The organism is Anaerosolibacter carboniphilus, assembly GCF_014205875.1.
Classification (GTDB): Bacteria; Bacillota; Clostridia; order Peptostreptococcales; family Thermotaleaceae; genus Anaerosolibacter; species Anaerosolibacter carboniphilus.
In genome coordinates this window covers 1-57,671 of the sequence record NZ_JACHEN010000028.1, presented here as the reverse complement: position 1 = coordinate 57,671, position 57,671 = coordinate 1, and the positions used below count along the sequence as shown (strand labels likewise).

The 57,671-nt window shown below is 35.9% G+C and carries 63 protein-coding genes, 13 tRNA genes and 1 other annotated feature; of the genes, 67 read left to right on the top strand and 9 right to left on the bottom strand.

The window, feature by feature from the left end; genetic code table 11:
• Positions 1-236 precede the first annotated feature (236 nt).
• Positions 237-605 carry a VOC family protein gene (locus HNQ80_RS19310; protein WP_184312330.1) on the top strand — a complete coding sequence of 123 codons (369 nt, stop codon included), beginning with the start codon at positions 237-239 and terminating at the stop codon, positions 603-605.
• Between the two features lie 78 nt (positions 606-683).
• Here the strand turns inward: HNQ80_RS19310 and HNQ80_RS19305 are convergent, their stop codons facing one another.
• Complete coding sequence (locus HNQ80_RS19305) at positions 684-1,937, bottom strand: nucleotidyltransferase (protein ID WP_184312329.1); 1,254 nt, start codon at positions 1,935-1,937, stop codon at positions 684-686.
• 230 nt (positions 1,938-2,167) lie between these two features.
• On the opposite strand from HNQ80_RS19305, the gene HNQ80_RS19300 reads away from it, so the two are divergent.
• From HNQ80_RS19300 to HNQ80_RS19125, 36 genes are all read left to right on the top strand, one after another.
• On the top strand, positions 2,168-3,361 hold the full coding sequence (locus HNQ80_RS19300; RefSeq protein WP_184312328.1) for an acetate/propionate family kinase: 1,194 nt from the start codon (positions 2,168-2,170) through the stop codon (positions 3,359-3,361).
• A gap of 132 nt (positions 3,362-3,493) precedes the next feature.
• Positions 3,494-4,000 carry a YceD family protein gene (locus HNQ80_RS19295; RefSeq protein ID WP_184312327.1) on the top strand — a complete coding sequence of 169 codons (507 nt, stop codon included), beginning with the start codon at positions 3,494-3,496 and terminating at the stop codon, positions 3,998-4,000.
• 13 nt (positions 4,001-4,013) lie between these two features.
• The gene (gene rpmF, locus HNQ80_RS19290; RefSeq protein ID WP_184312325.1) at positions 4,014-4,193 is read left to right on the top strand and encodes a 50S ribosomal protein L32; all 180 of its coding nucleotides are present in this window, start codon (positions 4,014-4,016) and stop codon (positions 4,191-4,193) included.
• 171 nt (positions 4,194-4,364) lie between these two features.
• Positions 4,365-4,940 carry a transcription factor FapR gene (gene fapR / locus HNQ80_RS19285; protein WP_184312324.1) on the top strand — a complete coding sequence of 192 codons (576 nt, stop codon included), beginning with the start codon at positions 4,365-4,367 and terminating at the stop codon, positions 4,938-4,940.
• Positions 4,941-4,942: 2 nt separating this feature from the next.
• Positions 4,943-5,953, top strand: a complete 1,011-nt coding sequence (plsX, locus tag HNQ80_RS19280; protein ID WP_184312322.1) for a phosphate acyltransferase PlsX — start codon at positions 4,943-4,945, stop codon at positions 5,951-5,953.
• Positions 5,943-6,941 carry a beta-ketoacyl-ACP synthase III gene (locus HNQ80_RS19275; protein WP_184312321.1) on the top strand — a complete coding sequence of 333 codons (999 nt, stop codon included), beginning with the start codon at positions 5,943-5,945 and terminating at the stop codon, positions 6,939-6,941. Before plsX ends, HNQ80_RS19275 begins: the two co-directional genes overlap by 11 nt.
• 18 nt (positions 6,942-6,959) lie before the next feature.
• The gene (gene fabK, locus HNQ80_RS19270) at positions 6,960-7,904 is read left to right on the top strand and encodes an enoyl-[acyl-carrier-protein] reductase FabK (RefSeq protein ID WP_184312320.1); all 945 of its coding nucleotides are present in this window, start codon (positions 6,960-6,962) and stop codon (positions 7,902-7,904) included.
• A 12-nt stretch (positions 7,905-7,916) separates the two neighbouring features.
• Positions 7,917-8,867 (top strand): ACP S-malonyltransferase, encoded by a 951-nt coding sequence (fabD, locus tag HNQ80_RS19265; protein WP_184312319.1) that lies wholly within the window; start codon positions 7,917-7,919, stop codon positions 8,865-8,867.
• 11 nt (positions 8,868-8,878) lie between these two features.
• A complete protein-coding gene (gene fabG, locus HNQ80_RS19260; protein WP_184312318.1) occupies positions 8,879-9,622 on the top strand; it encodes a 3-oxoacyl-[acyl-carrier-protein] reductase in 744 nt (247 codons plus the stop codon).
• 34 nt (positions 9,623-9,656) lie between these two features.
• Complete coding sequence (gene acpP / locus HNQ80_RS19255; protein ID WP_184312317.1) at positions 9,657-9,887, top strand: acyl carrier protein; 231 nt, start codon at positions 9,657-9,659, stop codon at positions 9,885-9,887.
• 117 nt (positions 9,888-10,004) lie between these two features.
• On the top strand, positions 10,005-11,243 hold the full coding sequence (gene fabF / locus HNQ80_RS19250) for a beta-ketoacyl-ACP synthase II (protein ID WP_184312316.1): 1,239 nt from the start codon (positions 10,005-10,007) through the stop codon (positions 11,241-11,243).
• Between the two features lie 116 nt (positions 11,244-11,359).
• Positions 11,360-12,067, top strand: coding sequence for a ribonuclease III (gene rnc, locus HNQ80_RS19245; RefSeq protein ID WP_184312315.1), 708 nt, complete (start codon positions 11,360-11,362; stop codon positions 12,065-12,067).
• Between the two features lie 3 nt (positions 12,068-12,070).
• On the top strand, positions 12,071-13,093 hold the full coding sequence (locus HNQ80_RS19240; protein ID WP_184312314.1) for an elongator complex protein 3: 1,023 nt from the start codon (positions 12,071-12,073) through the stop codon (positions 13,091-13,093).
• 244 nt (positions 13,094-13,337) lie between these two features.
• Positions 13,338-16,910 (top strand): chromosome segregation protein SMC, encoded by a 3,573-nt coding sequence (gene smc, locus HNQ80_RS19235; RefSeq protein WP_184312313.1) that lies wholly within the window; start codon positions 13,338-13,340, stop codon positions 16,908-16,910.
• A gap of 16 nt (positions 16,911-16,926) precedes the next feature.
• A complete protein-coding gene (ftsY, locus tag HNQ80_RS19230) occupies positions 16,927-18,114 on the top strand; it encodes a signal recognition particle-docking protein FtsY (RefSeq protein ID WP_184312312.1) in 1,188 nt (395 codons plus the stop codon).
• Positions 18,115-18,229: 115 nt separating this feature from the next.
• Positions 18,230-18,601, top strand: a complete 372-nt coding sequence (gene ylxM / locus HNQ80_RS19225) for a YlxM family DNA-binding protein (protein WP_184312311.1) — start codon at positions 18,230-18,232, stop codon at positions 18,599-18,601.
• Between the two features lie 20 nt (positions 18,602-18,621).
• Complete coding sequence (gene ffh, locus HNQ80_RS19220; protein ID WP_184312310.1) at positions 18,622-19,968, top strand: signal recognition particle protein; 1,347 nt, start codon at positions 18,622-18,624, stop codon at positions 19,966-19,968.
• Between the two features lie 32 nt (positions 19,969-20,000).
• On the top strand, positions 20,001-20,270 hold the full coding sequence (rpsP, locus tag HNQ80_RS19215; protein ID WP_184312309.1) for a 30S ribosomal protein S16: 270 nt from the start codon (positions 20,001-20,003) through the stop codon (positions 20,268-20,270).
• Positions 20,271-20,293: 23 nt separating this feature from the next.
• Positions 20,294-20,524, top strand: a complete 231-nt coding sequence (locus tag HNQ80_RS19210) for a KH domain-containing protein (protein ID WP_184312308.1) — start codon at positions 20,294-20,296, stop codon at positions 20,522-20,524.
• An 86-nt stretch (positions 20,525-20,610) separates the two neighbouring features.
• The gene (gene rimM / locus HNQ80_RS19205; protein WP_243183414.1) at positions 20,611-21,171 is read left to right on the top strand and encodes a ribosome maturation factor RimM; all 561 of its coding nucleotides are present in this window, start codon (positions 20,611-20,613) and stop codon (positions 21,169-21,171) included.
• Entirely contained in the window at positions 21,168-21,914 is a 747-nt protein-coding gene (trmD, locus tag HNQ80_RS19200) for a tRNA (guanosine(37)-N1)-methyltransferase TrmD (protein WP_184312305.1), read from the top strand. Before rimM ends, trmD begins: the two co-directional genes overlap by 4 nt.
• 104 nt (positions 21,915-22,018) lie before the next feature.
• On the top strand, positions 22,019-22,366 hold the full coding sequence (gene rplS / locus HNQ80_RS19195; RefSeq protein ID WP_184312303.1) for a 50S ribosomal protein L19: 348 nt from the start codon (positions 22,019-22,021) through the stop codon (positions 22,364-22,366).
• A 75-nt stretch (positions 22,367-22,441) separates the two neighbouring features.
• Positions 22,442-22,960 carry a signal peptidase I gene (gene lepB / locus HNQ80_RS19190; protein ID WP_184312302.1) on the top strand — a complete coding sequence of 173 codons (519 nt, stop codon included), beginning with the start codon at positions 22,442-22,444 and terminating at the stop codon, positions 22,958-22,960.
• Between the two features lie 14 nt (positions 22,961-22,974).
• Positions 22,975-23,850 carry a ribosome biogenesis GTPase YlqF gene (gene ylqF, locus HNQ80_RS19185; protein ID WP_184312342.1) on the top strand — a complete coding sequence of 292 codons (876 nt, stop codon included), beginning with the start codon at positions 22,975-22,977 and terminating at the stop codon, positions 23,848-23,850.
• 106 nt (positions 23,851-23,956) lie between these two features.
• Complete coding sequence (locus tag HNQ80_RS19180) at positions 23,957-24,763, top strand: ribonuclease HII (protein ID WP_184312301.1); 807 nt, start codon at positions 23,957-23,959, stop codon at positions 24,761-24,763.
• Positions 24,729-26,270 carry a hypothetical protein gene (locus tag HNQ80_RS19175; protein ID WP_184312300.1) on the top strand — a complete coding sequence of 514 codons (1,542 nt, stop codon included), beginning with the start codon at positions 24,729-24,731 and terminating at the stop codon, positions 26,268-26,270. The genes HNQ80_RS19180 and HNQ80_RS19175 overlap by 35 nt, the downstream gene beginning before the upstream one ends.
• Positions 26,271-26,274: 4 nt before the next feature.
• Positions 26,275-26,544: an EscU/YscU/HrcU family type III secretion system export apparatus switch protein gene (locus tag HNQ80_RS19170; RefSeq protein WP_184312299.1), complete on the top strand. Its 270-nt coding sequence runs from the start codon at positions 26,275-26,277 to the stop codon at positions 26,542-26,544.
• A 1-nt stretch (position 26,545) separates the two neighbouring features.
• Positions 26,546-26,911 (top strand): YraN family protein, encoded by a 366-nt coding sequence (locus HNQ80_RS19165; RefSeq protein WP_184312297.1) that lies wholly within the window; start codon positions 26,546-26,548, stop codon positions 26,909-26,911.
• A gap of 44 nt (positions 26,912-26,955) precedes the next feature.
• Positions 26,956-27,369: a hypothetical protein gene (locus tag HNQ80_RS19160; protein ID WP_184312295.1), complete on the top strand. Its 414-nt coding sequence runs from the start codon at positions 26,956-26,958 to the stop codon at positions 27,367-27,369.
• Complete coding sequence (locus tag HNQ80_RS19155) at positions 27,356-28,402, top strand: phosphodiester glycosidase family protein (protein ID WP_184312294.1); 1,047 nt, start codon at positions 27,356-27,358, stop codon at positions 28,400-28,402. Before HNQ80_RS19160 ends, HNQ80_RS19155 begins: the two co-directional genes overlap by 14 nt.
• A 109-nt stretch (positions 28,403-28,511) precedes the next feature.
• The gene (locus tag HNQ80_RS19150) at positions 28,512-29,108 is read left to right on the top strand and encodes a metallophosphoesterase (RefSeq protein WP_184312293.1); all 597 of its coding nucleotides are present in this window, start codon (positions 28,512-28,514) and stop codon (positions 29,106-29,108) included.
• A gap of 12 nt (positions 29,109-29,120) precedes the next feature.
• Positions 29,121-30,131 carry a hypothetical protein gene (locus tag HNQ80_RS19145; RefSeq protein ID WP_184312291.1) on the top strand — a complete coding sequence of 337 codons (1,011 nt, stop codon included), beginning with the start codon at positions 29,121-29,123 and terminating at the stop codon, positions 30,129-30,131.
• Positions 30,132-30,189: 58 nt separating this feature from the next.
• On the top strand, positions 30,190-31,077 hold the full coding sequence (locus HNQ80_RS19140) for a DMT family transporter (protein ID WP_184312290.1): 888 nt from the start codon (positions 30,190-30,192) through the stop codon (positions 31,075-31,077).
• Between the two features lie 119 nt (positions 31,078-31,196).
• The gene (locus tag HNQ80_RS19135) at positions 31,197-31,589 is read left to right on the top strand and encodes a bacteriohemerythrin (protein WP_184312288.1); all 393 of its coding nucleotides are present in this window, start codon (positions 31,197-31,199) and stop codon (positions 31,587-31,589) included.
• 152 nt (positions 31,590-31,741) lie between these two features.
• A complete protein-coding gene (locus tag HNQ80_RS19130) occupies positions 31,742-32,389 on the top strand; it encodes an RNA polymerase sigma factor (RefSeq protein WP_207727104.1) in 648 nt (215 codons plus the stop codon).
• Positions 32,376-33,110 carry a DUF4367 domain-containing protein gene (locus tag HNQ80_RS19125; RefSeq protein WP_184312284.1) on the top strand — a complete coding sequence of 245 codons (735 nt, stop codon included), beginning with the start codon at positions 32,376-32,378 and terminating at the stop codon, positions 33,108-33,110. Before HNQ80_RS19130 ends, HNQ80_RS19125 begins: the two co-directional genes overlap by 14 nt.
• 21 nt (positions 33,111-33,131) lie before the next feature.
• On the opposite strand, the gene HNQ80_RS19120 is transcribed toward HNQ80_RS19125, so the two are convergent.
• Positions 33,132-33,596, bottom strand: coding sequence for a hypothetical protein (locus HNQ80_RS19120; RefSeq protein WP_184312283.1), 465 nt, complete (start codon positions 33,594-33,596; stop codon positions 33,132-33,134).
• A gap of 404 nt (positions 33,597-34,000) precedes the next feature.
• Here HNQ80_RS19120 and HNQ80_RS19115 point away from each other — a divergent pair, with 404 nt between their 5' ends.
• From HNQ80_RS19115 to HNQ80_RS19105, 3 genes are all read left to right on the top strand, one after another.
• Entirely contained in the window at positions 34,001-35,932 is a 1,932-nt protein-coding gene (locus tag HNQ80_RS19115; protein ID WP_184312281.1) for a tetratricopeptide repeat protein, read from the top strand.
• Positions 35,933-36,152: 220 nt separating this feature from the next.
• Positions 36,153-36,420 (top strand) — a binding site (T-box leader).
• Between the two features lie 65 nt (positions 36,421-36,485).
• Positions 36,486-38,852: a valine--tRNA ligase gene (locus HNQ80_RS19110; RefSeq protein ID WP_184312280.1), complete on the top strand. Its 2,367-nt coding sequence runs from the start codon at positions 36,486-36,488 to the stop codon at positions 38,850-38,852.
• Between the two features lie 384 nt (positions 38,853-39,236).
• Positions 39,237-40,712 carry a protein adenylyltransferase SelO gene (locus tag HNQ80_RS19105; protein WP_184312278.1) on the top strand — a complete coding sequence of 492 codons (1,476 nt, stop codon included), beginning with the start codon at positions 39,237-39,239 and terminating at the stop codon, positions 40,710-40,712.
• Positions 40,713-40,999: 287 nt separating this feature from the next.
• On the opposite strand, the gene HNQ80_RS19100 is transcribed toward HNQ80_RS19105, so the two are convergent.
• The 3 genes from HNQ80_RS19100 to HNQ80_RS19090 form a co-directional block, all read right to left on the bottom strand.
• Positions 41,000-41,524: a DUF3231 family protein gene (locus HNQ80_RS19100; RefSeq protein ID WP_184312277.1), complete on the bottom strand. Its 525-nt coding sequence runs from the start codon at positions 41,522-41,524 to the stop codon at positions 41,000-41,002.
• A gap of 237 nt (positions 41,525-41,761) precedes the next feature.
• Positions 41,762-42,250, bottom strand: coding sequence for a prolyl-tRNA synthetase associated domain-containing protein (locus tag HNQ80_RS19095; protein WP_184312276.1), 489 nt, complete (start codon positions 42,248-42,250; stop codon positions 41,762-41,764).
• Positions 42,251-42,575: 325 nt separating this feature from the next.
• Positions 42,576-43,205, bottom strand: a complete 630-nt coding sequence (locus tag HNQ80_RS19090) for a stalk domain-containing protein (RefSeq protein ID WP_184312275.1) — start codon at positions 43,203-43,205, stop codon at positions 42,576-42,578.
• A 146-nt stretch (positions 43,206-43,351) separates the two neighbouring features.
• On the opposite strand from HNQ80_RS19090, the gene HNQ80_RS19085 reads away from it, so the two are divergent.
• Together HNQ80_RS19085 and HNQ80_RS19080 are read left to right on the top strand one after the other, a co-directional pair.
• Positions 43,352-43,999 (top strand): methyl-accepting chemotaxis protein, encoded by a 648-nt coding sequence (locus HNQ80_RS19085; protein WP_207727103.1) that lies wholly within the window; start codon positions 43,352-43,354, stop codon positions 43,997-43,999.
• Positions 44,000-44,056: 57 nt separating this feature from the next.
• Positions 44,057-44,953, top strand: coding sequence for a hypothetical protein (locus tag HNQ80_RS19080; protein ID WP_184312273.1), 897 nt, complete (start codon positions 44,057-44,059; stop codon positions 44,951-44,953).
• A gap of 174 nt (positions 44,954-45,127) precedes the next feature.
• Here the strand turns inward: HNQ80_RS19080 and HNQ80_RS19075 are convergent, their stop codons facing one another.
• Complete coding sequence (locus tag HNQ80_RS19075) at positions 45,128-45,658, bottom strand: CDP-alcohol phosphatidyltransferase family protein (RefSeq protein WP_184312271.1); 531 nt, start codon at positions 45,656-45,658, stop codon at positions 45,128-45,130.
• A gap of 387 nt (positions 45,659-46,045) precedes the next feature.
• Between HNQ80_RS19075 and HNQ80_RS19070 the strand changes: the two genes are divergently transcribed.
• From HNQ80_RS19070 to HNQ80_RS19035, 7 genes are all read left to right on the top strand, one after another.
• The gene (locus HNQ80_RS19070) at positions 46,046-46,435 is read left to right on the top strand and encodes an iron chaperone (RefSeq protein ID WP_184312269.1); all 390 of its coding nucleotides are present in this window, start codon (positions 46,046-46,048) and stop codon (positions 46,433-46,435) included.
• Positions 46,436-46,808: 373 nt separating this feature from the next.
• A complete protein-coding gene (locus HNQ80_RS19065) occupies positions 46,809-47,150 on the top strand; it encodes a zinc ribbon domain-containing protein YjdM (RefSeq protein ID WP_184312268.1) in 342 nt (113 codons plus the stop codon).
• A gap of 107 nt (positions 47,151-47,257) precedes the next feature.
• Positions 47,258-47,875 (top strand): lactate utilization protein, encoded by a 618-nt coding sequence (locus HNQ80_RS19060; protein WP_207727102.1) that lies wholly within the window; start codon positions 47,258-47,260, stop codon positions 47,873-47,875.
• Between the two features lie 491 nt (positions 47,876-48,366).
• Positions 48,367-48,924 carry a helix-turn-helix domain-containing protein gene (locus HNQ80_RS19055; protein WP_184312265.1) on the top strand — a complete coding sequence of 186 codons (558 nt, stop codon included), beginning with the start codon at positions 48,367-48,369 and terminating at the stop codon, positions 48,922-48,924.
• Positions 48,925-48,943: 19 nt separating this feature from the next.
• Positions 48,944-49,507: an HDIG domain-containing metalloprotein gene (locus HNQ80_RS19050; RefSeq protein WP_184312264.1), complete on the top strand. Its 564-nt coding sequence runs from the start codon at positions 48,944-48,946 to the stop codon at positions 49,505-49,507.
• A 28-nt stretch (positions 49,508-49,535) separates the two neighbouring features.
• Positions 49,536-50,501: a PLP-dependent cysteine synthase family protein gene (locus HNQ80_RS19045; RefSeq protein WP_184312262.1), complete on the top strand. Its 966-nt coding sequence runs from the start codon at positions 49,536-49,538 to the stop codon at positions 50,499-50,501.
• A gap of 359 nt (positions 50,502-50,860) precedes the next feature.
• Positions 50,861-50,968: an SHOCT domain-containing protein gene (locus tag HNQ80_RS19035; RefSeq protein ID WP_184312260.1), complete on the top strand. Its 108-nt coding sequence runs from the start codon at positions 50,861-50,863 to the stop codon at positions 50,966-50,968.
• A gap of 487 nt (positions 50,969-51,455) precedes the next feature.
• Here HNQ80_RS19035 and HNQ80_RS19030 read toward each other — a convergent pair whose 3' ends face one another.
• Complete coding sequence (locus HNQ80_RS19030) at positions 51,456-51,929, bottom strand: MBL fold metallo-hydrolase (RefSeq protein ID WP_184312259.1); 474 nt, start codon at positions 51,927-51,929, stop codon at positions 51,456-51,458.
• 51 nt (positions 51,930-51,980) lie between these two features.
• On the bottom strand, positions 51,981-52,223 hold the full coding sequence (locus HNQ80_RS19025) for an MBL fold metallo-hydrolase (RefSeq protein ID WP_184312258.1): 243 nt from the start codon (positions 52,221-52,223) through the stop codon (positions 51,981-51,983).
• A 164-nt stretch (positions 52,224-52,387) separates the two neighbouring features.
• Here HNQ80_RS19025 and HNQ80_RS19020 point away from each other — a divergent pair, with 164 nt between their 5' ends.
• The 18 genes from HNQ80_RS19020 to HNQ80_RS18940 all read left to right on the top strand — a co-directional run bounded on the left by HNQ80_RS19020 (position 52,388) and on the right by HNQ80_RS18940 (position 57,310).
• Positions 52,388-52,810 (top strand): Lrp/AsnC family transcriptional regulator, encoded by a 423-nt coding sequence (locus HNQ80_RS19020; RefSeq protein ID WP_330602958.1) that lies wholly within the window; start codon positions 52,388-52,390, stop codon positions 52,808-52,810.
• 402 nt (positions 52,811-53,212) lie between these two features.
• Positions 53,213-53,551, top strand: coding sequence for a hypothetical protein (locus tag HNQ80_RS25715; protein WP_207727101.1), 339 nt, complete (start codon positions 53,213-53,215; stop codon positions 53,549-53,551).
• A gap of 119 nt (positions 53,552-53,670) precedes the next feature.
• The gene (locus tag HNQ80_RS19015) at positions 53,671-54,501 is read left to right on the top strand and encodes a GNAT family N-acetyltransferase (protein ID WP_184312256.1); all 831 of its coding nucleotides are present in this window, start codon (positions 53,671-53,673) and stop codon (positions 54,499-54,501) included.
• Positions 54,502-54,601: 100 nt separating this feature from the next.
• A complete protein-coding gene (locus HNQ80_RS19010) occupies positions 54,602-55,042 on the top strand; it encodes a hypothetical protein (RefSeq protein ID WP_207727100.1) in 441 nt (146 codons plus the stop codon).
• Between the two features lie 313 nt (positions 55,043-55,355).
• Complete coding sequence (locus HNQ80_RS19005) at positions 55,356-55,667, top strand: TIGR04076 family protein (RefSeq protein WP_184312255.1); 312 nt, start codon at positions 55,356-55,358, stop codon at positions 55,665-55,667.
• Between the two features lie 395 nt (positions 55,668-56,062).
• Positions 56,063-56,137: transfer RNA gene (locus HNQ80_RS19000), tRNA-Asn, on the top strand.
• Positions 56,138-56,144: 7 nt separating this feature from the next.
• Positions 56,145-56,233: transfer RNA gene (locus HNQ80_RS18995), tRNA-Leu, on the top strand.
• Positions 56,234-56,240: 7 nt separating this feature from the next.
• Positions 56,241-56,320, top strand: a tRNA-Met gene (locus HNQ80_RS18990).
• A gap of 12 nt (positions 56,321-56,332) precedes the next feature.
• Positions 56,333-56,409: transfer RNA gene (locus HNQ80_RS18985), tRNA-Met, on the top strand.
• Positions 56,410-56,421: 12 nt separating this feature from the next.
• Positions 56,422-56,496, top strand: a tRNA-Glu gene (locus tag HNQ80_RS18980).
• A gap of 8 nt (positions 56,497-56,504) precedes the next feature.
• Positions 56,505-56,580, top strand: a tRNA-Val gene (locus HNQ80_RS18975).
• A gap of 5 nt (positions 56,581-56,585) precedes the next feature.
• Positions 56,586-56,662 (top strand) — tRNA-Asp (locus HNQ80_RS18970).
• Positions 56,663-56,801: 139 nt separating this feature from the next.
• Positions 56,802-56,878, top strand: a tRNA-Ile gene (locus HNQ80_RS18965).
• A gap of 5 nt (positions 56,879-56,883) precedes the next feature.
• Positions 56,884-56,959, top strand: a tRNA-Phe gene (locus HNQ80_RS18960).
• 19 nt (positions 56,960-56,978) lie between these two features.
• A tRNA-Gln gene (locus tag HNQ80_RS18955) sits at positions 56,979-57,054 on the top strand.
• Between the two features lie 12 nt (positions 57,055-57,066).
• Positions 57,067-57,142: transfer RNA gene (locus HNQ80_RS18950), tRNA-Lys, on the top strand.
• A 7-nt stretch (positions 57,143-57,149) separates the two neighbouring features.
• Positions 57,150-57,224 (top strand) — tRNA-Cys (locus HNQ80_RS18945).
• A gap of 9 nt (positions 57,225-57,233) precedes the next feature.
• Positions 57,234-57,310 (top strand) — tRNA-Arg (locus HNQ80_RS18940).
• Between the two features lie 166 nt (positions 57,311-57,476).
• Here the strand turns inward: HNQ80_RS18940 and HNQ80_RS25710 are convergent.
• On the bottom strand, positions 57,477-57,671 hold a 195-nt coding region (locus HNQ80_RS25710; RefSeq protein ID WP_207727099.1), incomplete at its 5' end, for a hypothetical protein.

Genomic DNA, 57,671 nt, shown 5'->3' with positions numbered 1-57,671 from the left:
TCATAAGAACTACATATAAATAGAAAATATCAAAAAGAACTGTGTGATTCTAATCTTGAATTTCCTAGGAAATAGTGAAATTTCAACGGCTTTCAACAATTTTTATGAAAGCGGATATGAGTAGGTAATGGATTTGAATTTATGACATTCTTTGGTATGATAGGATTAGAAAAGAATTATATTGACCACCTTTAAAAAGGGACAATATGAAAAAAATTACATAGGAGGTAAGAAAAATGAAATTTGTTTTTGCACATAACAACTTAAATGTACTTGACTTAGAGAAAAGCACATCCTTTTACAAGGATGCTCTTGGTTTAGTGGAAACCAGAAGGAAAGAGGCCTCAGATGGAAGCTTTATTCTTGTTTTTTTAGGGGATGAGGTTACCCCACATAAACTAGAGTTGACCTGGCTCCGTGATCGCCAAGAGCCTTATGATCTTGGAGATAATGAAATCCATCTTGCATTTATGGTGGATGAATTTGATGCAGCATATAAGTTCCACAAAGAGATGGGATGCATATGTTACGAGAATCAGCAGATGGGAATCTATTTTATAGAAGATCCAGATGGTTACTGGATTGAAATTGTGCCCAAAAGATAAGATAGAGATAGAGATAGAAAAACCAAGACCCATGAACTGGTCTTGGTTTTTCATTTGAAAGAACGAACTTGAGAAAACTTAGGAATTGAGATCATTGTGAAGAAAAAAAGGTTTTTTATAATAATCCCATCCACCTTTGCGATTTGCTGGATTAGGGTAGGCGATACTATAAATATTTGTGGCTTTAATGTCAAAGGCTAGCATTTGCTTTGCTACCTCGGCTTCCAATGGCTCCCTATTAATATTTGTAAGGATGGGTATGTTGGAATACTTTTTCAAGTGCCTTATCAGTGAAGAGCCATTTTTGGAAAAAGCCAAAACTCTGGCATATTGGGAACCCTGGGCTTGATTGAATAAGGCTAGATGTTGTTTCTGAAGATCCATCAGAGCGTGAATAAGTATCCTTTGCAGTCGTGTCATAGTATATCTTTTTGATTTTGTAGCATTAAGCACTTCAGCATGAGATGTGGCCTTCATACTAATCTCTTTGAATCGATTTTCTAGGCCCTCAGTGACATCAGGTATATTAGCAATTACGTCAGTAGGCATAGTACGCAAACGATAAAGGACAAGTTGATCGAAGTTCGAATAAAAAACGGGGCCAAATCCTAAATTGAAACAATTTTCGAGGGTGTTCAAGCTACCATTGGGCATTACCTTCGATAAAGTATTAACATCCCTTGGATCTATGGATAGATGCTCTCGAATAGCTGTAGCGCTACAGATTTCACTCCTTATTTCTGTAGAATGATAGTCGGCTTTGATACGCTTGAGTGTAAAGGGTTGAATTGGACTACGTAGTTTTAGTAAGGCTTTTATATATTCGATACCTAGGATATTATTTGGTGATTGAAGCGCTGAAGAAAGGGCATTATCTTCAAAATACTGGCTTAATGCGTTAGATCTTGCCTGTGGATAGGGTAATCCTTCTGCTAGATAGGCTTTAAGTGTGTGTCTATAAGATTCCGGTTCTACATGAAGAATCTCGGAAACCTGCATTAATTTTTCTATGGCACCCTCTTCACTGCCAAAACAGAGAAAATTAACAGCATTTAAATGATGGAGCATTGAAACAGCACCATAGGCAAATAGTTCTGCAGTATTACAAGCATAAACAAAAGGAAGTTCTAGTATCAGATCCACTCCTTCCCTTACCGCCATTTCAGCCCTATGCCATTTATCTGTGATTGCAGGTTCACCTCGCTGCAGAAAATTACCACTCATAACTGCGATCGTATGGGTTGCACCAGTTATTTTTTTTGCCTCATCAAGATGATATTTATGTCCATTATGAAAAGGGTTATATTCCGTAATTAGACCAAGTATTTTCATGGATATTTCCTCCTATAAACTTTCCATCTGGATTATGAAAAGGATACGCTGTGCTATTTATAATATTATAGAATTTTGCCAATAATATCAAAGAAATATTTATTACATAATTTCGATAAAACTTGCAAAAATCCGAAATTATTTTATAATAATAGAGGGGAAATAAAAGGAAATGAGCTTTTTTTATAGAAAGTAACTTTGTTATTAAATTATTTAGGAGGTTAATAGAAATGAATGTATTGGTAATTAATTGCGGTAGTTCATCTTTAAAGTATCAGTTGATCAACATGGCAGATGAAAGTGTTCTAGCAAAAGGTTTAGTAGAAAGAATCGGTATCGAAGGATCTATTCTAAAGCATGAAGCTGAGGGAAAAGACAAGGCCGTTATTCAACAGCCTATGGAAAATCACAAGGTAGCCCTATCTTTGGTACTTGATGCTCTTGTTGATAAGAATCATGGTGCGATCAAGGATATGAGTGAAATCTCGGCAGTTGGACATCGTGTTGTTCATGGCGGAGAAAAGTTCAGCGGGTCTGTCGTGATAAATGATGATGTAATTAAAGCTCTTGAAGAATGTATTGAATTAGCACCATTACATAACCCACCGAATCTAATGGGTATTGCTGCATGTAAGGAATTGATGTCAACTGTCCCTATGGTAGGGGTATTTGATACAGCATTCCATCAGACTATGCCAAAATCCTCTTACATTTATCCATTGCCATATGAATTGTATGAAAAATACGGCATTAGAAGATACGGGTTCCATGGTACAAGCCATAGATATGTATCCGAAAGAGCTGCAGACATGTTAGGCAAAGATATCAAAGACTTAAAAATTGTTACTTGTCACTTAGGAAATGGAGCAAGTTTGGCTGCTATTGATGGTGGAAAGTCAGTTGATACCAGCATGGGCTTTACACCATTAGAAGGATTAGTAATGGGAACACGTTCTGGAGATATTGACCCTGCTATTGTAACGTTTATTATGGAAAAAGAAAAACTAGATATTGAAGCTGTTAACAATCTACTTAACAAAAAATCAGGCGTATTGGGTATTTCAGGTGTAAGCAGCGACTTTAGAGATATCGAAGGGGCTGCCAAAGAAGGCAATGAAAGAGCTCAATTGGCTCTCGATATATTTAACAGCCGTGTAAGAAAATATATTGCAAACTTTGCGGCTGTGATGAGCGGCGTAGATGCAGTCGTATTCACCGCTGGATTAGGCGAAAATTCAGCATCCAATAGAGAAGAGATTTGTAAAGGTCTCGCGTTTATGGGAATCAATATTGACTCAGCGAAGAATAACGTAAGAGGTAAAGAAGTAATTGTAAGTACTGATGAATCTAAAGTCAAGGTTCTAGTAGTACCAACCAATGAGGAGTTGGTAATTGCAAGAGATACACTTGAATTAGTAAAGTAGATAGGGGGAGGTAGGATGGAGGTCCTACCTTTTCTAAATAGAGAATAAATTCATAGGTATCAAGTAATTTAGCTTGACAAATACATGCGCCATTTGTATAATAAAATCTGTCGATATAATGAGGTGAAATAATTGAAAGTTAATATTAAAGAAGTAATCTCAGGACAAAAAGGTAGCATAAACTTTGAAATCAGTGAAAAAATAACGGATATGTTTTGTTTTGGGGATGAGGTTACCTTTATTACACCCATTACATTGAAAGCAGAAGTTATGAAGATTGATCATAAACTTTTCATAAGCGGCAGCGTGGAAGGCACAGCTGAGTTTGTCTGTGCTAGATGCTTAAAGGGATTTCAGAAGGAAATTAAGGAAAAAGTTTATGGACAATTGATTGATAATGAGGATGAAGAAGAGGAAATGGATGAGTGTTATTCGATCGAGGAAGAGCTGATTGATACGTCTGAAATCATACATGATGTTTTGGTTACATCCTTTCCAATGAAGATTCTCTGTGATGAAAATTGTAAAGGTTTATGTTCAGTCTGTGGCAAAGATCTCAATGTTGATGAATGCAACTGTAATATAGAAGAGATTGATCCTAGACTTGCTAAATTAAAGGATTTGTTACAACAAGATTAAGGAGGTGGAAATAATGGCAGTACCTAAGCGCAAGATTTCTAAAGCAAGAAGAGATAGTAGAAGAGCAGCAAATATAAAAATGACAGCCCCTAATATCATAGAGTGTCCACAATGTCATGAACCAAAATTACCACATAGAGTATGTAAAGCGTGTGGATTCTATCATGACAAAGAAGTAGTAAAGGTTCAGTAATTTAAAATAGTAATGATGATTTCATCATTACTATTTTTTCTTTTTGAAAAAAAGGTTGTCTTTTTATGTCTAAGGAATTTCATTCATAAAAATGTTGATTATGGGATATAAATAATATATACTTAATATTAGTAGTAGGTACTAAATACTAGTACTAAAGAGGTGAGTAAATTGGCAGACAAAAAAGGAAAGAAGCAGATACGGCAGGCAGCATTGCTTAAAAAGCTGGAATTAGAGCCATTTGTTACGGATGAAGAGCTTTGTGAAACCTTTGGGGTAAGTATTCAGACGATCCGTTTAGATCGATTAGAACTAGGAATTCCAGAGCTAAGGGAGAGAATAAAGCAAGTAGCTGCCAAGAACTACCGGAAGGTTAAAACCCTTGGAAAAGCAGAAATCGTTGGGGAATTGATTGACATAAACTTAAATGAAAACGGAATATCCATACTGGAAACTACCGATGAGATGGCATTTAGAAAGACGAAGATTGTTCGGGGACATCATATTTTTGCAATGGCAGAGTCCTTGGCAATGGCGGTTATAGATGCAGATGTTGCATTGAGCGGTGTAGCAAACATGAAATATCGAGTGCCAGTTTTTGCAGGGGATAAGCTGGTAGCAAAAGCAGAAGTTACACGTATTAGAGGGAATAAATATTTTGTTCATGTGAAAATATCTGTTAATCAAGAACAGGTTTTTAGAGGAAAATTCATTTTGGTTTCAATTTGGGATGAAGAGGAGGAATAGCTATGCGGATTGCTGTGGATGGCATGGGGGGGGACCATGCGCCAAAAGAGATTGTAAAAGGCTGTGTAGAGGCTCTAAATGATTTAGAAATAGAAATCATTCTAGTTGGAATGCAGGATCAATTAGAAGAAGAGTTGAAAAAATATACCTTTGATTCAACGAGATTACATATTCAGCATGCTTCCGAAGTCATTACAAATGAAGACAAACCTGTCCATGCCATAAGAAGTAAAAAAGATTCCTCTTTGGTTGTGGGACTAAATATGGTAAAGGAAGGAAGTGCAGATGCATTTGTATCTGCTGGGAATACTGGAGCCATCTTGGCGGGAAGCATATTTAAAGTAGGACGAATTAAGGGAATTGATCGACCAGCTATCGCTGCGGTTTACCCGACCCATAAAGGAATTTCTCTCCTGGTAGATGCTGGTGCCAATGCAGAGTGCAAAGCTAGAAATCTCCTGGAGTTTGGAGTGATGGGATCTATTTATGCGGAAAGAGTACTAGGAAAATCAAGGCCTTCGATAGGACTAGTAAACATTGGCACAGAAGAAGGCAAAGGGACAGATCTGATTCGTGATGCCCATGGTTTATATCAAAAGGTAGACCTTAATTATGTGGGCAATGCAGAAGCTAGAGATTTGCCAAAAGGGATTGTGGATGTCATTGTATGTGATGGATTTATTGGAAACGTTATATTAAAACTCACAGAAGGTGTCGCCATGACCATGTTTACCATGTTAAAGGAAAAGTTCACAGAAAATATTATGAATAAGCTGGGGGCTGCAATTCTGATGCCATCATTAAGAGAATTCAAGAAAACTCTAGATTATTCGGAGTATGGTGGTGCACCGCTACTTGGGGTGAATGGAGCAGTGATTAAGGCCCATGGCAGCTCCAATGCAAAAGCGATTAAAAATGCTATTAAGCAAGCAAAAGTTTTTGCTGAGAAGGAAGTTGTAGGAATGATTTCCAACGAAATTCAAAAAATAGGAGATGAAGAAAATGTCGAATAAGCTAAGTGCAGTGGGAATTTTAGGTATTGGTAGTTATTTGCCAGAGAAGATATTAACCAACCAAGATATTGAAAAAATGGTGGATACAACAAATGAGTGGATTATCACTCGTACGGGAATTAGCTCAAGACATATTGCGGATGATAAGACTGCCACATCTGATCTGGCGACAGAAGCTGCAAAGAGGGCTCTGAAAGATGCAGATACACTTCCTGAAGAGATTGATTTAATCATTGTAGCAACAGTAACACCAGATATGAATTTTCCCTCAACGGCTTGTATTGTACAAATGAACATTGGTGCGAAGAATGCAGCTGCCTTTGATTTAGAGGCAGGATGTTCTGGTTTTATTTATGGATTGACAGTAGCAAAGCAATTTATCGCAACAGGCATGTATAAAAAAGCATTGGTTATTGGTGCTGAAACGCTTTCAAAAATTGTTGATTGGACAGATCGAAATACATGTGTCCTTTTTGGAGATGGCGCAGGTGCAGCTGTTGTTGGCCCTACAGAAGAAGGTACAGGCATTTTGTCAACATATATGGGTGCTGACGGAGAGGGTGGAAAATTTCTAACAATGCCAGGGGGCGGGTCAAGAATACCGGCCACATTGGAATCTGTAGAAAATAAGCTTCATACAGTGAAGATGGATGGAAGTGAAGTTTTTAAATTTGCTGTTCGGATCATGAATCGAGCCTCTCAGGAAGCTATTGAAAAAAGTGGATATTCTATAGAAGATATCAATTATCTAGTTCCCCATCAGGCGAATATCAGAATTATTGAAGGTGCAGCTAAAAAGCTGAAATTGCCTATGGATAAAGTCCATGTAAATTTAAACCGATTTGGAAACATGTCAGCGGCATCCATCCCTGTGGCCCTGGATGAAGCAGTCAAGCAAGGAAAAATCCAAAAAGGTGATTTGATTGTGATGGTAGGCTTTGGAGCAGGACTAACATGGGGTTCTAGTGTGATTAAATGGAATAAGTAAAGCTTAAGGGGTGTGAATATGATTCAATCGAGGATTTGTGATTTATTTAATATACAATACCCTATTATTCAAGGGGGAATGGCATGGGTAGCTACGGCTGAATTAGCAGCTGCTGTGTCTAATGCAGGTGGACTAGGGATTATTGCTGCTGGAAATGCACCTGCAGCCATCATAAAAAATGAAATTGATAAAGTAAAGAAGTTAACCAACAAGCCTTATGGTGTGAATGTTATGCTATTGTCTCCCTTTGTGGATGAAATTATGGAGTTGATTGTTCAGGAACGAGTACCGGTTATTACCACTGGTGCTGGAAATCCAGGGAAATATATGTCTACTTTGAAAAGCATAGGCACAAAAGTAATTCCAGTAGTACCTTCCGTAGCTTTAGCTCAGAGAATGGAAAGAATAGGAGCTGATGCAATTATTGTTGAAGGGACAGAAGCAGGTGGACATATTGGAGAACTAACCACCATGGTATTGGTACCTCAGATAGTAGATGCTGTATCGATCCCGGTAATTGCTGCTGGCGGCATAGCTGACGGTAGGGGAATGCTGGCTGCCTTTGCCCTAGGTGCAGAGGGGGTCCAGGTAGGAACCAGGTTCATATGTGCAGAAGAGTGCATTGCTCATGATAATTATAAGGATGTAGTTTTAAAGGCGAAGGACCGAGATACTGTTGTTACAGGCAGAAGCACGGGTCATCCGGTAAGAGTTGTAAAAAACAAGCTATCTAAGGAATTTGAAAAATTAGAAAAGTCAGGATCTAGCCCGGAGGTTCTAGAAAATTTAGGGGCAGGAAAGTTAAGATTGTCCGTGATAGAAGGCGATGTGGATCAAGGCTCAGTAATGGCAGGTCAAATCGCTGGACTTGTTAAGGAAATTAAGAGTTGTAAAGCGATTATAGAAGATATGGTGGATGAGGCGAAAAGGAAATATGCTGCAATGGAACATACACTGAGATAAGGAGTGAAAAGAATGGGAAAAGTTGCTTTTGTTTTTCCAGGTCAGGGAGCACAATATGTTGGTATGGGAAAAGACATTGTAGAAAACTATAATACAGCCAATGAGATTTTTGACTTAGCCAGCAACGCAGTAGGTTATGATATGAAGAAGCTGTGCTTTGAAGGCCCAGAAGAAGAGTTGAAAAAGACAGAAAATACACAGCCGTCCATTTTAACCACTTGTATTGCCATGGCGAAAGTACTAGAAGAAAAAGGATTGAAGGCAGATATAACAGCCGGATTAAGCTTGGGAGAATATGCCTCCTTAGTTATTGCTGGCGTTCTAAAGTTTGAAGATGCTGTGGCTTTGGTTAAAAAAAGAGGGAAATACATGCAGGAGGCGGTTCCCATAGGAAAAGGGACGATGGCTGCAATATTAGGTATGGAAAGGGATGCTTTGGAAAATGCCCTTGAAAAAGCAAAACCCTATGGTATTGTTGAGGCGGCCAACTTTAACAGTCCGGGTCAAATTGTTATATCTGGGGAGGTAGAAGCTGTAGAAAAGGCATGTGAGTATGCGAAGGAATTTGGCGCTTTGAAGGCTGTAATTCTTCCTGTAAGTGCGCCGTTTCACTGTTCTATGCTTGTTCCTGCAGGAGAAAAGCTAGCGATAGAATTGGATCAAATAGACATTGATGCTTTTAATATTCCAGTAATTGCGAATGCAAATGCAGATTACTATGGTGGATCTTCTGCTGTAAAGGGGCTGTTGGTAGAGCAGGTAAGTAAATCAGTGCTTTGGGAAGATACGGTGGATCGGATGCTAGCGGACGGCGTGGATACCTTTATAGAGATTGGCCCAGGGAAATCCTTGAGTCAATTCATTAAAAAAATTACGAAAAAATCTAAAGAGTCCATACGAATATTCAATGTTGAAGATAAAGAATCATTAGAGAATGTAATTGAAAATTTATCTACAAAGTAGGAGGGAAAAAAATGACTTTACTAGGGAAAACTGCTGTTGTTACGGGTGGTTCAAGGGGAATTGGACGAGCCATCGCTTTAAAATTAGCAGAAATGGGTGCCAATATTGTGGTAAACTATACAAGCGCACCACAAAAAGCAGAAGAAGTGGTGGCGTTAGTAAAGGAAATGGGCAGAGAAGCAGTGGCAATTCAAGCTAATGTTTCCGACAGTGAGCAGATACAAAAAATGATGCAAGAGGTTGAAGAAAGATTTTCAACTATTGATATCTTGATCAACAATGCAGGAATCACAAGGGATACCTTGTTGATGAAAATGAAAGACGAGGATTGGGATCAAGTAATGGAAATTAATTTAAAGGGCACATTTAATTGTACCAAGGCTGTAACACGCAAAATGATGAAACAAAGAAGCGGAAAGATTGTTAATATCGCATCTGTTGTAGGGGTCATGGGAAATGTGGGGCAGGCAAATTATGCTGCATCTAAAGCAGGAATCATTGGCTTTACAAAATCGGTTGCTAAGGAATTGGCAACGAGAGGCATCAATGTGAATGCTGTGGCGCCAGGATTTATTCAAACAGAAATGACTGATGTATTAACGGAAGAAGTGAAAGAGGTATTAATGAATAATATTCCTATGAAACAGTTGGGTACGCCGGAGGATGTGGCAAATGTTGTTGCATTCCTATGTTCCGATGCGGCCAAATATATTACGGGGCAAGTACTTCATGTAGATGGTGGAATGGTAATGTAAGATTTTAAGCACTGGTGGGAGGAGGTGAAAACAAATGGTATTTGATAAGGTAGTAGAAATCATTGCTGAACAATTAGGTCTTGATAGTACAGAGGACATTACACTAGAAACTTCTTTGATGAAGGATCTTGAAGCGGACTCTCTGGATGCTGTCGAAATCATTATGGCTCTTGAAGATGAATTCAGCGTGGAGATCCCAGATGAGGATGCTGAGAAGTTTAAAAATATTGGAGATATCGCAAAATATATCGAAGAGCATAAATAATACTTATGGGTCCTGACAATCGATTAGGTCAGGGCCTAAATTCCTAAAATTTTTGAATGCACTCATTCAATTTTATATAGATAAGAATCGCCAAACTTTAAAAGGGAGGTTTTAACATTGAAGAAAAGAGTTGTAGTAACAGGTATTGGGGCCATTACTCCCATAGGAACTGGTAAAGATTCATTCTGGACAGCTTTAAAGGCAGGAAAGAGCGGGATCGATAAGATTACCAAATTCGATGCATCAGAATATGATACGCAGATAGCTGCAGAAGTAAAGGATTTTGATCCCAATGTATATATTGACAAAAAAGAAGCAAAAAGAATGGATAGATTTACGCAATTCGCGGTAGCTGCTTCAAAAATGGCGTTAGAAGATGCTGCATTAAACGTGGATGAAGTAGATGCCTACCGTTTTGGAGTGGTGCTGGGATCAGGAATCGGAGGTATTGAAACCCTAGAAAGAGAACATGAAAAATTAATGACAAAAGGACCAGGAAGGGTAAGCCCATTTTTTATTCCTATGATGATTTCTAATATTGGCGCTGGGCAAGTCTCCATGGCATTTGGCGCAAAAGGTCCAAATACAACTATCGTTACTGCTTGTGCATCTTCGACGAATTCTATAGGGGAAGCCTTTAGGATTATTCAAAGAGGAGATGCCGATATTATGATTACAGGCGGTGCAGAGGCTTCCATTACGCCTTTATCCGTCGCCGGTTTTTGTTCTATGAAAGCTATGTCAACTCGCAATGATGACCCTGCTGCGGCGAGCAGACCTTTTGATAAGGATCGTGATGGATTTGTTATGGGTGAAGGAGCAGGGATACTTATAGTGGAAGAGTTAGAGCATGCTATAAAGCGAGGAGCCAATATTTATGCTGAAGTTGTTGGATATGGCATGAGTGCAGATGCATACCATATAACAGCGCCAGCTCCAGAAGGTGAAGGAGCTGCTAGATCCATGAAAAACGCTTTAAATGATGCCAATATTTCTCCCGAGGATATTGACTACATTAATGCCCATGGGACGTCTACGCCCTACAATGATAAATTTGAAACCATGGCAATCAAATCTTTATTCGGAGACCATGCATACAAATTAGCTGTAAGCTCAACGAAATCGATGACAGGGCATCTTTTAGGGGCTGCTGGTGGGATAGAAGCGATTGCTTGTATCATGGCGATCAATGAAAGCTTCCTTCCTCCTACCATCAATTATACGACGCCAGATCCTGAGTGTGATTTAGATTATGTAGCAAACCATGGAAAGGAAAGAAATGTTAGGTATACGTTATCGAATTCATTAGGATTTGGTGGACATAACGCTTCAATTATCATAAAGAAGTATGAGTAGAGAGACCTTTAGGTCTCTCTTTTTTCTTTAACCTCTTTGTGTCTTCTTTTAAAATTCTAAGAAAAGGTGTACAATAAGTAATAGTGTATAAAAACATTTGTTTTTAGGAGGTAGAAATGCATACCAGAAGTCATAGCGATACGTCATTATTAAAAGAACTGGAATTGAAATTAGGCTATCGGTTTCATAATGTAAATCTGTTAAATGAATCCCTTACCCATAGTTCTTATGCCAATGAAAATAAACGGAAGAATTATAAATATAATGAGAGATTGGAATTTCTAGGAGATGCAGTTTTAAGTATTGTGATTAGCGATTATTTGTACAATAATCTATCTACATTCCAAGAAGGGGAATTAACAAAAATTAGGGCCAGCATCGTTTGTGAGCCCTCCCTGGCAGCATGCTCTAAGAAAATTGATATCGGTAAATTTATTTTATTGGGAAAAGGAGAAGACGTTACTGGAGGTAGGGGAAGAGTCTCAATACTGGCCGATGCATTCGAAGCCATCATTGGTGCCATATATTTAGATGGTGGCATTGAAAAGGCAAAGACATTCATCCTTGATAATTTAAAAGAAACGATTGATGATGCCATTCATGGCAGAATACATCAGGACTATAAGACTCATTTACAAGAATTAATTCAAAGCGAGCATACTGATAAGATCACCTATGAAGTAATTGGCGAAGAAGGGCCAGATCATGATAAGATTTTTCATGTCCATGTGAGAATTGGCGAAAAAATTGTTGGTGTAGGATCAGGAAAGAGTAAAAAAGAGGCTGAACAAAATGCTGCAAGAGAAGCCTTAAAAGAGGTTTAGATCATGGGGAAGCGTCATTACATCATCCCTGTTTTTGTGCCCCACCATGGGTGCCCTTTTGACTGTATATTTTGCAATCAAAAAAAAATCACTGGACAAGCTAACGTACTAACTGAGTTAGAGGTGAATGAAAGGATAGCTCAGTTTATAGCAACGATATCCGATCCGTTGGCGCAGCATATAGAAATAGCTTTCTTTGGTGGAAGCTTTACGGGAATTGAAATAGAACAGCAAAAGAAATTATTGTCTATCGCAGCAAATTGGAAGGAAAAAGGCTATATCAAGACCATAAGAGTATCAACAAGACCAGATTATATTAGCGAAGAAATTATGTCTTTGCTGATCCGCTACGGCGTTTCTACGATTGAATTGGGTGTCCAATCCATGGACGATGAGATTTTAAAAATGAGTTGCAGGGGCCATAATGCAATGGATGTGATAAGAGCAGTAGGATTAATACGTGCCCATAATGTTCAATTAGGATTACAGATGATGATAGGACTGCCTGGAGATACAAGGGATAAAATGTATTATACAGCAGATACCATTATTGATTTAAAGCCTGATTTTGTTAGAATATATCCTACGGTCATCATTCACGATACCGAATTGGAGAAGTTGTATTTATCAGGTCGCTATCGTCCAATTGATTTAGATGAGGCAGTAGATATTTGTAAAAATCTATTGTTAAGATTCAAAGTTGCAAACATACCCATTATTCGCTTAGGATTGCAGACGACTGAAAGTGTTGCTATTGGGAAAGAAATTGTTGCTGGGCCATTTCACCCAGCCTTTAGGCAAATGGTGGAATCGGCAGTCTATAAAGATGTGTTAGATGAAGCTTTTGTAAGTGAAGGAATATGCAATAAGAGCATGGTTGAAGTACAGGTACATTCCCATTATATTTCAAGCCTTGTCGGACAAAAAAAATCCAACATGGAGTATGTTCGAAACAAATATGGCATTGGGCGTATCCGTATTTCGGGAAATGATTTATTAGACTTTGGAGAGATTAAGATCATTTGAGGAGAGTATGAATCTATAATCTAATCTATTTTCTGTCCTATGTAATATGATATATAGCCTGTTCTTAATGGACAGGCTATATATCATATTACAATTTGTCTAGGCTCACTGTGTAGGAGTGAATATGATATAGGCTGAACTAACTGACCTTGGCATATGAAAGCAGGATGTTGTTCTTATTTTAATATGGTAAGATATATGGTAAAATTATTAGCAGTAATTATTTAAAAAAGAGGTGTTATGCTTGTACCTAAAAAAAGTAGAAATTCATGGTTTTAAATCATTTGCCGATAGAATTGAAATAGAGTTTGAAAAAGGTGTAACGGGCATTGTTGGACCTAATGGAAGTGGAAAGAGCAATATCAATGATGCGATTCGATGGGTGCTAGGGGAACAGAGCGCAAAAACTTTAAGAGGAAGCAAGATGGAGGATATCATTTTTGCTGGTACTACGAATAGAAAACCTCTGGGTATGGCAGAAGTTTCTTTGACTCTTGATAATTCGGAAAAAAAGCTTCCTATTGACTATTCTGAAGTAACCGTTACGAGAAGAGTTTATCGATCGGGAGAAAGCGAATACTATTTGAATAAATCTCTTTGCCGATTAAAGGATATTAAAGAAATTTTTATGGACACGGGTGTAGGGATTGATGGATATTCAATTATTGGACAAGGGAAAATAGATGATATTTTAAGCAATAAATCGGAAAATAGAAGGCTGCTCTTCGAAGAGGCAGCAGGGATTGTAAAATATAAAACGAGGAAAGAAGAAGCCGAGAAAAAACTTGAAAATACCAAACAAAACCTTACAAGACTAGATGATATTATCAGCGAATTAGAATCTAGGATAGAACCATTACGAATACAAAGTGAGAAGGCAAAAAAATATAAGACCTATAAGGATGAACTCTCAGTTTTAGAAATTAATATGCTTGTAAAGGAACTTGAGGATCTAAAATCAAAGATAGAAACAATGCAGGAACAAGGACAGATAATAACTAATCAATTGACAGGGTATCTTAATGATAAGAAGGATATTGAGGCAAAATATAAAGAGTTCAAAGGACAGTTGGAAGAATTAGACCAGTCGATTCAACTGCTGCAAAGCAATATTTTTGAAACGATGCATACCATGGATCGTAAAAATGGAGAGTTAGAGCTTTGTAAAGAGAAGATCATCCATGGAGACAGGGATACTTCCAGATTAGATCGAGAGATACATGAAATGGAGCAAAATCGAGAAGCTATTCTTCTTCAGGTGAAGGAAAGTGAAAGCAATCTGAAGGATTTAGAGGGTATATTGTCCCAGGATCAAGAGATACTTTCAACGAAGCTCCATGAATTCCAGAAGATTACTGCTGCTATAGAGCAGCAGGAAGAGGAAATGGAAAGATCCAAAGGTAATGTGATTGAGATATTAAATGAAATCGCATCAAAAAAAAGTGATCTTAATAGTTCCATAACACTCAACAATAATATTGTGAAGCGGGAAAATCAAGTATTGCCAGAAAAAGAAAGTTTGATATTGAAAAAAGAAACTCTTCTCACCGAGCTGAAAGAGAAAGAGAACACGTTGTTAGAGATTGTAGATAAGCATGAGGAATTAATCAAATCAAAGCATGATCTTCACGATCGAAGCCAAGACTTGAAGAGTAAGTTGGATAAGTTAAAAAAAGAACACGATAATACTAAACAAAAGACACAACAGTGTCTAACTAGGAAAAATCTGTTGCAAGAGATGCAGAATGAGTACGAAGGTTTTCATAAAAGCGTAAGAAATACTTTGCATGAGACCAAAAAGAATAGTGCATTGGGTGCTGGCATTTATGGTGTGGTTGCAGAGCTTGTTGATGTTCAAAAAGAGTATGAAATCGCTATAGAAGTTGCATTGGGTAGCGCGATGCAAAATATTATTTGTCAGAAGGCGGAAGACGCAAATCGTGTGATTAACTATTTAAAGAAGCATAATCTCGGACGGGTAACCTTTTTGCCGATTGATACGGTGAAAACCAATGAGTATATCACAAAACAGAAAAATGAAATCTTTAAATTTCCTGGTGTGAAGGGATATGCTGTAGATCTTACGAATTTCTCGGAGAAATATAAGGAGATTTTCCACTATCTGCTAGGAAGGGTAGTCATTGTTGATACGATTGAAAATGGAATCAATTTTTCAAAAAAATGTGAGCAAAAGTATAGAATCGTTTCCTTAGATGGAGATGTAATTAATCCAGGAGGGGCCATTACTGGAGGGAGCTATAGTTCAAAAACCTTAAATCTTTTGAGCAGAAAAAGAGAAATTGATGAATTGAACCAAAGCTTAACACTGTTTCAAAGGCAATGTGACGAGTACGAAAAGGAAATCATGAATCTTGAAAGTGAAACGCAAGGACTTTTGACTCAAATGGATGAAAAGGATCAGCAAATAAAAAAGAATGAGATTGATCAGATAAATTGCAACAATATTTTAAATCAGTATAAACGGGAGATACACGGATTTGAAGAAAATATCCAACGAGTAGAAAATGAATTAGAGCAGTTAACTAAGGATCGTCTTGAAACAGAGAAAAACATTGAAAATCAAAAATTAGAAATCAAGATTCTAGAAAGTAGACAGCTTGAAATTGAAAAATCAGTTTCCAGCAATAAGAATTCTTATGAGGAAGAAAGAGCGTTAAAGGATCTGCTGAATAGTGAGGTTACAAATCTGAAGGTTGGATTGGCTTCCTTAGAGCAACGAAAGCAAAACCTGATGTTAAACCTCCAAGGACTGTATAATACCATTAAGGAATTAGAAAAGAACAGACAGACAAAGGACGCTGAAAAAGAAATTTTAAAGGAGAGTAAAGGCAAGTATATTGAACAACAGGAGCAATTAGAGTTAGAGATTAAAGATATAGAAGTATTAAAGAAACAATATGAGTTTAACCTATCTCAACTCAAGGGCAAAAGAACAGAAGTGGATGACTCCTTTAAGAATATGGAACATCAGTTAGAAAAAATAAACGAGACCATAGCAGATTTACAAGACAGCAATCACAAACTGGAGGTTAGGCTAACGAGGCTGGAGATGCAGCAAGAGTCGTTTTGTAATCGATTATGGGAAGAGTACGAAATAACCTATGGGGAAGCTTTAAAGCAAAAAAGAGATGATATTAACTTTACCGAGGCATCTAAACAAATAAAAATATTAAAAGATAGAATTAAAGATCTTGGCAGCATAAATCTAAATTCTATTGAGGAATATGAGGAAGTACAGGAGCGATATGGATTTTTATCTGCCCAAAAGGAAGATTTAATACAAGCAAAAGACTCTCTTCAAAAAGTGATAAAAGAGATGGAAGGTACGATGAAAGCCCAGTTTATCGAATATTTCTGCAGAATCAAAGATAATTTTGACCATGTTTTCAAAAAGCTTTTTGGAGGAGGCCGTGCAGAACTAAGGCTTGAGGATGAAACCGACATCTTAAATACAGGTATTGAAATTATAGCTCAGCCTCCAGGCAAAAAACTCCAGAATTTGTCGTTATTATCAGGAGGGGAAAGAGCTCTAACCGCTATTGCGTTGTTGTTCTCAATCCTTATGGTAAAGCCTACCCCATTTTGTATACTTGATGAGATTGAAGCTGCATTGGATGAGGCCAATGTATACCGCTATGCCAGCTTCTTAAGAGAGTTTGCAAGTGATACTCAATTTATTGTGGTTACCCATAGGAAGGGAACCATGGAGTCGGTAGATGCCCTTTACGGTGTTACCATGCAGGAACAAGGGATTTCCAAATTAGTTTCAGTAAAACTCACAGAAAAAGCAAGCTAAATATGGAGGGGAAGTCATGTTTAAAAAATTAATTTCTAAATTTAAGAAGGAGCATCATGAAGAACAAGGAAATATCCAAGAGGAAGAATCACTTGACGAAATGATTGAGTTAGAAGGGGAGACCGATGAGGAGGCAGAAGAAGGATTTGATGAAGACACTGCATACTTCGAAGACGATGAAGTTGCGTCTTTTGATGCTGAAACTTGGGATGAGGTAGAAGCAGATCCAGATATGTTTGACGATCAAGACCAACCGGAAATTGAAGCGGCACTAGAAATAGAAAAGGTAGGTTTTTTTGCTAGACTAAAAGAAGGTCTGACAAAAACAAGGCAAGGAATTACTGCTAGAGTAGATCAAGTATTAAAGTCCTATAAAAAAGTAGATGAAGAGCTTTTAGAGGAAATCGAGGAGATTTTAATTACTGCCGATGTGGGGGTAAATACGACCATGGAGATCATCGGTAAGCTCAGAAACCAAGCGAAAGAAAGAAAGATTACAGAGGTTGAGAACTTAAGAGGCTTGTTAAAGGAGATTTTAGCGGATACCTTAGATTTGAATAAGTCTCATGAACTGAATATTCAACCGCTGCCAGCAATTATCCTGGTGGTAGGGGTGAATGGTGTAGGCAAGACAACCTCCATTGGAAAGATTGCCCACCGCATGAGAAGCCAAGGTAAAAAAGTTCTTTTGGCTGCAGGGGATACGTTCCGAGCAGCGGCTATTGATCAGCTGGAGATATGGGGAAATAGAGTAGGTGTTGATGTTATTAAACATCAAGAGGGTTCAGATCCTGCGGCTGTAGTATTTGATGCAATACAAGCTGCCAAGGCGAGAAAAATTGATGTGCTTATTTGCGATACTGCCGGTAGATTACACAATAAAACGAACTTAATGAATGAACTTGGTAAGGTAAGAAAGGTTGTAGAACGAGAGTATGGCGAAGCATCAAAAGAGATTCTTTTGGTACTCGATGCTACTACAGGACAAAATGCTATTCAACAAGCCAAGATCTTTAAAGAAGCTGTTGACGTAAGCGGAATTGTATTAACAAAGCTTGATGGTACAGCTAAGGGAGGGGTTGTACTCGGTATTTCATCGGAACTAGATATTCCTGTAAAGCTCATTGGTGTAGGAGAGGGAATGAATGATTTACAGGAGTTTAAACCTAATGACTTTGTGAATGCCTTATTTGGTGATGAATAAAAGGGGTGCCTCACGCACATACGATAAAAAAAGGTTGACAAGAGGGTTATTCTAGTATAGAATACATCTGTAAAGGATAAAACCTTTACAGATGTGTCTTAAGGGGAGTGTTGAAATGTTTGATAAGATGCTCCAAATTAGTATGTTATATGATTTTTATGGACAATTACTCACAGAAAAACAACAGGAAATTGTGCAGCTTTATTATGGTGACGATTTATCCTTAGGAGAGATATCTGAACAGTTAGGAATAAGCCGACAAGCAGTCTACGATACAATTAAACGAACTGAAAAAATTCTTTTTGAATATGAGGAAAAATTGGGGCTTGTCAATCGATTTACATCGAACAATAGGAATATTGAAGAAATACTAAGGATTGTTGAAGGAATAGAAAACAATTATCATATCATGACGGCAGAAGTTAAGTTTGTATTAGAAGAAATCGCAAGGATTAAGCAGATAGCCAACGAGATCCTAGAGAAATAATTCCTAGGGAGGTGACGAAAATGGTATTTGAAGGTTTGGCCGATAAATTGCAAGGCGCTTTACAAAAGCTAAAAAGTAAAGGAAAGCTTACTGAGAATGATGTGAAAGAGGTCATGAGAGAAGTAAAGCTGGCCCTACTGGAAGCTGATGTAAACTTTAAGGTTGTAAAAGAATTTATTGATAAAGTGAAAGACCGTGCTGTGGGGCAAGAGGTTATGGAAAGCCTTACACCTGGACAACAGGTTGTAAAGATTGTTCATGAAGAATTGACTGCCCTAATGGGTACAACCCATAGCAAGATTACCTTTGCGTCAAAGCCGCCTACAGTCATTATGTTAGTGGGATTACAAGGGGCCGGTAAGACGACAACAGGTGGTAAGTTGGGAGCTTATTTAAAAAAGCTTGGAAAAAGACCTTTACTGGTAGCTGGGGATATATATAGACCAGCGGCAATCAAACAGCTTCAAGTTGTCGGAGGACAATTGGACATTCCTGTTTTCTCTTTAGGAGACAAGGTTAGTCCTGTTCAAATCGCTAAAGAAGGTATTGAACATGCAGGCAAACATGGAAATGATGTTGTCATCATAGATACGGCTGGTAGACTTCATATCGATGAAAATCTGATGGAAGAACTTGAAAATATAAAAAAGGTAGTCATACCCCACGAAATCTTACTTGTAGTTGATGCCATGACAGGACAAGATGCTGTCAATGTTGCAGAGAACTTTAACAATAGACTAGGTATAGATGGGGTCATTTTAACAAAGATGGATGGCGATACTAGAGGTGGTGCGGCTCTATCTGTAAGATCTGTTGCTCAAAAACCTATTAAATTTGTAGGTATGGGCGAGAAACTAAGTGAGCTTGAGCCTTTTCATCCAGATCGAATGGCTTCCAGAATTCTAGGAATGGGTGATGTGCTTAGCCTCATTGAGAAAGCCCAAGCCAACTTTGATGAGAAAAAAGCAAGAGAACTAGAAAAGAAAATAAGATCTCAGGATTTCACTTTTGAAGACTTCCTTGATCAGTTGCAACAGATGAAAAAACTAGGTCCTTTGAGTCAGCTTTTGGAGATGATTCCAGGAGCTAATTCAAAGCAATTAAAAGATATTGAGATTAATGATAAAGAATTAGCTCACATCGAGGCTATGATTAGTTCCATGACGACGGAAGAGAGAAGAAATCCTTCCATTATCAACGGGAGCAGGAGAAAAAGAATTGCTGCTGGAAGTGGTATGACTGTACAAAAGGTAAATAATCTTTTAAAGCAATTCGAACAAACAAAGAAAATGATGAAGCAATTTTCCGATATGGAAAAGGGTATGAAAAAGGGCGGCAAAATGAAAATGCCATTCTTTGGAAGATAATTAGTATATGACATTTAAAGGAGGTGAATATAATGGCAGTAAAGATCAGATTGAAAAGAATGGGAGCTAAGAAGAAGCCTTTCTATAGACTTGTAGTTGCAGATTCTCGTTCACCAAGAGATGGAAGATTCATTGAAGAGGTTGGTTACTATAACCCAGTTGCTGAGCCAGTTGATGTTAGAATCGATGATGAAAAGGCAATCAAATGGTTATTAACTGGTGCACAACCTACTGATACAGTGAAAGACTTATTCAAAAAGTATGGTGTTCTTGAGAAGTTTGAGCAGTCTAAGAAAGCGTAGAAAGCTTTCGGGGGGTGTAATAAATGGGTGAGTTAGTAAAAGTAATTGCTAAAGCATTAGTGGATAACCCAAATGAAGTTTTTGTTACAGAAGTTGAAGGATCACAATCACTAATTATTGAACTGAAGGTTTCTCCTGAAGATATGGGGAAAGTAATCGGTAAACAAGGTAGAATTGCAAAAGCCATAAGAACAGTAGTAAAGGCTGCTGCTACCAAGGAAAATAAGAGAGTAGTGGTTGAAATAATTCAATAATTATTACAAGAGGATTAGGGTTTCCTAATCCTCTTGTAGTATAAAAAACTGTATACTCCCTTGTTATGTGGATATAATGATAGATAATGATTTTGATACGAGAAAAAGATTTTACAATTAGGCAGGTGAATATGGTGGATAAACTGCTAAAGGTTGGACAGATTGTGAATACGCAAGGAATAAAGGGTGAAGTTCGTGTATATCCTCTTACAGACTATAAAGAGCGTTTTGAAGAATTAGAATGGGTCTATATGGATGCAGATACTGAAAAAAAGTACTTTATAGAAAAAGTTAAATACAAAAGTAATCTGGTTATATTAAAATTTAAAGGTATCGATGATATAAATGTGGCGGAGAAGTTTAGAAATTGTTATCTGACAATTAGCAAAAAAAATGCTCGTGAGCTTGAAGCGGATACATATTTTATTACAGATTTAATCGGATTAAAGGTTTACTCTGATGAGGGTGAATTTATAGGGATGGTAAAGGATGTAATTCAAGCTGCTGGGAACGATATTTATGAAGTAGCGTCTGCTAAAACTGCGGGCAAGAATATTTTAATACCTGCAGTGGGCGAGTTTATTAAAGAAGTGAACCTAGATACTTGCACGATAACGGTGAAAGTAATTGAGGGCTTGATAGAATGAGAGTTGATATTTTAACATTGTTTCCTGATATGTTCCGGGTAACATTAGGGGAAAGTATGATTGGAAGAGCCCAAGAAAATCAGATCATCGATATCCAAATTACAAATATTCGTGACTATGCTGAAAATAAGCATAAGCAGGTGGATGATTATCCCTATGGTGGCGGAGCTGGCATGGTCATGCAACCCCAACCAATCTTCCGTGCATTGGAAGCCATAAAAGCATTGGATAGTCGCGTGATTTATATGTCACCTAAAGGAAAAACTTTTGATCAAAGAATGGCCATTGAATTATCGAAAGAGGAAAGATTGGTGTTTCTATGTGGACATTATGAAGGTATTGATCAAAGAGTGATAGATCATTGGGTGACGGATGAAATTTCAATAGGTGATTATGTTTTAACGGGTGGAGAATTGCCCGCTATGGTTGTAATCGATGCGGTAGCAAGGATGATTCCAGGCGTGTTGGGACAGAAAGAATCCTTTATGGATGAGTCTTTTTACGCAGGGCTATTAGAATATCCTCAATATACAAGACCTAATGAATTTCAAGGATTAGCTGTCCCCGATGTGCTTTTATCTGGAAACCACAAGAAAATCGATGAATGGCGTAAGGAAGAGGCTTTAAAAATTACACTGAAGAATCGGCCAGATTTATTTGAGAAATATATAAAAGAGAAAGAATTAGATAAATATGAAAAAAAGGTTATAGATAGGCTATTAAATGATAATACTTCAAAATAGTTGTTGTCTTGAAATATTGTCTGTGTTATAATTGTTTAGTGGTAATACGGGCGGTCCTCTGTTAAAGTGAAACATGAACGTCTAGGAAGGAAGGAGGGACAACCATGGATATCATTAGCGTGCTAGAACAAGAACAATTAAAATCTGATATACCAGCTTTTAATGTGGGTGATACAGTAAAGGTTCACTTAAAAGTAAAAGAGGGTACAAGAGAAAGAATTCAGACTTTTGAGGGTATCGTTCTTAAAAAACAAAATGGTGGTTTAAGAGAGACTTTCACAGTAAGAAGAATTTCTTATGGTGTTGGTGTTGAAAGAACTTTACCATTACATTCACCAAAGATTGAAAAAATCGAAGTGATTAGAAGAGGTAAAGTTAGAAGAGCGAAGCTTAACTATCTTCGTGAAAGAACTGGTAAGGCAGCAACAAAAGTTAAAGAAAAGAAATTTTAATTTCAAGGGGACTGGTTACAGTCCCTTTGTCAATGTTTAAATAAGTTTGGACAGGTAGCGTTTTGAGGTGAGGCCATGGATAACCCTAATAAGGAAATAAGAGAATGGCTTGAGACATTGCTTATAGCAATTCTTTTGGCTGTGTTTATCAAGATGTTGGTTTTTGATTTTATTCAAGTGGATGGTATTTCCATGGTACCAACATTAAATCATCAAGATCGGTTGTTGATTAGTAAATTTGGGTATCTTATTCATAAACCAACAAAGAATGATATTGTAGTATTTCAGTATCCCCATGATAAGACGTACTTTTTTATTAAGAGAGTAATTGCAACAGAAGGAGATACCATTGAAATCAAAAATGAACAGGTTATTGTAAATGGAGAAATTTGTAATGAACCTTATATCCTTGAGCAGACGATGGGAGATTTCAGCAGAAGACTTGTTCCAAAAGATACCATATTTGTTCTAGGGGATAATAGGAATAATAGTAAAGACAGTAGATATGAAGATATTGGTGCAATTCCTTTAAAACTCGTGAAAGGAAAGGCAATAATGAGAGTATGGCCTTTTAGGGATTTTGGTAAAATCTGAAAAAATGTGTGGTGATAAATGTGTACATAAACTGGTATCCTGGACATATGAAGAAAACGAAGGAATTAATTAAGGAGAATCTGAAGCTTGTAGATGTGGTGATAGAGCTATTAGATGCTAGGATTCCTATAAGTAGTAGAAACCCACAAATCGATGAAGTTGTGGAAGGTAAGCCTAGGGTCATTGTAATGAATAAAAGCGATCTATCGGATACCAAATCGACAAATCAGTGGATTCGCTTTTTTAAAGAGCAAGGGATTGAGGCAATTCCAGTCAATTCTCTGAATGGAGAAGGTTTAGATAAGCTGGTTGAAGGCGTGCAAGCTGCTGCAAAGGAAAAGCTCGATAAGTTGGTCCAAAAGGGAATGAGACCGCGGCCTGTCCGAGCCATGATTGTTGGTATACCCAATGTAGGGAAATCTTCTATCATCAATCGGTTAACGGGAAAGAAAAGTGCAAAAACTGGCGATCGTCCAGGCGTGACGAAAGGAAAGCAATGGGTCAGACTGAAAGGGGATATAGAACTCTTGGATACTCCAGGAATTCTGTGGCCTAAGTTTGAGGATCAGGAAGTAGGCTTTAAGCTAGCATTTACCGGTGCCATAAAAGATGAAGTACTAGATATCGATACAGTTGCATTAAGACTTACAGAATACCTCGCCAACGCCTATCCTGAGATGCTAAAGGCACGATACAAACTAGCTGATCTAGATGAGGATCCATTAAAGAATTTGGATAATATAGCAATCAAGAGAGGCTGTATATTTTCTGGAGGTAGAATCGATTATAGTAGAGTTGCTAATATTATTTTAGACGAATTTAGAGGTGGAAAAATTGGATATATAACCCTGGAAAAGCCAGAGGATTTTAAAGACACTAACCTTGAATAGTGTCTTTTGTTTTTCAAAAAAATGGGAAATTTACGATGTTTAAAAAGCAAGGAACCATCAAAAATGATATAATAAAATATATTTCTAATGGAGGTTAGGTTGAGATATGAATTTTGAAGGAAAGAGTGCAAAAGAAATTGAGAAACTAATAAAAATGATGGACATAGAGGCAGGGGCTAAACTAATTCCCTTTTTATTAAAAGATGAACGAACTAGCATTCGAAAGCTTGGAGAAGGTCTAGCAAAAAAGTTAGAAAAGTTTATCCAAGAAAAAGAGCGAGTTAGAAAACTATGGTACTATGAGAATGAGATATTTAAATCGGGTGTAAAACTGATCGCAGGGATTGATGAAGCAGGGAGAGGACCCCTTGCAGGCCCTGTTGTAGCTGCTGCTGTGATTCTACCTAAAGGCATATTTATTGAGGGAATTGATGATTCTAAAAAGTTATCTGAGGCAAAAAGAGATATATTGTTTGATATCATACGGGATAAAGCCTTATCCATTGGTGTCGGCATTGTGGACAACCATATCATCGATGAAATAAATATCTTTAATGCTACAAAATTGGCCATGAGTAATGCCATAGAAAACCTAAGTATATGTCCAGAATATTTGTTAATTGATGCAGTAAAATTAACCGATATACATATTAAGCAGCAAGCATTGATAAAGGGAGATAGCAAAAGTATTTCCATTGCAGCAGCTTCTATTATTGCAAAAGTGACTAGGGATAGAATGATCAAAGAATATGATGTTTTGTATCCCCAATATGGATTTCGTAATCACAAAGGATATGGGACCAAAGAACATTATGAAAGTATTGAGAAGCATGGAATTACAAATATTCATAGAAAAACCTTTCTAAAGGGGATTGTAGGTGAATATCAAGGTGAGAATCACAATTTCAAATGATCAATTTAAGAGCATACAGCAAGTAAACGCTGAAGTGAGGGCACTGGGGATTAGTCAAGGTGAAATCGGGAATTTCAAAGAAGGCCAGATCATTACGGCCAAAATAAAAAGTATCTTGAATGAAATCTTTTTGTTAGAACTGGGAAATGGAAAATCCATTGAGGCGAAGCAAAATAATATTTTGGGACTTAATTTGGAAAAGGGAAACACATATCAGTTTATCGTAAAAACTGGTGAAGATGGGCAAATTTTTATGAAGCCATTACTAAACGAAGATGTAAACATACAGCAGAGTGATCAAGGAATTATAAAGTTTTTAGAGCAGGCAGGAATCGCTCCTGACAAGGATAAAATTCAATTGGTAAAACTATTGTTGGAAGCAGAGATGCCTGTTAATGAGAGAATGATTATGGAAGTAAACAAGGCGAGGCTTCAATTTGATAGAATTGAAAGTCTATTGAAAGGAATGCAAGATGTTCAAACTGAAAAAGGTCAATTTCTTGAAATGGATTTGGGACAAGCACTAAGAGAATTGATGAGGAATCAAGAGCAACAACAAAGCCATGGAGAATCGTCGATTCAAATGGATGGCGAGGAAAGTCATGAAAATAAATTTGTAAATACCAAGGAAATGGTTATAAATTCGAGTGAATTAGAAAATAGTGAAAAAACAGAGTTGCTATCTAAAATGGAAAAAAACATGGATGCTAAGGTAGAGGGAAATATTGAGCGAATAAATATTAGAGAAATGGATTTTGATAAAATTATATTTCTGCTCAAAAATGGATTGAAAATTAATTTGAAGAATGCAACAGCGTTAAATGATGTAATATTAAGACAGTTTCCCATGTCCCAGCAGTTTGAAGAAATTATTCAAAGTTTGATGAAAGATGACAAGACGGTGAATCTTGGTAAGAATCTTAGAGAAACAACATTAAAACTGCAAGATGCGTTGATAAATCGTAATCCAGAATTTCAAGAGGTATTAAAAGAACTATATGCAAAGGCTGAAATGGTAAAATTAAAGCTGACGGCATTAGATTCAGACCAGCATAAAGATATTGTAAAACAATTAGAAAATTTAAAAAACAATATTGATTTTCTGGGAAAGGTTAATCCATTGCAAACCTTTTTGCAGGTGCCTATTGAAATTGGAAATAGTCATCGCAATCTTGATTTGTTTGTTGTTCAGGAGCGAGGGAAAAGTAAAAAAATTAACCCTCAGGATGTCAAGATACTGGTATCATTAGATACAAAGAATATGGCATTTGTCCAGGCGTTGATAGAAATTAAGGAGAAAAGCATTACTTGCAACTTTAGAATTGAGACTGAATATGCTAAACAATTGATCCAATCCCATGAGAAAAAATTAGAGGACGGATTGACAGGATATGGATTTACAAATGTATATTTTCATTATGCAGTAAGTCAAAGCCCAATACATTTAATAAATGCAGCAAGAAGTGAGAAAAGCCTAAGGCATAATTCTATTGATTTAAAGGTGTGATGATATGAAGGAGAAGAAAGAAATTGTCGCTGCAATAAAATACGAGGTAGGTAAGCATCAAGCGCCCCAGCTCATTGCAAAGGGACAAGGGGAAATTGCAGAAAAAATTATGGACATAGCTAAAGAATTTGATATTCCGACATATCAAGATGAAAAGTTAGCAAGACAGCTCAATCATTTGTCTTTGGGAGAAGAGATCCCTCCAGAATTATATCAAGTAGTTGCTGAAGTGCTAGCCTTCATTGTTGATCTAGATATGAAAGAGGAACGATAATATGAAAGGGTATAATAGAGAGATAGGTATACAGGGGGAGAATGCTGCCATAAGATATTTGGTAAATCAAGGGTATGTAGTTATTGAAAGAAATTATCGTTCAAGATATGGAGAGATAGATATTATAGCCAAAGATAACAATATGATCGTATTTGTTGAAGTGAAAACCAGATCAAATCTAGCCTATGGGAGACCTGCCGAAGCCATAGATTATAGGAAAACAAGGCACTTACGATATACTGCTCAGCAATATATTCAATGGAAGGGTTTGTATGATTGTGGGTGTCGTTTTGATGCCATTGAAGTAGTTATTGGTTCTCTTAATACAAGATCTAAAATCAATCATATCCGGAATATTATTGAATAAAGAGGCACGTATGATTTAACTATGCTTGAGGAAAGGATGAAAATATGGAAAAAGAGATTCTTGTCGAGGGGATAGATGAGAGCGCGATTACCACGAGAAGAAGAAAGAAGGACAAGGATATATGGAGAACACTGGTGTTTTTCATTGTGGCTATTACCCTATGGAGTACTATTGTGTACTATGGGTATACATATGCGAAAAGCTATGTAGATACTTCGATTAGAAATGTCCAACAGGAAAATGCTATAAATATTCAAGAACTTGGGGAACGCATTGAACAAGTAAGACAAGAAATCAGTAGTTTAAGGGGAAATATTGAAAATACAGATTCTACAATTTCTAATTCTACTGTAGTGCAGGAAAGGATTGATGAAAAGTTAGAAAACCTTGACCTACAGCTAAAGAATCTAGAAAAAAGCTTAAAAATTCTTAAGGAGGCACCAAATGGGCAAAATTAATATTTTTTTGCTCTTCTTGATAGCACCTTTTTTAGCGCTTTTCCTGGTAAGTATTGATTTTCAGAAAGATAGCAGGAAATTAGAGTTTCCAATGGAATTTCTTGGAGAACAGATGGATATCTTAAATAATGAAGTGGAGTATTTGAAAAATAAAATTGATGATTTAGGTATGATTGTAGATCAGCAGATAGAGGTTTTTAGTGAGCAAGATGAGCAAATAACCCATCTTTCTGAATCCAGTTCATCACAGAAAGAGCTATCTGATGATATGTATGAGAAAAAAATATTAGAGATGCTTGGGCCTGCCGTAGGAAAACATAGATCAGATCGAGTGGAAGTGAAAATTTTCCCTTTGGCTGAGCTTGGTTATAGAGGATATATTGCGAAGGTTAAGTTGTTTGATCCAAAGACTTTTCAAGTAGTCTTAGGAAAGGACCGCTTGGGGGAATTGGAAACTACCTCTAGTGTAGCAAAACGTAAAGATGCGATTCTTGCCATTAATGGGGGCGGGTTTTATACAGAAAAGAGAAATGGATCCACATATGCTCAGTTGATCGGAAATACAGTCATAGATGGTGCACTGGTGGAACCCTTTAACGGGTATCCTGGAGATCTATTCTTTGCTGGGATTAATAAAAAAGGACAGGTCATAGGGACAGTACCTAAAACAGAGACAGAACTTATGGAATTACAGCCCTATCAGGGGACGAGCTTTATCCCGGTCTTGTTAAAACAAGGAAAAAAAGTAGAAATTCCTGAAAAATGGAAAAAGACAAATCAACCTAGAACGATTATTGGAAAATATGCCAATGATGATTTAATTATGATTGTCATTGATGGCAGACAGGGAAATTGGAGTATCGGTGTGACCCTTGAACTGCTACAGGATAAACTTCTTAGCTTAGGGGTAAAGGAAGCCTATAATTTAGATGGTGGGGGGTCTAGTGTCATGTATTATAATGGTAAAATATTAAATCGACCTTCCGATGGGAAAGAAAGACCCGTTGCAAATCATATTGTTATATTGCCTTAAATCATGTTATTAAGTGTGAGAAACAGCACTAGTGTTAATATAAAGGATATTTTAGCAAAATAATGGGATCGTTTATATGAAATACAAGAAAAGTATTTAAGGAGAAAACATGAAAGAAATTTGGAAGGTATTACTACATCTAACAGGTGGGATATATGTACCCAACGAATTGAAGGATAAGTCTGTGAAGGTTATGCATATCAGTGACACGCCCTCAATGATTTATAAGGATCTTATTCAACTGATAAAAACCGTAAAGCCTCATGTCTTGATTCATACAGGCGATATTGCAGATGAAGTAAAGCTAGAAATGCTACCTTACCATGTTCAGAAATACAAGGCAAGGGCCAATCATTTTTTGAGAGCGATCAGTCCTTTCGTTGAGGATCGAATCATTGTTACCTTAGGGAATCATGATTGTATGGAAGCATTGCATCCATTGCCGAAACTAGAGGTTTATGAAGAAAGTACTGTGCTCGGTGTCTATGGAATAAGAATTAGTATCTCCCATTATTACGAAAAGCTTCATGAAAATAGTGAGTTTTATATGTATGGTCATTGTAGAGTGAATACAAAGGATCCTAGTTATCTAGATGGGATTGACAGCATAAATATAATTAAGGTAGAGAATAAAGAAATTATTAAGCTTCTTTATCCAGCAGGAACGGACAATTATAGACTTAGAAGGAGCAAGATGGGTATATAGAGGAGGGGGAAAATGATCTCAATTTTTAGAGACGGACCTAGATTAATTGTACTGAACAGTTTTTATATAGACAAGCTTGTGGAGATGTTTACTATGCATTTTAATGGAAGTCTATTAGCGCTTAATGAAGCCTTTGAAAGTGCTGAAGAAGATCATACCATAGTATTTTTGACAGAACCAGGTAAGAAGAAAATCATGTTGTCTGATGTAAAAGCGATTGTTGTAGTGCCAATCCCAGCTGATGAATGGTTCTCTCGCCTCATTAATGGGAAAATGACCGATTTAATTGAAGACTCCCATATATCTCCCGGTTTGTTAATCATGAGAACCGTGGGGGATCACGATCGGATAATTGATAGTGTCAGTGAAACTTACAATGGAAGCGTACTTTCATTTAACGAGTGCTTAAATATAGGGATGGCTAATCAAACAATTATCAGCTTTACCAGTCATCCAGTCAATAGAAGGCTAAGCCTAAAGGATGTACATACGAAGCATGTGTTAATTGATATGGATATACATAAGCTTCAGAGAAAAATGAGAAGTCAGGTATTACGTTTTTTAAATGAAGGGTTCCATGATAAGAATTGGTATGACTTACAGATTCGTATCTTTGATAGATATAGTCAGTATATGCTTCACCATGAGCGATTATCTTTGATACTAGATGCCCTAGATGTTGGCTTGATTCTAGGTGAATCATGGGGCAAGGATCATCCAAGGTTTCTGATGTCCGTTATGGTATATCAAGTAAGACTCTTTACCCTTTTAGATCCCATTGAGATTAAGAAGATTCTTATAGGGCTAGAACATTTGGATGATGGTACTAGGATTATTGATTTAGATCTGATTTATCGAGGGAATAAGATAGAGTGGCCTCGGGCGATTGGGGAAAACAGACAAGCAAAAAGCAGGAACGTTTTAGGAAAGATTTATCGTAAAGAGCTTTTAGATAAACTGAATGAGGAAGAAAAAAATCTATTAGGTGTATTGGAAGAAAAGGTGATAAAATCTAGGTATTAGAAAATGTTATGATAGAGTGTAGCAGTGATTAAATGGGCGAGGAGATGGCTTAGACGTAATGAAAACAGAAGCAAATCAGTATAATATAAGAGTGCAGGCAATCATTTATTTAATCGTCGCATCCTTGTTATGGAGCTTGGGAGGATTTTTTATTAAATGGGTACAGTGGAATCCTGTGGCCATTGCAGGGACGCGAAGCGCTATTTCAGCAATGCTTATATGGGGTGTTCTACGGAAACCGAAATTTGTCTGGTCAAAGGAACAGATTTTATGTGCAGTGTTTTATGCAGGAACTGTAATTTCATTTGTTATTGCAAATAAGCTGACAACAGCTGCAAATGCGATTTTGCTACAATATACAGCACCAATTTATGTAGCAGTTTTCGGATTTGTTGTTTTGAAAGAGAAAACGACGAAGCTTGATTGGGTTGTTATTGGGGTTATCATAGCTGGAATGATTTTATTTTTTATAGATGATTTCGAAATGAAAAATGTTTTAGGAAACATTATTGCTATTATCAGTGGTATAACGTTTGCGGCTACAGTCTTACTTATGAGAAAGCAAAAAAACGAATCTCCGTTGGAATCGATTTTACTGGGGAATATATTGACAGCGATGATAGGTGTGCCTTTCATGTTCCAATCCGCTCCTTCTTCATCCAGCTGGATAGGCTTGATTCTCTTAGGTACGATACAGCTAGGATTACCCTATATCTTGTATGCCAAGGCAATAAAGTCAGTTACAGCCTTAGAGGCTGTACTAATTCCTGTTATTGAGCCTATTGTGAATCCTATTTGGGTATTTCTCCTTTTAGGAGAAGTTCCAGGAAGATGGTCAATTTTAGGGGGTATCATAGTTGTTATAGCAGTCACCTTAAGATGTGTGATTGGTATATCAAAGACACAAGTTGGCGAACAACTTGCCAACACAGAACAAAGCCTCTAATGATAATGAATATTGGAGAAAAATTGATTTAATATGCTAAATTTGGATATATAGTATAATGTTTGAAAGTAATCAATTATATAATCGGCATTATCTATTGGAAAAATGGAGGTAAAAATATGTTTAAATGGAAAGATGAGTACGATTTAGGCGTACAATTTGTTGATGAGCAACACAAGGTATTATTTGATATTGGGAACCGCGTCTATAAATTGCTTAAATCGGATATGTATTTTGACAAATATGATAGAATTGCAGAAATCATCGAAGAACTTAAGAATTATGCTGCATTTCACTTTAAAGAAGAGGAAGCGTATATGGCAAGCATAGGTTATCGTAAATTTTTATCCCACAAGGTGGAGCATGATGATTTTATTAAAAAATTTGAAGATTTGGACTTAGAAAATGTTGATCATAGACAAGATCAGTACATAATGGAGTTACTAGAGTTTGTATTTAAATGGATAGAAGATCATATCCTCGTTAAGGACAAGTTATATACTGAAAAATAGTAGTCATTATATAGATTTCTTAATTAAAAAATATATTTTACATGGCTACAAGAAAATAGACTACCATTCATGTTGAATAGTGGTTTATTTTTTTGTACTTATCGAAGCTGGAAGGAAGAAGTTAAAAGATGTACTTGAAATACACTTTAAAAGTGACAACAAATGGTAAAAAACGTCTATCCATTATTAACCAACATGATGCTATAATAGAATTGACAACTAACTGTAAGGAGAGTGAGATAATGGAAGAATCGGTCTTAAGCCATAAGAACTATTCTGAGCTTGAATATCAACATTTATTATATAAAACTTATTACAGGGATGTCTTTAGATCAGTCTATTATATTGTACATAGTATAGATACAGCCGAGGAACTTACAAATGAAGCTTTCTTAAAAGCATTTCAAAAAATGAATACACTCAATGACTCGGATAAGTTTAAACAATGGATATGTGTTATAGCAACAAATTTAGCGAAAAATTATTTAAAAAAGAATAATAGGATCGCATTAACTGAAGATATAGAGACTGTCCTGCAAGTTAGTGAACAGCAATTTGATATAGTTAGCATGGAAATAGAAAAAGAGGAAGAACGAAAAATAGTTAGAGATATTTTAGACAAGATGAATCCAGAAGCTAAGCAGATAATCATGCTGCGATATTACAATGATTTGTCTTATCAGAGTATTTCAGACGAACTAAATATGAAAATGGGTACTGTAAAAGCAAAAATTAATAGGGCAAAAAAGCAAATACATGATTTGCTAGTGAAGGAAGGTGTAAACCATGGAAAAGAATAGAAAGGATAGAATTGATGAAATTATTATAGATACATTGCATGAGGATTTAAATCAAATTATCATTGATGAAGTAAAAATTGAACGGGAATGGGCTAAGATTGAGAAGAAAATCAAAGGATCAAATGAAACTAAGAAAAGAAAAATAGTTCAAATTGCGGTTGCTGCTGCTATTCTTATTATTTCATTCATGAGTTACGAATTCTTTATTCCAGGCGAGGTGACAGCAACTAAATCAAGTTCTGCAAAGAGAATAATAGACCTTTTTGATAAGAAAACAACAATCAAGAATAATTCATCTATCAATGAAAATAATGAAATTTCTAATGAGAACCCAATAAGCGAAATGGAAATAAATATAGAAGATGCTCAAGATATTATGGGGTTTACAATTAGAGAGCTACCTTTCAAGAGAGAAGGCAGTGTGATCGTTAGATCATTTAATGATAAGCCTATAACCCTGATAATGAATTATGCTAATGACAATGGACATTTAATATTCTATCAGGGCTCCGAGGGGGATGAATCCCAAGCTAATATAAATGTATCAAAAAATAACAAGGTGGATACGATAGAATTTGATAACATAGAAATAGCACATATTAGTATTGGAGATAAAATCAGTAAAATTATTTGGTCGTATTTCGGGATTAAGTATACTATTGATGCCGACTATATTATGAGTGATAGTGAAGTTAAAGAAATAATAAAAGCAATGAGATAGCTCATTGCTTTTATTATTTACTTAATATACTTGGATTGTGTCAGAAGTTGAGGTATCACTTTCAATTATAGAACCTTTAACAGTTTTATGAATACTATATACCCTATATTTCCCAGGGGATAGTGTATAAGAAAAAGTATAGTCAACATAGCTAGAATTAACATTTGTTTTTGTGCCACTAGTAATATTGATCCATCTACTTTGTGAAGTGTCGTATTTTTGAAGAGTAGCTTTTACATAAATACTATCGAGTTTTGTATATGAGCGCGTATAGCTTGTAACTACTATAGACTTAGAACTACTATAATAATCAACATAATTTCCCCAATCAAGTAGGTACTCATATGCACTTGCAGATTGATTAATTGTTGCATCACCGATTCTAATCGGGATCCCTTTCAGCTCTACAATATCATTGGCATACGAAAAGCTTTGAGAGATTAAGCATAGTAATAAAGCTAACAGTACAATAGATTTCTTTTTCATTTATGATTCCCCCTTTATCTTTTTCCCAATTAAAGACAATTATCTGAGAGAATTGTTGCACAAAAAAGCAAAAAAGCGTTTTAAAATAGATGTATTTAGACAAACCAAATAATAAAATCAAAGTGATATTGTAGATAGGCGTACTTAGGATACTCTAGAATTCAGCAATGCTAAAAATATATTTAGGGCAATAGTACAAGCAACGCGTTTAATTCTGTAAATACAACCTTTTAAAGTTTCATTACAGTTGAAAAATAAACTATTATAGAACTCCTTTCATTGAATAGGTCAAAAGGCTCAAAAAACTGCTATAATTGCAGAAAATGAAGGGGAAAACAGGAAAATCATAGAATACAATATCGTGCAATTATAGTTTAATCATTATACGAGTAGGAGGAAAAAGGATGAAAAAATTAGTTTTAGCACTAGTTATAATATTAGTGTGTGTATTAAATCCACTATTGGCTGTTGCAGGAAATGAGGGTATTCAAGTAAAGGTTAATAATGAGTTAATTCAGCTTGATGTGCAGCCTACCATAGTGAATAATAGGGTAATAGTGCCTGTAAGGGCAGTTTTTGAGGCATTAGGGATACAAGTAGGATGGGATGAGACAACAAAAACGGTAATAGGAACAAAAGATGAACTGACGATAAAATTACCTATAGGAAATAAGTCAGCTATAAAGAATAATAGAAGTGTTTCACTGGATGTTCCAGCGACAATAAATGGAGGCAGGACGCTCATTCCTTTGAGATTTATAGCAGAAAGTATCGGCGCAAATGTTGAATGGGATGGGATAAACAAAATCGTTTCGATTTCAATGGAGAGTGAGGAGTATCAAGTTATCGAAGTCAGCGATGTGAATGAACTGATTAAAGCTATTGGACCAAATAGAAAAATAATTTTGAAAAACAGCGAGTATAACCTGTCAGAACCTAAAAAAGAGTATGAGCAGAATAGATATGTGAGATGGGATAAAGAAACTGACGGAAAAGAGTTAATTATTCAAAATGTAAGCAATCTTACCATTGAAGGAATAGAAAAAACCCTATCAAACATAGTAACCGAATCTAGATATGCTGATGTACTTATATTTGAAAACAGTAATAATATTAATATCATTAATATAAACGCAGGGCATACACCTGATAAGGGGCAATGCTCTGGAGGGGTGCTCCTGTTTAAAGATTCTGATAAAATAAATATTGTAAAATCAAGGCTTTTTGGTTGCGGAACCCAAGGATTAACATTGTTTAATGTGAGTGAATTATTATTTAATGACTCTATTATTACTGATTGTTCAGAAGCAATTATGTCCATATACGATTCACAAAATATTGCATTTACAAATAGTACATTTAATGAGAATGAAGGTAGCTGGAGATTTATTGATTTAACAAGAAGCTCAAATATCGTTTTTGATAAATGCAACATTTCTAATAATAAAACTATATCAAAAGAGGATGAGAAATCATTTTTGTTTTATGTTGACAATAGCAAAAATGTGGTATTAATGAATTCAAGTGTAATCGATAATGATATTCCTAATTACATTCAAAAAATAAGTTCAATGATTTTAGAAGACAGTGCTTTTAAGGATAACAAGTTTGATTCTAACAAAATAAGCGCATATATGTATAATGAAATGGGATACAGATTACAGTTAGACGGAGATTATCAAAAAGCTCTAGAATATTATAACAAGGCAATAAGCTTTGATCCTAATAACGATGCTGCACATAACAACAAAGGTTGGGTGTTAGTTGATCTATATAGATTTGAGGAGGCTTTAGAGTCTTGCAATAGATCGATAGCGTTAGAACCTAATGATGTACCACCCTATATTAATAAAGGAAATGCTTTACTTGGGCTAGAAAGATACACGGAAGCCATTGAAAGCTATAACAAAGCTATACAACTGGATGCTAGTGTGAAATTTTCTTATTATGGAAAAGGTAAAGCTTTGATTGCCTTAGGCAAATATGAAGAAGCTCAGGCATCTTTTCAAAAATATATTCAGCTTGATCCGGAAGATTCATATGCATACTATTATTTGGCGAGTCTTTTAGCCGAACTAGGTAAATACGATGAAGCTATTAAAAACTATGATAAAAGTTTGGCTATTGAACCACAGCTTATAAGTAGCATTTATGGAAAAAGTCGTTGTTATGCTATGTTAAATAATCTTCCTGAAGCTATAGATAACTTAAAGAAAGTAATTAGCTTTGATGAAAGATACAAAAATCTAGCTATGATTGATGAGGCATTTGATCGTATTAAGAATACTGATGAATTTAGAGATCTACTTAAGCAGATATTGATCAGTCTAAAATAGGATAATAACATAATAGGGCTTCCATTATGCGTTGGGAGCCCTATTATGTTTTACATAACTAGATAATGATAATACGTTTAGAGGGATACATTGGTTTTTAGAGATTGAACTCGCTAAGGCAGAACATGAATAATATAAATTTACTGAAGTAGGGGAAGTATCTGAATATTTGTTGATTTTTTGAGAATAGTAAACTATAATAATATAAACGAACACAAACAAAATGGCGTTGACAAGGAGGAGTACATACTCACCCGAAGCACAGAGAGAAGATGGTTGGTGAAAATCTTCGTGACGGAAGTATGGAAGTAGCCTTTGAGCTGTGAACCGAAAAGATACGATCTGAGTAGACTTCACCGGAAATTTCCACCGTTAAAAGGAAAGGATATCGGATGATTTAAAATAAGAATCTATCCCGTATTGGCAGAGTGCAGATAGTCATATCTGAATTTAGGTGGTACCACGGACGCATACAGTTCGCCCTGAGCTAAACATAAGAAAGCTTTAGGCGGACTTTTTGTTTTGTGTTCGTAAAATTTTAGGAGGTGCTACCATGCAGAAAAATTATGATTTCAAACAGGTAGAAAAAGAGATGCAAAACTTTTGGAAAGAGAATAGTATTTATCGTTTTGATATGGATAGTCAAAATAAAATCTATTCTATTGATACACCGCCACCAACAGTAAGTGGTAGTTTGCACATTGGACACATATTCTCTTATACGCAAGCAGAAATGATTGCACGATTTAAGCGTATGCAAGGCTTCAATGTCTTTTATCCCTTTGGGTTTGACGATAATGGTCTTCCCACAGAGAGACTTGTAGAAAAAGATGAGGGTATCATTGCTAAGAACTTGCCTAGAAGTGAATTTATTACGAAATGTATTACTACTACTGAAAGATATGAAAAAGAATTTAAAGATTTATGGCAGAGTTTGGGCTTTTCTGTTGACTGGTCATTACAGTATGAAACAATTAATCCCATGGTTCAACGGATATCCCAGAAATCTTTTATAAGACTTTTAGAAGATGGAAAGGCATATATGAAAGAGTCACCAGTTTTATGGTGTACAGAATGCCAGACATCAATAGCCCAAGCTGAATTGGAAACTATTGATAAAGACACTACTTTTAATTATATTGAATTTAAGGTAGATGGAGAAAAGCTAATGGTTGCCACAACAAGACCGGAACTGCTGTATGGATGTGTTTGTTTATTTGTAAATCCAGACGATGATAGATATAAGGAGTATGTTGGTAAAAGTGCGATTGTGCCCTTATACAATTACCCTATTCCTATACTTTCTGATGAGAAGGTTAGCATAGAAAAAGGTACAGGTGTTGTTATGTGCGCCACTTTCGGTGACAGTACAGATGTTAAATGGTATGAAACACATAATCTACCTTATAGGAAAGTGATTCTATCCGATGGGACTATAGATGAAAGTGTTCCGTTTATTGGAGGGCTAAAGGTTATAGCGGCTAGAAAACAAATTATCAAACTTCTTTCAGATAATGGAATGCTTATAGATTCGAAGAATATAACGCATACTGTTGCAGTCCATGAACGGTGCGGAAAAGAAATAGAAATTATACCATCAAAACAATGGTATATTGATATTCTTTCAAACAAAGAATTGTTTTTAAAAGCTGCTGATAAAATTAACTGGTATCCTGCTTATATGAAGAACAGATACACGTTATGGGTTGAAAATCTTAAGTGGGACTGGTGCATATCCCGTCAGCGTTACTTTGGTGTTCCTATTCCAATATGGTATTGTAAACAATGCAGTAAGGTCATACTTGCAAGTGAAGAGATGCTGCCTATAAATCCTCTGGAAACAAACCCAAATAAGCCTTGCTCTTGTGGATGTAATGAATTCATATCTGAAAGTTCTGTATTTGATACATGGGCGACTTCATCAGTTACACCACAAATAAATGGAAAATGGCGTGAGGAGAATGATATATCCAGCAAGCTTCTGCCAATGAGCATGAGAACACAGGCTCATGAAATTATCCGTACATGGGCGTTTTACACGATCGTTAAAAGTCTTTATCATACTGGTGAAATTCCTTGGAAGGATATAATGATCTGCGGATTTGTTCTAGCAAAAAAAGGAGAAAAAATCAGTAAATCAAAGAGTAATTCTGAACTGTCACCGTCTGTTCTCATTGAAAAGCACTCTGCGGATGTTATAAGGTATTGGGCTGCTAGTTCCAAGCTTGGTACAGATACATTTTTCTCTATAGAAGAATTGGGTATTGCTAAGAGATTTATTACTAAGCTATGGAATGCATCAAAATTTGCAATATCTCATTTGCATGATATTGACCTTGGTGCTGATATAGATTTAATGCCTGTTGACAGGTGGATCATTGAGCGGTGTAAGCAGACTGTATTTGAAGTGACAAGGCTTCTTAATCAGTATGAAATTGGATCAGCAAGACATGAGGTAGATGATTTTTTCTGGAAAGACATGTGCGACAATTACCTTGAAATCGTTAAAGAACGTTTATATCAACCTGAAAAACGTGGATATAAGGAGCGTCAATCAGCACAACATGCTCTATACTATTGCATGCTTAATATTCTAAAGCTATATGCCATTTATGTCCCACATATAACGGAATATATTTATCAAGAATTTTTTAGAAGAATTGAAGATAACATTTCTTTGCATAAATCTTGTTGGGAAAATGTAGCTTTTATAGATAATGAAATTATTGTGTTTGGAGATCAGCTAAAGGCCGTTATTGCTGAGACAAGAAAATATAAATCAGAAAATGCTTTATCGATGAAAACAGAAATAGATGAGGTGATTATTAAGTCTGACACCAGATTTGTTGAGATGTTTAGACAAACTATTTGTGATATAAAGGCTTGCTGCAGCGCTAATGGAATAAAAATAATTTCATAAATAGGGAGAATAGAAAAGTATGTATACCGGTCGAGGTGAATGTTATCTTGGCCGGGTTTTATTTTTAAGGATATTTTATTTGTTTTCACAATATTCAAGGTGAAGTGGCATGAATTTCATAAGAATAAGCAAGATCGGAATTAATCGTCCCCGGGAACCTTTTATGCCTAACGTTTGTAATTTCAGCACAAAGTAAAAAATATTCAAAGGGCGCCTACGTGTGGGAAGGGTATAATAAATTGACAGAAGCAGACAATAAAAGGGACTGGATTGTGTTGGAATAGAAAATAGACAACTAAAAATATCATAGAATGTCTATGATTTTGTCTTATGTAAAAGAAAAAGCTAGGATACAAAAAAGATAGAAGAAGGAAAGGAGATACGATGACAGAGAGAAAAGCAATAATAGAAACAGGATGGAACCTAGACAACAGTTATGCCCGTCTGCCGAAATCATTTTTTACCAGCTTCAATCCAACTCCTGTACGATCACCGAAGTTGATCATTCTCAATCATCCCTTGGTAACATCGCTGGGGTTAAACGTCCAAGCACTGCAAAGCAATGATGGCGTAGCGATGCTTGCCGGCAACCAGATTCCCGAAGGTGCTTTGCCCCTTGCTCAAGCTTATGCGGGCCATCAATTCGGGCATTTTACGATGTTAGGGGACGGTAGAGCTCTGCTGATTGGGGAACAGATCACGCCTTCAGGTGAACGCTTTGATATTCAGCTCAAGGGTTCAGGTAGAACGCCATATTCCCGCGGGGGCGATGGCCGAGCGGCACTTGGACCGATGCTTCGGGAATATATCATCAGCGAAGCAATGTATGCGCTGGATATTGCTACTACCCGAAGCTTAGCGGTGGTGACAACCGGCGAGTCAGTAATCCGTGAAACCGAGGAAGTTGGTGCAATTCTGACCCGCGTAGCTGCCAGTCATCTGCGTATCGGCACCTTTCAATACGTTTCAAAACGGGGTAGTGTTGAGGATCTCCGAACCCTGGCTGATTACACACTGCAAAGGCATTTTCCAGATGTTGATGCTGTTGAGAACCGCTATCTTTTCCTACTTCAGGAAGTGATTAAGCGTCAGGCTGTGCTGATTGCCAAATGGCAACTCGTTGGCTTTATTCACGGGGTGATGAATACCGACAACATGACAATTAGTGGAGAAACCATTGATTATGGTCCATGCGCCTTTATGGATGCTTATGACCCTGCAACGGTGTTCAGTTCTATTGACATCCATGGCCGCTATGCCTATGGTAACCAGCCGTACATTGCTGCTTGGAATCTCGCGAGATTTGCTGAAACCCTATTGCCGCTACTGCATGCCAACGAGGCGCAGGCTGTCAAGCTGGCTCAGGATGCGATTTCAGATTTTACTGAGTTGTATCACTGTAATTGGCTAGCGGGAATGAGAGCAAAACTAGGAATATTTAATGAAGAGCTACAGGATGAATCCCTTATTGAAGACCTTCTCAGTATGATGCAGAAGTATCATGCGGACTATACTAATACCTTCCGTGCATTGACTTTTGATAAGTCTGAGGATACGGTCCTTTTTGGCACCACGGAATTTGCTCAGTGGCATGAACAGTGGCAGGCGAGACTAGGTAGACAGCAGGAATCAAAAGCCTCCTCGCATCAGTTGATGCGGAACAGTAATCCCGCGCTAATTCCTCGCAACCACCGAGTAGAAGAGGCATTAGAAGCCGCAGTGAAACAAGGAGACTACAATGTAATGGAGCGGCTTCTGGATGTTCTTTCACGGCCTTACGCCCACTCACCTGAACAGGCTGACTACGCTACGCTGCCTGCGATATCAACCCGTCCTTACCGAACCTTTTGTGGGACCTAATGAGACAATATACTTTTAGTTAAGCAGGGATGTGATTTTATTGGCATCCCAAAAAATTTTTGTTGTGAACATCGCTTTATATAAAGGAGCATTAGTAAAGTTAAATATTTTAGTAGTTTTTGGTTGGGCATAATTATGCCATGAACCCCTTCGTCATTAAATTTTCATTTAGGGCAATAAAATAAGGACAGGGAATTTCCTGTCCTTAATTACTAAATGTATATTTTGCAACATTAAAATCAAACGAAATATCATTTTATATTTATCATTCAAACCATTAATTTCTGCTATGCTTTATAAGGAGGAGGCGTGCGAAGCCAGTTATGTTTCTGCATAAGATCTTTAAGTGTTATACCAAGTAAGACTTTTTTTATGATTACTTTAAAGAATACATATCCTACATCTGGACGAATCGATTCGGTTAAATTCCTTGAAGCATAGTTAATTCCCAGAAGAAGATTAAAAGACATTAAGTTAGCAATTTCCTCATCATTTAGTTTTGCACCTTCGGGTATATTCTTGATTACAATATCAGGCTTCTCTGGCGTATCTTCTGGTAATGGGACACCTTCCGATTTAAGCAGCTTATTGATCTCTTCAGCAGCTGATTTATGTATATCCCTTGCATCCTTTAGTATTTTTTTAAGTTCACTGTTTTGAGCAGTATTATAGGCCAGTTCTTCGTTTCGCAATGTATTATTACATATAGCAAGGTAAAACCATAAATTTGAAACTTCCATTACATTTAATGGTTTCTTTTCACCATTTATAAAGGGTTTAAAAGAATCATATGCTACTTCCAATAAATTCATTTTATATTCCACCTGACTTTCTATAGAATAATATAAAATTATTTTTTCCCTATCAAATGGAAAAGATACCTGTTTTTATTTTGATGTACAATTTAATAATTACTTCTCAGATTGTCGTAGTGATTACTTCAATAATAGTTTATAATTTTTTGGAAAATATGAGTAGAATTTCTCATAACAATATAAAAAGATTTTGAGTTAATTTAAATAGCTGCTGAACCCTATTTAGTTAAGAGCCTAAATTGTAACAAAGTGAACTCTGTTTCCATTTTGGTTAATAACTTTTTTTAGAGCCTCAAAGGAAATCCACACTGTAGCAGTATTATCATTGGGATGAAAACCAAGCTTATTTTTTCCTACCAAATCATTGTCTAGTACTACCTCAACAATAGCCTCAAAATCATTGATAATAGCTAATGGTGTTACTTCTCCTTTGTGAATCTGTAAATATCTATGAAGTCTTTCTTCTGATGCAAAACTCAATCTTGTACAGCCCAATTGTTCTTGGATGTTTTTTAAATCAGCTTTTTTATCCTTATCCAAAACCACCAAGAAATGCCTCTCGCCCTTGGCATCTCTTAAAAATAGATTTTTGCATATGTCTCCATATTGAGTTATTCTTAAATCGTCCATTTCTTCAACCGTAAAAACAGCTTGATGATACATAATCTGATATTCAATATCTAAAGCATTTAACATTTCAAAAACCTTCTTTTGTTGATCCATTGATTCTCTCTCCTATGCTTTTTACTATTGATGTAGTACTTCAATATTATCTATGAATTTCCTTCATATAAAAAAGCAAGATTTCTTTATAGTAAAGACAATATTTGATCTTATATTCATATTAATTCTTCTTAATATAAATAGGTAAAACGTTATAGGCTATTATTTCCAATATCCATGAACTTAAAAGCCATTATAATAAAAACAAACATTAGTACCAAATAGAATTTTAGTTCAGCACAAATATTTGATGAACTTCTATATGGATAGTAAGAAAGCGCCTTATTAAAGGCGCTCCAGTTATAAAAGAATACGGTTTATTAAATTAATCTTGAAGCACGAGTAACGTTGTTTCATGAAGCGTTTTAAATGATCCATTGACCTTCATTTGAATCTGTACTTTATGATTACCTACTTTTGTAAAATTAACATTGGTAAACTGGGTAAGATCAATCAACTGAGGCATATCATCTGTTATTTGAACGCCAAATTCTTCACTAGTAGAAATAGTTTCTTTATTCGGATCTAAAAGAACAAATCTATAGTGATATCTACCGGGCTTAAGATTAGACACCGCTGTGTATACATAAAAATTCTTAGTATAAATACATGTTCTATGTGAAAAATTACCTAGGGTATGTTTACCATCTTTGTAGTCTGCATACTTTGCAAATATCATGGTCACTTCAGGTTTAATAATATTTATTGTTTCTGTTTCGCTATTCCACTCTAAGGTACCATTTATAGAATCTGCTATAGCGTTTAAGGGTAGCAGTATTTCGTCATCAAGGTTAAGCACAGGGAAATTATTCTGTACAATTTCTCCGTTAATCGATACATTTATTTCAGAAAAATTTGCATTGGTTGTATTAGATTCCATGGATACTGCAACTACAGGAGTAGATACAAAGATGAAGAGTGTAAATAACAAGATAAGTTTTCTTTGGATTGTCATTAGTGATCCTCCTAGCCATAGAATAATTTTTAAAAATACTCTTTTATTTAAGCACACTCCGCTCAATTTAGCTTCAGTTGTTATATTATAGCATGCTATGCAAAACTATGTAAGCATTTGAAGCGCCATGTCGCTAAAATAGGACATTGGAACCATATACTGCATATAGTTCTACGAAAGCAATCATGGCTGATCAAAAAGAAATTGATAAGCTAATCGATTCTGGTGGCGCAGAGAATGATGTTAAAATTCAAGAAATGATGGATCAATTAGCAAAAGCTATATTGGTCGGCATCATTTTATCCAGAGCCATTAGTAAGTCTATAGAAAAGATATCAGACATGCTTAGAGATTTTGCCGTGGTCGCAGAAGAAGTGAGAAAGCTAGCGGAACAATCTTCAAATACCGTAGGAGAAGTTAAACCCATTATTGTAAATGTACAAAAATCTGTGAAAGAGTTATCAGGTAATATCGAGGATATCATGGAATTTATGAATAGCAAAGTGAATGCAGATTATAAGTTCTTTGTTAAAACCGGTGAACAATATATGAAGGATACGAAACTGGTTAGCGGTATTGTTCACGAATTTGCCGATAATGCTAAAAAGATATTAATAGCAATAATAAGGGAAATAAATTCGTTGATTATAAATGTTTATTTAGTGATAGAACAGAACCGCCTATTGCCGCATTGTATAAAATTGATATTGATTTGTAACTCCTTTGTAACGACTTACTATTTAACAATATATATGATTAATAATATGAAATTGATTTTTAAGAAAAAACATTAAATGCACACTAGGAAGATTTCAAGAAATATTATTTCACATCATATGGAGGAATTAAAATTGAAAAAAATAATCGTAATTATCATTACATTAATCGTCATATTGACAGGGTGTTCAGACAAAAAGAATTCTGGTAATAATACCGAAACGGCTCCATTAAGTAACAACCAATTATCCCAGTCACAGTCAGAAAATACGTCTCAAAGTGCTAATGACACGAATAGTAGCACAGATTCCAACATGCTTGATAGCATAGATACTGCGAACAGTCCTTTTGAAAAAGGATATTACGATTATCAAGGGACCATAAGTAATGATATGTCAATTCAAATGAGCATCTATCCTTTAGGAAAAGATATGGTTGGTTCATACTTTTATGAAAGTCAGAGAAAAGAAATGAATCTGAAAGGAAAAGCAGGAGAGAAAGAGATCATATTATATGAATATGATGAAACGGGAAAAAAAACAGGGATATTTAAAGGAACAATGAATGCCGTTGATAAAATTGAAGGAACGTGGACAAGTACAGACAATAAAAAAAGCTATCCATTTATATTATCACTTAAAAGTAATCTCCCTGGAGTTGAATATGGAAAAAGATACGGAGTTGCAACAGGCACAACGAACGACCAAGATGTAGAAAACTTTGTTAGCAAAATTCAAGGTTATGTAATAAATGATAATAAGGAACAATTAGCTAAAGAAATACAATATCCTATCACTGTAAAAATTAACGATAAAGCTACAACCATACAAAATAAAGATGACTTTATTAAGAACTATGATAAAATTTTCTATCCCAATTATAAGCAAGTAATGAGCAATGCTTTTACCAAATATATGTTTGCGAATTGGAAAGGAATAATGTTTGGTACAGGTTCAGACAATATTTGGATTAATGAGGTAACATCGACAAATGGTAATCCTAAACTAATGATTACTGCTATCAATAATTAAGGGAATTATTTTTTTCTTAAAATGTGTATTGTGGGGAAGTCAAAATGGACTCCCCTTTATGTTTTTTATATGCTATTTTATCAATCATACATAAGCAAGATGGGGACACAAAAGCTGTTGTTGTTATCATTCTTGCTGGAAAACCATTGTGAAAGAATTCACTCTAGATTATACTCATTTTTTGAAAATACTTTGTTTATTTAATTGCAGTACATTTGATGTTAGTTGAATAATCAATTCCTCAACTGCTGATAAGCTTGCTATAACACAAATTATATATATCAACACAGGTGTATAAATATAGGGAAGTAACATTGGAAATACGAATAAAACTACACCGGTGAGTTTATTTCCGTAAGTGTGAAGACTTGCAAAGGTTTTATATTTTTTCAATGCTACGACCATCGATGTTAATCTGATAATACCAATCGAAACAATCCAAATGACGATTTCGGTTGTAGGATTTACGATTGGATAAAGCACAAATAATAATACACCGGTCATTATCATGTCAGCCATGGAATCAAGCTTTGCACCAAGCCTGCTTGTTGTCCCTGTCTTTCTGGCAATAAAACCATCTACAATATCACTGAATCCACAAATAACATATACTGCGTAAAAGGGTACACTTAATGGCTTAACAAAAATCAAAATCAAAGACAAAATGATTCTGCTAAACGATATACAATTTGGTAATGCTTTCATCTTACTACCTCGCCTAAAATAAATAATCTTGTTTATATATAATCAAACGGATATGCCTTTAGAGTTTCCTTTTCTAATACTTCGATATTCCATACTATTCTCCTTCAAAAAGTAAAATGCCTCGCTTTTACATATGATGAAAAACACATTATACGCAAGGATTGATTCCGCCTTATTATATTGTATATTTAGTGCTATAGAAATGTTACTGTCCAAAAGCATTAAATCTATCGTTCATGATAAGGGAACATCTTAGTTTCTGCTTTATGAAGGGAAAAGGTGGAAACTGTCGAAGTATTAAACTAAGAAACTTTAAGGCATTTTTTTACTAACGCGTTACTAATGGCTATAATGTGAATTTGAAATAAGAATTTGAAAGGAGACATCATGGAAGAAAATAAAAAAGTCTTTAAATCAATTGATGAATATATTTTGCAATTTTCTCCTGAAGTTCAGGAAATACTGAACGTGTTAAGAAAAATTATAAAAGAATCAGCGCCTGATGCAGAAGAAAAGATTAGCTGGCAAATGCCAACTTTTGTGCTGCACGGAAATTTAGTGCATTTTGCTGCTCATAAAAAACATATAGGGTTTTATCCAGGGGCAAGTGGAATTGAAGCTTTCAAACATAAGTTGTCGGAATATAAAGGGTCAAAGGGAGCTGTACAATTTCCTATAGAAAAGCCGCTGCCGTATGAATTAATAAGCGAAATAGTTAGATTTAGAGTTGCTGAAAATATAAAAGACGCAGAAAGCAAATTGAAAAAGAGGAAATGATAGCTTACCGTTATCTGCAAAGTGTAGCTGGTTAAACTATGCTATAAAAGCAAGCGAGGAGAGATATGCTTGCTTTGGCTCTATTTCATAAACATAGTTGATTTAATGATTTTGAAGCAGTATAAATAGAAAAAAGGTAGATCCAATATAAAAAAATTGAAAAATATGCACTAAATCGCTTAGAAAAAGAAGCTCAAGGAGTGCTTGGAGGCAGGTTGTCAATTTGAGAAGACTGTGCTAGTATATAAGTCTATGCAGAGCACCATATATGTTTTTCTTCAAAGGACAAGTGCTCATTGCTATTTATAGGAAGTTGCGAAAAGAAGATTCTTATATATTAGAATCAACAATAACGAATGGAGGAAATGAATTTATGTCGGATTTGCCAAATTGTCCAAAATGTAATTCAGAATACACTTACGAAGATGGAAGCCTTTTTATTTGCCCAGAATGTGCTCATGAGTGGACTTTAGAATTAGAAGCCGAAAATAGTGAGGATAAAAAGATTATCAAAGATGCAAATGGAAATGTCTTGAATGATGGTGATACTGTAACAGTAATCAAAGACCTTAAAGTAAAAGGAAGTTCATTAGTCATAAAAATAGGTACAAAAGTAAAAAATATACGTTTGGTTGAGGGAGATCATGATATTGATTGCAAAATTGATGGTTTTGGAGATATGAAATTAAAATCTGAATTTGTTAAAAAGGTATAAATGCGGTTTAATGTAACAGAACCGAAATAGTGTGTATTCACTAAAAAACATTGAAATATTGGTATGAAAGGAAGTGTGTTTTAGTGGATAATAATGTTTTGTGGTATATGGAAAAGCAAATTAATAGAACAATAGATAATTTAAGAAAACGTAATATGGAAGGTTTCTTTGTTAAAAATGAGAATGAATTGATTATACTTTTAAAGGAACTCATTACCGTAAACTCTGTAGTTGGTGTAGGCGACTCGATGACTCTTTTTGAAACAGGTGTAATAGATTTTCTACGGAAGGAGAATTACATTTTTTTAGATAAATATAAAGATGGAATTACAAGTGAAGAAAAGAAACAAATTTATATTAAAAACTTTTCTGCTGATACTTTTCTCTGTAGTACAAATGCCCTAACTGAAAATGGTGAACTTTATAATATAGATGGCAATGGAAGTAGAGTTGCACCAATGATATATGGTCCTAAACAGGTTATTCTAGTAACAGGGATCAATAAAATTGTTGCGAATATAGAAGAAGCAGAAAAAAGGGTCAGAAATTATTCTGCTCCAATTGACGCAAAAAGGTTATTTAAAAACACTCCGTGTACGACTTTAGGTTATTGTGTTGATTGCAAAAGTCCTGATCGAATTTGTAATGATTTCACAATCATTAGGGGACAATTTATTAAAGATAGAATAAAGGTAATCATTGTAGGAAAACAGTTAGGATATTAATATCTTAGTTCGGAATTTGAGAATAAATGTCCCCTTGGTAGATAACAAGGGGGTTAGCTATGAGACTGTAAAATAATCTGTGGCAATTGTAATAGAAGGCCTATCTGATAAGCTAGAATAGAAATTAATTGAAAAATTAGCGATATAAGAACGTTTTAAAGACGTGCTGACAAAGAGGATAGGGACTATTTAAAGGTTAAAATAGGATATGGTGAATCGTATCATAAACAAATGAGAAAATAGCCCAAAAACAAGAAATATCAATGTTTTTGGGCTGTTTGTTTTGAAGATATAAAGAAAATTAGTTCACAAACTGGTACTTAAAATATTGTTAAATTTTACTCTTACTCGATTAATTTTATTGAAACTTTATTAGTAACAACCTCTTGACATGAAAATAGTGATAAGATAGTATAATATATAACGCAAGACACAATATATTAAACTTTATACTCAATATAATGAGTTTGAAATAATGGAGGCTTAGTTCAATGTTCAATGCAGCTGTAGGTGAGAATGTAAGGAAAATCAGGAATTCTAGAGACTTAACAATTGAAAAATTAGCAGAAATTACAGGGGTAAGTAAAAGTATGTTAGGTCAAATAGAACGTGGAGAAGCCAACCCGACGATCACAACTGTATGGAAAATTGCTAATGGACTTAAGGTGCCATTTACAGCACTTATTGAATTACCAGAGACAGAAGTTCGAGTAATTGACAAAAGTCAGGTGGCGATGATCGTTAGCGAAGATGGGCTTTATGAGTGTACTCCATTCTTTCCATTCGATTCAAAGAATAACTTAGAAATGTACGAGATAACACTTAGACCAGCCTGCAAGGCATCAGGGGAACCGCATCCAAAAGGTACCATGGAATACATCATTGTATTTGATGGCGAAGTGATGATTGAACATGGTAATCAGATTGATAAGGTAAAAAAAGATCAAGCTATTAAATTTAGCGCAGATACAGCCCATTGCTACTACAACTCAGGTACAGAAACTGCTAGATTTGCACTCACGATATGTTACTCAACTGACAAAATTTAAGATTTTAAGGAGGAAAACTATGATAACAAGAGAGGATGCCTATGAATTGCTTACGAAGTATAACAACAGCAAGTCGCTGATAACCCATGGCCTTGCGGTAGAAGCTGTTATGCGTTATTTTGCCCGGAAGAATGATGAAAATGAAGAATACTGGGGGATAGTAGGACTTCTACATGATATTGATTATGAACTTTACCCCAATGAACATTGCCATAAGAGCAAAGAGATTTTGAAAAATGAAGGAGTAGATGATAGTATAATTCATGCAGTTATCTCTCATGGATGGAATATCTGTACTGATGTAGAGCCTATACACAAAATGGAAAAGGTTCTATATACAATTGATGAACTTACAGGACTAATAACAGCTACAGTGTTCATGCGACCGGATAAAAGTGTACTAAGTCTTGAGCCGAAATCAGTCAAGAAGAAATTTAAATCGGTAAGTTTTGCCGCTGGTGTAAATCGTGATATTATTTCTGCTGGGTGCACTATGTTAGAAATGGATTTAGATACAGTAATTCTTTGGACGATTGAAGGCATGAAAGAAGCTGCAACCGAACTTGGGCTTGCAGGGATATAAACTATGATTTACTTTGGAGGGGGATTTCATGGCAAGAATACTTAGTGGTGTTCATGAAGCTATTGGTGATACAAAAATGGTACAGCTCTCTCGCATAACTGAACATGTAGGTGTAGAAGGTAATATTTATGCTAAAATGGAGTATTTAAATCCGGGCTTTAGCAAAAAAGACAGAGTAGCGCTTCAAATGATTGAAGAAGCTGAAGCGGCAGGCCTGCTAAAAAAAGGACAACATATTGTTGAGCTAACTAGCGGAAACACAGGTACTGGATTAGCTATAGTGTGTGCAGCGAAGGGATATCATTTTGTAGCTTGTATGTCTAAAGGAAATTCCACAGAAAGAGCAAGAATGATGAAGGCTCTAGGTGCGGAAGTGCTGTTGGTTGATCAAATGCCTAATTCTATAAAAGGACAAGTATCAGGGGAAGATTTAGCACTGGTGGAGGAAATGGCTCAGAGGATAACGACTGAGAGAGGTGCATTTAGAGCAGATCAATTTAGGTTAGCTGGTACAGTGCATGCTCATGAGTATCATACAGCTGAAGAAATATGGGAACAATGTGACGGTAACATCGATGTATTTGTAGATTTCGTAGGTAGTGGAAGTACTTTTCAAGGATGTGCAGTAGGTCTAAAAAAACATAAGAAAGATATTCGTTGTTATGTTGTAGAACCTAAAAATGCAGCATTTTATGCAGGTGGGACCATTACTGATGGGGCCCACAAAATTCAAGGCGGAGGATACAGCATGAATTTGCCACTTTTGGATAAGTCTTTAATTGATGGAGTAATTCAAGTAACTGACGAAGAAGCAATTGATACAGCTAGAAAATTGGCGAAATATGAAGGTGTATTTGCGGGATTTTCCTCTGGTGCCAATGTGTGGGCGGCACTAAAATTACTTAAAGACGCTGAACGCGGTAAAAATATCGTACTGACACTTAACGATAGTGGACTAAAATACCTTAGCACAGATCTGTACGAAGAATTCTAACGACGATTGATCGTTTCCTATAGTCTGTGGAGTGTTGTGTTGTTTCGCTTGATTTGTCCATTCTCATTCTCTTCCACTTTAAGTTTCTTTAGATTCTTCAAAGTCGGTACTACGGGATATGTTCCTGTTAATATAGGTTATGGGTCACATCCACAGATGAGTGTGGGAATAGATAGTATTGAAGATTGGGTCTACAACTCATTACATACAGCAACACCAGCAGCTAGTGTAAACTCCATACAAATCGGTATTATTGTTCTTGTTGTTTTTTTATAGATAGAAAACTAAGAGCAAATAGTCTTGACAGTGAAAATATTCATTTAGAAGATTCAAGAGAAATTGAATTAGGAAGAAATGAATTGAAGGATAGATTAGATCGGTTAAAGGAATACAGAACAAATGGTGTTATTACGGAGGATGAATACGAAAGGAAAAAAGCAGATATTATAGATAATTATGAAATATAGGGCTTTAGTATTTCTGTATTTCTAGGAGAAAAAATGAAGAAAGCGTAAGCATAGAAGAATGTAAAATATGAGTTAAGAGAATAGTTCTTTTAGCTCATATTTTTCGTTTGAGTCCTCGATCTCAGAGTTTATTCAAATTCAAAATATACGCAAAAATAGGAAAAAATAGTTCTTATGACTTCAGAATGAATGGTTAAAGATTCTAAAAGTATTCTAATTAAACTCAATTTGCTTAAAGGGTCTTCTAAAATTGGCGACTCTTAACTTTGAAAATGTATATACCCCTGAAATCAACAGGGGCATTACAATCTAATTCAACATATCTTTAAATGTTATCATTTTCCAGTGAAAGATTGTTTTAATAGAATCTATGGTATTTGACATTATAGAGTTAGAAGAATTCTTATAGTGAATTGTGGTATAGAGTTATAGGTGTATCTTGGATGTGTGGGTTGGAAATCCCATGCCTCAAATGTTTTGTGGGTGATTACCTTATTTCAATTATTTCACCATCATCAGGGATAAGGAATGAGTTACAGTTTTCAGAATTCTCAAGTGTAGAGGACAAGAACTCCTTTAAATTATCTTTTGTTGTTCTACAATGGTTAATCGCATCCATATGAACACATATTATTTTTGCCTGTGGTACGGAATAATGGATATTGAGGATATCCTCTGGTGTAAGTGTAATAGGATCGCCTTGTGCGAACTGAGCACTTCCTCCAAAAGCAATGATGATATCTGGTTTGTATTTGTTAAGTGTTGCTTTTATTTTTTCGTAAAAAATAGTATCTCCGGTAATATAGAGGGTAGGTTCATTGAATGTTCTTAAAATATAGCCTGACGAAGTTCCCATAAGTTCAGAAATGTGACCTGTGCCATGCTGACCAGGCACACGATGGATGCTGATGGAGTCAATGGTTAAGTGCTCGCTGATAGCAATTACATTTGAGAATCCCATGCTTCTGAAATCCTCTGCATTTTCTGATTGACAGATTAAATTGGTATTATCTTACAGATTTATTCTGGCGTATTCATCAAAATGATCTAAATGTAGATGTGTTACTAAACAATATTCTGGCAGTTGAAAAGTAGATAGATCTACAGGGAGCTCCACTCGAGGATTTTTTAGGTCATTCCATGAATTACGAATAGGTGGATTAATTTCTTTTGGTGCAAACATAGGATCAATTAGAATTTTGAGTCCTCCATATTGAAGTACTCCGGTAGCATGTCGTAGATGCTGATATTTCATAATAACCTCCTTTTCACTTACAACTATAAATTCTTTGTAGTTGTAAGTGAGATTAAGTTTTTAAAAATCAAAAACGTATCACAATATCTTTATATTTATTTTAGATTAAGATATTATAATACTAAATAGACGCATGAAAAAATTTTACAATTAAAAATTTCACCGTGAAAGGATTTAACATGGATCAAATCGATAAGAAGATAATTGAATTGTTGAAGGAAGATTCAAGACTAAATTTCAAATCAATTGGTGAGCAAATACATATGACAGGACAAGCTGTTGGAAATAGGATTCGTAAACTAGAAGACAAGCGTATTATTGAGAGATATACTATCCAGTTGGATACACAAAAGCAAGGGTTGATTTCTGCGTATATTACTTTGCTTATGAAAAGTAATGATCACTATCGTGTTAGGCAATTTGTCCAAGAAAAAAGCGAGATTGTAGATGCTGTACGTATCAGTGGCGAAGGTTGCTATATTCTTAAGGTTGAGGTGGAAAGCCATGATGATTTAAATGAGCTATGTGATCAAGCTTTGGAATTTGCCAATTATCGAATTAATATCATAACTGAGAGAATTAAATGAATCAGACATTCAGTCATGAAGCACATACCGATAGATATTTATTTTTAAAGACTATAGAATACTTTGTGAGCGAGTAGAATAGAACTCCTATCTGGTATTGAAAAATCCTGCTAGATAGGAGTTTTCTTATTCAACTTATAAAAGGAAAAAGCAAGAATTAGTGATTAAAGCACTTTTTCTATTTTTATGACAAAAAGTGACAACAATTCAGTCTCTGAAAAGATAAAATAAAAACTAACTAGATAATTAACGGTATAGAAGCATATTATTGCATTAGGCAAGATAATAGAGGTTATGAGATCAATGATGCCTATGTAAGATTGCATTTATGGGGAATTATTAACATTTTTAAAAGGATTTAAGGATCTTTGAAGAAGAGAACACTATCGCAGTAAAAAGAAAATGCGTCCTAATAAACTATGGAAAGAAGGAGATTTTTTGCATAGGTTAAATAAATTTTATTTTAATGTCAGTATAATTATTGCAGTTATTACAACTGTTTTAGTGCCGAGTAATCCTGAGCAAGGGAATATATTATTAAAATATAAGTATGGATTTCCTTTAAATTATATAACTATAATCCAGCGTAAACCCATAAGTAAGTGGTTTGGAACTAATTTTTTTGCTGGAAATATGGGACTTGCTATAAATCCACTTACTTTCTTAATCAACATATTGGTTTTATATTTTGTCATATTGTATTTAGTGAAGATGTTTTTAAGACATTCATCAAAAAATTAGAGTGTGCTGATGCATCTTCTTTTTTAGATGTTACAAAATAGCTCGTATAGCTACATATCAACTATTTTCTAATATTATGAAAGATTAGATATGCTAGCAGGCGATAAGGTGAGTAAAAAATGATAAGAAAGATTAACAAGAAAGATATTGATAGAGTACTAGAATTTTTAAAGCGAGAGCTTGAGACCGTTAATGAAGATAGAATAAAAGAAGAATTAAAGAATATCGATAATAACAGATTAATATATGAAAGCAATAGCGAGATATATGGCTTTACAGTTGCCATTTCCAATAAGGAATTAAAAAGGGGTAAAGTGATACTATATGTTTCAGAGACTAAAAGAAGAAATGGTATTGGAGAACAACTATATTTAGCTGCTTTAGGCTATTTAGAAAGACAGGATATTAATTATATTACCACAGAGATTAGAACCGAAAAAAACCATACAGGAGATTTCTTTATACATAGGGGATTTAATAAGAGGTATGGATATCATAGCATGATGTACACTGGTGGTAAGGTGAATAGCGATTTACAATTAATAAATTACGATGATAATTATTATGAGGCGTATAAAAAGGTTTATGAAGATTGCTTTTTTGAGATGAGAAAGGAGCTTGGATTTAAGCCTTATAGAGATTGTTCATCAGCAGATAAACTTATAGCAAATAAGGATAAAATATTCTTATTATTAGATAGTCAAGAATTGATTGGTTCAGTGTTACTTTTGGATAATGAAATTGATGATTTAATTGTTAATGAAGAGTATCAAGGACAAGGATATGGGAAGAAGCTTATTAACTTCGGTATTAATTATTGTCAAAGTCGTGGGGATAAAAATATATCATTAGGAGTGATAGATTGGAATGCTAAGGCTATAGCTCTTTATGTGAATAGCGGATTTAATATTATTTCCAAGGGTGAAGTTTATCATCGCATAACTAAGTAAATTAGAAAAGCTGCACCTTTGAAAAAGTCTAAGTTTCTAGTATAAAAAAAGATATTACTGTAATTAAGATTGTTGGATTTTTAAAAAGGAGGAAGTTATTTTGTATAGAAAATTATATGTATTTCCATTGTTAATAATAGCTATAATTTTGGTCCTTAATACTGGATGTAGCATCAAAAATAGTGATAACAATAAGATTGCTTATATTTCATCAAATGCCGATTCAGAATATGAGAATACATTTAAAGAGTTGCAACTTGGCATACTATTTGATTTTGACTTAAGATTACCTAATGCTGATAAAAGTTGGGTTGATATATGGGTGGAAGGTTATAGTAATGGAAAAGCTGTGGAACCTTTTCCACTTACACAGCTCTCTTATGGTTTAAGCCCTAAGAAAGTAGAAGAAGGTAAAATGGGATTTGGAATTATAAATCCTAATAGTAAAGAAACACAATTTTTCTTATATTCATCAGGTGTTCGTACGAGTCCTCATAGTATTGATAATAATTTTTTTGCTGAATCTGCTATTAGTAGTTGAGACTATGCTATTGGAAATGAAACAATTGGTTTAGAGCCTGGGGAAGAAGTAGTATTAGCAGTGTATAGGCAAGGAAAAGAGTCTTTAAGAGCAGGTTATGATTATCAAGATGTAGACTCTATAAATAAAATGATAAACGAAGATATAACTGTACTTTTACTTAAGATTAAGGTAGAGGAGAGAAACGAGTTATAAGTTAAATTAATCATTCCATTAACTTACATATAAAAAGCAGCAGTTAGAGCAATATGGTAAAATAAGCAATACACAGTCGTATGAAATTGTGAAGTAAGAATCATAGGAGGTAGAGATATTGAGGAAAGTAAGAATAACCGTATTGAAAAGATGTTTTTACGAAGAATATGCAGAAGCTTACTTGACGGATGGAAAAGAAGTTGGTCCGTGTCCCTTATTAAAAGAGGGAGATACATTCGTTTTTGAAGGAAGCGCTGTAATGCCAGCGGGTTTTTGCCCATGGGCTTGGATTGATATTTATAGAGGAGTTACCTCGCTTAGTGCAGGAGCTACATATTTGCCATGGAACAACAAAGACGGCATGCAGATTCTATGTTGCACAGATGGAGTACGTCCTGTTGTGTTTGCATTAGAGGCTTTTGATGATTGATTATAATTGTGTGGATGTAGTATTAGTTTTGTCGCATCATTCTTTATTACGTAATACAACACAACAACAATTGTGTTGTATTTAATAGGTAGCTATTAGAATTGATATGTTAACAACAGAAGAGGGTTTTAACAATTACCTATTTATTTTAATGTTTTCGAATACATTATATTATACTTAATTATTATAGTGTGTTGCCTACTAAAAAGTATTAATAAGATCCATGCAGGGGTATGGTGTAAATTAAGGTGATTAATGGACATGTATTCAAAGCCAAAAACTTAAATAGCTACGCTGTAGGGCAAGAAAAATATCTGGAAGAAATTTCATGTAGACAGTACCTAGGTAAATATGATAAGATAATCCTTGTCGCCCCAAGAGGGCGTTGGAAATATTCCAGAGTAGCTCAATGGTGGAGCACCCGGCTGTTAACCGGTAGGTTCAGGGTTCGAGTCCCCGCTCTGGAGCCATTATATTGCCGGGGTGGCGAAATTGGCAGACGCACAGGACTCAAAATCCTGCGGTCCTTACAGACCGTACCGGTTCGACCCCGGTCCCCGGCACCAAAAACATCGCGGAATGAATGGAGCAGTTGGCAGCTCGTCGGGCTCATAACCCGAAGGTCACAGGTTCAAGTCCTGTTTCCGCAACCAATTTAGAATTATGGCGGCGTAGCTTAGCTGGCTAGAGCGTCCGGTTCATACCCGGAAGGTCGGTGGTTCGAGTCCACTCGCCGCTACCATTTATTTATTAGGGCCCATTGGTCAAGCGGTCAAGACACCGCCCTTTCACGGCGGTAACCCGGGTTCGATTCCCGGATGGGTCACCATTTAATATGGGCGCATAGCTCAGCTGGGAGAGCACCTGCCTTACAAGCAGGGGGTCATAGGTTCGATCCCTATTGCGCCCACCATATTTGGCCCGGTAGTTCAGTTGGTTAGAATGCCAGCCTGTCACGCTGGAGGTCGAGGGTTCGAGCCCCTTCCAGGTCGCCATTTTTAAAAAGTTGACGGTACGCGGTTACCGGTTGACGGTTCTTAGAGTAAGTATCTTGGGTCTACGACTCAAAAGATAGACCATGATAACCGACACCGATAACTAAATACATGCTAGTGTGACTCAATAATAGATTACGGGCTTATAGCTCAGGTGGTTAGAGCGCACGCCTGATAAGCGTGAGGTCGGAGGTTCGAGTCCTCCTAAGCCCACCATTTATGCCCAGATAGCTCAGTCGGTAGAGCAGAGGACTGAAAATCCTCGTGTCGCTGGTTCGATTCCGGCTCTGGGCACCATCATATAATCCTATATTACTGGGGTATCGCCAAGCCGGTAAGGCACCAGACTTTGACTCTGGCATTCGTTGGTTCGAGCCCAGTTACCCCAGCCATATATGTATAGTGACCCATTAGCTCAGCAGGTAGAGCACTTGACTTTTAATCAAGGTGTCCCGCGTTCGAGCCGCGGATGGGTCACCATTTATTTGGCGGCATAGCCAAGTGGTAAGGCAGAGGTCTGCAAAACCTTTATTCCCCAGTTCAAATCTGGGTGTCGCCTCCAATTTAACATGCGTCCTTAGCTCAGTTGGATAGAGTCGCTGACTTCGAATCAGTTGGTCGGGGGTTCGAGTCCCTCAGGGCGCACCATATATTTATCTTCTTAGTTAGATAGAAGAAATAATAGTTAGAATTAATTACCAGTTGATTCTAATTATCGATTATGATAAGATATATTTTGTCGCTGCTACAAGGAATGACTAAAAACTTCCAATAAAAATGTAGTTGACATAACATCAGAAAGATGATAAGATATTCAAGTCGCCAAAACGAGCGACACAAACTTTGGTCTTTGAAAACTACACAGTGTAAGAATTAAGCCAGCATATATACGCTTAGCGTAACGCTGATTTTGTGCAACGGAAATTTCGAGAGTCTTACTCGAAGAAATTTCGTTGGCGACATGAGCGGTTGCGATGAGCATAACGCGAATTTTTTTATAGAGAGTTTG

Bases quoted from the DNA above. Each gene is read 5' to 3' on its own strand.
- HNQ80_RS19310 (WP_184312330.1), top strand. From the start codon at position 237: ATGAAATTTGTTTTTGCACATAACAACTTAAATGTACTTGACTTAGAG.
- HNQ80_RS19305 (WP_184312329.1), bottom strand. From the start codon at position 1,937: ATGAAAATACTTGGTCTAATTACGGAATATAACCCTTTTCATAATGGA.
- HNQ80_RS19300 (WP_184312328.1), top strand. From the start codon at position 2,168: ATGAATGTATTGGTAATTAATTGCGGTAGTTCATCTTTAAAGTATCAG.
- rpmF (WP_184312325.1), top strand. From the start codon at position 4,014: ATGGCAGTACCTAAGCGCAAGATTTCTAAAGCAAGAAGAGATAGTAGA.
- plsX (WP_184312322.1), top strand. From the start codon at position 4,943: ATGCGGATTGCTGTGGATGGCATGGGGGGGGACCATGCGCCAAAAGAG.
- HNQ80_RS19275 (WP_184312321.1), top strand. From the start codon at position 5,943: ATGTCGAATAAGCTAAGTGCAGTGGGAATTTTAGGTATTGGTAGTTAT.
- fabK (WP_184312320.1), top strand. From the start codon at position 6,960: ATGATTCAATCGAGGATTTGTGATTTATTTAATATACAATACCCTATT.
- fabD (WP_184312319.1), top strand. From the start codon at position 7,917: ATGGGAAAAGTTGCTTTTGTTTTTCCAGGTCAGGGAGCACAATATGTT.
- fabG (WP_184312318.1), top strand. From the start codon at position 8,879: ATGACTTTACTAGGGAAAACTGCTGTTGTTACGGGTGGTTCAAGGGGA.
- acpP (WP_184312317.1), top strand. From the start codon at position 9,657: ATGGTATTTGATAAGGTAGTAGAAATCATTGCTGAACAATTAGGTCTT.
- rnc (WP_184312315.1), top strand. From the start codon at position 11,360: ATGCATACCAGAAGTCATAGCGATACGTCATTATTAAAAGAACTGGAA.
- HNQ80_RS19240 (WP_184312314.1), top strand. From the start codon at position 12,071: ATGGGGAAGCGTCATTACATCATCCCTGTTTTTGTGCCCCACCATGGG.
- ftsY (WP_184312312.1), top strand. From the start codon at position 16,927: ATGTTTAAAAAATTAATTTCTAAATTTAAGAAGGAGCATCATGAAGAA.
- ylxM (WP_184312311.1), top strand. From the start codon at position 18,230: ATGTTTGATAAGATGCTCCAAATTAGTATGTTATATGATTTTTATGGA.
- ffh (WP_184312310.1), top strand. From the start codon at position 18,622: ATGGTATTTGAAGGTTTGGCCGATAAATTGCAAGGCGCTTTACAAAAG.
- rpsP (WP_184312309.1), top strand. From the start codon at position 20,001: ATGGCAGTAAAGATCAGATTGAAAAGAATGGGAGCTAAGAAGAAGCCT.
- HNQ80_RS19210 (WP_184312308.1), top strand. From the start codon at position 20,294: ATGGGTGAGTTAGTAAAAGTAATTGCTAAAGCATTAGTGGATAACCCA.
- rimM (WP_243183414.1), top strand. From the start codon at position 20,611: ATGATTTTGATACGAGAAAAAGATTTTACAATTAGGCAGGTGAATATG.
- trmD (WP_184312305.1), top strand. From the start codon at position 21,168: ATGAGAGTTGATATTTTAACATTGTTTCCTGATATGTTCCGGGTAACA.
- rplS (WP_184312303.1), top strand. From the start codon at position 22,019: ATGGATATCATTAGCGTGCTAGAACAAGAACAATTAAAATCTGATATA.
- lepB (WP_184312302.1), top strand. From the start codon at position 22,442: ATGGATAACCCTAATAAGGAAATAAGAGAATGGCTTGAGACATTGCTT.
- HNQ80_RS19180 (WP_184312301.1), top strand. From the start codon at position 23,957: ATGAATTTTGAAGGAAAGAGTGCAAAAGAAATTGAGAAACTAATAAAA.
- HNQ80_RS19170 (WP_184312299.1), top strand. From the start codon at position 26,275: ATGAAGGAGAAGAAAGAAATTGTCGCTGCAATAAAATACGAGGTAGGT.
- HNQ80_RS19165 (WP_184312297.1), top strand. From the start codon at position 26,546: ATGAAAGGGTATAATAGAGAGATAGGTATACAGGGGGAGAATGCTGCC.
- HNQ80_RS19160 (WP_184312295.1), top strand. From the start codon at position 26,956: ATGGAAAAAGAGATTCTTGTCGAGGGGATAGATGAGAGCGCGATTACC.
- HNQ80_RS19155 (WP_184312294.1), top strand. From the start codon at position 27,356: ATGGGCAAAATTAATATTTTTTTGCTCTTCTTGATAGCACCTTTTTTA.
- HNQ80_RS19150 (WP_184312293.1), top strand. From the start codon at position 28,512: ATGAAAGAAATTTGGAAGGTATTACTACATCTAACAGGTGGGATATAT.
- HNQ80_RS19145 (WP_184312291.1), top strand. From the start codon at position 29,121: ATGATCTCAATTTTTAGAGACGGACCTAGATTAATTGTACTGAACAGT.
- HNQ80_RS19140 (WP_184312290.1), top strand. From the start codon at position 30,190: ATGAAAACAGAAGCAAATCAGTATAATATAAGAGTGCAGGCAATCATT.
- HNQ80_RS19135 (WP_184312288.1), top strand. From the start codon at position 31,197: ATGTTTAAATGGAAAGATGAGTACGATTTAGGCGTACAATTTGTTGAT.
- HNQ80_RS19125 (WP_184312284.1), top strand. From the start codon at position 32,376: ATGGAAAAGAATAGAAAGGATAGAATTGATGAAATTATTATAGATACA.
- HNQ80_RS19120 (WP_184312283.1), bottom strand. From the start codon at position 33,596: ATGAAAAAGAAATCTATTGTACTGTTAGCTTTATTACTATGCTTAATC.
- HNQ80_RS19115 (WP_184312281.1), top strand. From the start codon at position 34,001: ATGAAAAAATTAGTTTTAGCACTAGTTATAATATTAGTGTGTGTATTA.
- HNQ80_RS19110 (WP_184312280.1), top strand. From the start codon at position 36,486: ATGCAGAAAAATTATGATTTCAAACAGGTAGAAAAAGAGATGCAAAAC.
- HNQ80_RS19105 (WP_184312278.1), top strand. From the start codon at position 39,237: ATGACAGAGAGAAAAGCAATAATAGAAACAGGATGGAACCTAGACAAC.
- HNQ80_RS19100 (WP_184312277.1), bottom strand. From the start codon at position 41,524: ATGAATTTATTGGAAGTAGCATATGATTCTTTTAAACCCTTTATAAAT.
- HNQ80_RS19095 (WP_184312276.1), bottom strand. From the start codon at position 42,250: ATGGATCAACAAAAGAAGGTTTTTGAAATGTTAAATGCTTTAGATATT.
- HNQ80_RS19090 (WP_184312275.1), bottom strand. From the start codon at position 43,205: ATGACAATCCAAAGAAAACTTATCTTGTTATTTACACTCTTCATCTTT.
- HNQ80_RS19075 (WP_184312271.1), bottom strand. From the start codon at position 45,658: ATGAAAGCATTACCAAATTGTATATCGTTTAGCAGAATCATTTTGTCT.
- HNQ80_RS19070 (WP_184312269.1), top strand. From the start codon at position 46,046: ATGGAAGAAAATAAAAAAGTCTTTAAATCAATTGATGAATATATTTTG.
- HNQ80_RS19065 (WP_184312268.1), top strand. From the start codon at position 46,809: ATGTCGGATTTGCCAAATTGTCCAAAATGTAATTCAGAATACACTTAC.
- HNQ80_RS19060 (WP_207727102.1), top strand. From the start codon at position 47,258: ATGGAAAAGCAAATTAATAGAACAATAGATAATTTAAGAAAACGTAAT.
- HNQ80_RS19055 (WP_184312265.1), top strand. From the start codon at position 48,367: ATGTTCAATGCAGCTGTAGGTGAGAATGTAAGGAAAATCAGGAATTCT.
- HNQ80_RS19050 (WP_184312264.1), top strand. From the start codon at position 48,944: ATGATAACAAGAGAGGATGCCTATGAATTGCTTACGAAGTATAACAAC.
- HNQ80_RS19045 (WP_184312262.1), top strand. From the start codon at position 49,536: ATGGCAAGAATACTTAGTGGTGTTCATGAAGCTATTGGTGATACAAAA.
- HNQ80_RS19030 (WP_184312259.1), bottom strand. From the start codon at position 51,929: ATGGGATTCTCAAATGTAATTGCTATCAGCGAGCACTTAACCATTGAC.
- HNQ80_RS19025 (WP_184312258.1), bottom strand. From the start codon at position 52,223: ATGAAATATCAGCATCTACGACATGCTACCGGAGTACTTCAATATGGA.
- HNQ80_RS25715 (WP_207727101.1), top strand. From the start codon at position 53,213: ATGCGTCCTAATAAACTATGGAAAGAAGGAGATTTTTTGCATAGGTTA.
- HNQ80_RS19015 (WP_184312256.1), top strand. From the start codon at position 53,671: ATGATAAGAAAGATTAACAAGAAAGATATTGATAGAGTACTAGAATTT.